Source organism: Massilia hydrophila (assembly GCF_020208145.1).
GTDB lineage: Bacteria > Pseudomonadota > Gammaproteobacteria > Burkholderiales > Burkholderiaceae_D > Telluria > Telluria hydrophila.
In genome coordinates, this window is record NZ_JAHYBX010000002.1 from 55,509 (window position 1) to 110,726 (window position 55,218).

The window sequence follows — 55,218 nt, forward strand, 5'->3', positions numbered from 1 at the left end:
TGGGGTAGCTGGCGTGCCAGGGAGCTGCCCAGGGTGCTGGAAGGTCCCCGCTGCGGCGCGCCCAGCAGGCGGTCGAACAGGCCTGGCGTGTATCCCTTCATCGGCGTCTTCCCCGAATACAAAAGCCGATGTTGCCACGCCGGGCAGCGCCAAGGTTTGAGCAAGTTCACATGCGCAACCCTTTCCAATTGTTATGGTCCTGAAGCGTTGTTCCGATTTCGACCGAACGTGAGGAAGACATGAGCAGCAAGATTCTCTGGGGCGAAGGCCTGTTGTTGCGCCCCCAGCATTTCCAGCGCCAGGACCATTACCACGAGCAGCGCCTGCATAAAAGCGTCCGCGCGGTGCACCCGTATGCCTGGGGTGTGGAAACCCTGCAGGTCGACCGCGAGGCGCTGGCCAGCGGCATGCTGCGCCTGCTGGCGCTGGCGGTGCGCTTCCAGGACGGGGAACTGGTCGAGGCGCCGGAAGTGGACGCGCTGCCGGAACCGGTGGACCTGAGCCTGCTGCCGCCTTCGCAGCAAAGCATCACCTATTACATCGCCCTGCCCGGCATGAAGCCCTACCACAGCAATTTCGCGCCGCCCGGCCAGGCCAGCAGCATGGCGCGCTTCGTGCAGGCCAACCAGGACACCCCCGACCTGTACACCGAGGCGGCGCCGGTGCAGCTGGCCTACCTGAACAAGGCGGTGCGCCTGGTGTCGGAGGCCGAGCCGCGCGACGCCTATGTCAACTTCCCGCTGCTGCGGCTGCGGCGCGCCTCGACCGGTTTCGAGCTGGACGACGCCTTCCTGCCCCCCATGCTGTCGGTGGGGGCGGTGCCGGTGCTGTTCCAGCAACTGCGGCGCCTGCTCGACGCGCTGCAGGCCAAGACGGCGGCGCTGTATGGCCACCAGCGCGAGCCGAGCCGCAACGTGGTGGAGTTCCGCTCCGGCGACATGGCTTCGTTCTGGCTGCTGCACACGGCCAGTTCGGCCTATGCCGGCTTGATCCACTATTTCCACCATCCGTCCCTGCATCCGGAACGCCTGTACCAGCAGCTGCTCACCCTGGCCGGCGGGCTGATGACGTATTCGAAAAGCTGGAGCCTGGGCGACCTGCCGCCCTACCAGCATGGCGACCCGGGTCCGGCGTTCGGCAAGCTGCACGCCATCATCCGCGAACTGCTCGACACCGTGATCTCGTCCAAGTACTTCGCCATCGCGCTCAACGAAGTGCGGCCTTCCTACCATATCGGCGCGCTCGACTCCGGCAAGATCGACGAGCGCACCACCTTTTATATTGCAGTCTCGGCCGCGCTGCCGGCGCTGGAACTGGTGGAGCTGGTACCGCTGCGCTTCAAGGTGGGGGCGCCGGACGACGTCGAGAAATTCGTGCTGTCGGCCCTGCCGGGGGTGCGCCTGCAGTATGCGCCGCAGCTGCCGCCCGCGGTGCCGGTGCGGCCGGAAACCTGCTACTTCGTGCTGGAGGCGAAAGGGCCGATGTACGAGCGCATGCTCAAGGCGCAGTCGATCTCGATTTATGTTCCGGCGGGCATGTCGGAATTGCGGCTCGAACTGCTGGCGGTGGCGGCGTGAGGGGCCGGTCCTGACTGGAACGCAGCCCTGTCCTGACGCCAGATCTTTTCTGGGAAAACGGTCATGAAGCAAGCGGGTATCGCGAGCAAGGATGGCTTGCCTGGGCGGGCGACGCGGGAGACGGGCGAAGCGCCGCACGGGTCGCCAGCGGAACCGGGCGTCTCATGGCGTGGGGTGATCGTGCGGCCGCCGGCGCGGCTGGTCTTGCCGGACATGATGGAAGCTCATGCCCGCTTCGACATCCCTGTCCGCGGCTTTTATCTTGTCAACGTCAGCGACACCTACCGCCATCCGGGACCCAAGGTGCTGGTGTTCACCGATCTGGAGTCCGGGGAAGTATCCCGCGCAGACATGTTCCGGCAGGAGGGCGAACTGCTCGTTCCGCAAGTGCGCACCGATCCGGTCAATCCTGCCTTGCCCCAGACCATGCGTAATTTTTTCAACTTCAATGTGTGCGATTACGTGAGGCTGCCACTGCGGCCGGCGCGCTATCGCTTGCAAGTCCTGTTTGCCGGTTACACGTCGAATTCGCCGGAAATCGAGGTGGTTCAGCGGGAACCGCCCGCATGGCCACGAAGGTGGCGCATGTGGGCTGCGTTACGGTATAAAGCCTGGCTTCGGCCTGATGAGGCCTGAAGACTAGCCCGGCACTTACTCCACCGTCACCGATTTGGCCAGGTTACGCGGCTTGTCCACATCGGTGCCACGCGCCAGCGCGGTGTGATAGGCCAGCAGCTGCAGCGCGGCCACGTGCAGGATCGGCGACAGCGCGCCATAGTGCTCCGGCAGGCGAATCACGTGCAGCCCGTCGCCCGAGGTGATGCGCGAGTCGACGTCGGCAAAGACATAGAGCTGGCCGCCTCGCGCGCGCACTTCCTGCATGTTCGACTTCAGCTTTTCCAGCAGCGCATCGTTCGGCGCGATGGTCACGACCGGCATCTCCTCGGTCACCAGCGCCAGCGGGCCGTGCTTGAGCTCTCCTGCCGGATAGGCTTCGGCGTGGATGTACGAGATTTCCTTCAGCTTCAGCGCGCCTTCGAGGGCGATCGGGTAGTGCATGCCGCGGCCCAGGAACAAGGCGTTTTCCTTGCGCGCGAATTCCTCGGCCCAGGCCATGATCTGCGGTTCCAGCGCCAGCACCGAACCCAGGGCTACCGGCAGGTGGCGCATCATCTTGAGGTGCTCGGCTTCCTGCTCGTCCGTCAGGCGGCCGTTGACCTGCGCCAGGGTCAGGGTCAGCAGGAACAGGGCGGCGAGCTGGGTCGTGAATGCCTTGGTCGAAGCCACACCGACTTCGACGCCGGCGCGGGTGATGTAGGCCAGCTTGCATTCGCGCACCATGGCGCTGGTGGCGACGTTGCAGATCGTCAGCGTATGCGGCATGCCGAGGCTGCGCGCGTGCTTCAGCGCGGCCAGGGTGTCGGCGGTTTCTCCGCTTTGCGAAATGGTCACGACCAGGGTCTGCGGGTGCGGCACGCTGTCGCGGTAGCGGTATTCGCTGGCGATTTCGACGTTGACCGGCAGCTTGGCGACGGATTCGATCCAGTATTTCGCGGTCAGGCCGGCGTAGTAGCTGGTTCCGCAGGCCAGGATCAGCACGCGGTCGATTTCCTTGAACACGCGATTGGCGTTGTCGCCGAACAGTTCCGGCATGATGCCGGTCACGCCTTCCAGGGTGTCGCCGATGACGCGCGGCTGCTCGAAGATTTCCTTCTGCATGTAGTGGCGGTACGGGCCCAGTTCGGCCGCGCCGGTGTGGGCGTGCACGGTCTTGACTTCGCGTTCGACCTGGCGGCCTTCGGCATCGACGATCCAGTAGCGGGCCAGCTGCAGGTCGACCACGTCGCCTTCTTCCAGGTAGATGATCTGGTTGGTGGTGCCGGCCAGGGCCATCGCATCGGAGGCAACGAAATTCTCGTTCTCGCCCACGCCGACGATCAGCGGCGAACCCTGGCGGGCGGCCACGACGCGGTGCGGTTCTTCGCGCGAGAACACGGCGATCGCATAGGCGCCGTGCAGGCGCTTGACGGCCTGCTGGACGGTGTCGAACAGGTCGCCGTTGTACATGTGGTCGACCAGGTGGGCGATCACTTCGGTGTCGGTCTGGCTCGTGAAGTTATAGCCGAGTTCGCTCAACTCGCGGCGCAGCTCGTCATGGTTCTCGATGATGCCGTTGTGGACAAGTGCGATGCGGGCATTGTCTTCGGTCGGCGAGAAGTGCGGGTGGGCATTGTGCGAAGCCGGTGCGCCGTGGGTAGCCCAGCGGGTGTGGGCGATGCCGGTGAAACCGTCCAGGCGCGCTTCGCGCACCTGCGACTCGAGGTCGGCCACGCGCGAGGTGCTGCGCGAACGGGTCAGGCGCCCGTCCAGGTGGACGGCGACGCCACAGGAATCATAACCGCGGTACTCGAGGCGTTTCAGGCCCTCGATCAGGACTGGGGTGATGTTGCGCTTGGCGACTGCTCCGACGATACCGCACATGATGACCTCTTTAAAATTGACAATGAAGGCTATCGTAGAGCAACTTGTATGAAATAAGCTTTCAGTTTCCTGCTATTTTTGTTAGATTATTTCATCAATAGAAAACAGTAAAATATTCTTTCAAATAAGAGAGATTTTCTTCATTTTATTTCAAACGATGTCAGAACCAATCAATCTGGATGAGCTCGACCGTCGCATCCTGAATACACTGCAGACGGATGCCTCGCATACCAACACCGAACTGGCCGAACTGGTCCATGTATCGCCGCCCACTTGCTCGCGCCGTGTCAAGCAGCTGAGCGACAGCGGGGTGATCGAACGCCAGGTGGCGATCGTCGATCCCGCCAAGGTGGGCGCGCGCCTCACCGCCATCGTTGAGATCACGCTCGACGTGCAGGCGGCTGAACGCATGCATGAGTTCGAAGCCCTGGCGCAGCAGGAAGCGGCGGTGATGCAGTGCTACCGTGTCTCGCCCGGACCGGATTTCGTCTTGATCGTGCAGGTGGCCGACATGCCGGCCTACCACGCGCTGGCCCACCGCCTGTTCACGGCGCACGCCAATGTGCGTAACGTCAAAGCCTATTTTTCCACGCACCGCGCCAAGTTCGACACCCGGATCGCGGTATAGCAGCCTGTGGACAAGGCTGTGGAAGAAACCCGGGAAAACCACGGGAAAAGCGGTTGAATATCCTGTGGTTTTCCTGTGGTTTTCCTGTTATCAGCCTGTCGATAGCCGGTGGATTACTTCTTCGCTTTCACCGGACGCGACCATCCTTCGATCGTCATCTGCTTCGGACGCGAGATGGTCAGCTTGCCAGCCGGCGCATCCTTGGTCAGGGTGGTGCCCGCTCCCAGGGTCGCGCCCTTGCCCACGGTGACTGGCGCCACCAGCTGGCTGTCGCTGCCGATGAAGGCATCGTCCTCGATCACGGTACGGAACTTGTTGGCGCCGTCGTAATTGCAGGTAATGGTACCGGCGCCGATGTTGACGCGCGAACCGACGGTGGCATCGCCCACGTAGGCCAGGTGGTTGGCCTTGCTGTGCGCGGCGACCTGGCTGTTCTTGATCTCGACGAAGTTACCCACATGGACGTCTTCGCCCAGCTCGGTACCCGGGCGCAGGCGCGCGTAGGGGCCGATCTGCGACTTGTCGCCGACCACGGCATCCTCGATGTGGCAGAAGGGCTTGACCTGGGCGCCGGCGCCGACCCTGGCATTGACCAGCACGCAGTGCGGGCCGACCGTCACGCCGTCGGCCAGTTCCACCCGGCCTTCGAACACGCAGCCGACGTCGATCACGACATCGCGGCCGCACACGAGTTCGCCGCGCACGTCGATGCGGGCCGGATCCATCAGGGTCACGCCCTTCTCCAGTAGTGCGTTAGCAATGTTCAGCTGGTGGCGGCGCTCGAGCTCGGCCAGTTGCACCTTGCTGTTGACGCCAGCCACTTCCCATTCAGCCGAAGGCTGGGCCGACACCACGGGTACACCGTCAGTCACGGCCTGGGCCACGATGTCGGTCAGGTAGTATTCTCCCTGGGCATTGTTGTTCGACAGGGCCGCCAGCCACTTCTTGAGGTGGGCGGTGGGAATGCACATGATGCCACTGTTGATCTCGCGGATCGCGCGTTCGGCTTCGTTCGCATCCTTTTCCTCGACGATGCGCACGATCTGGCCGTTTTCGCGCACGATGCGGCCCAGGCCGAAGGGATTGGCCTGTTCCACCGTCAGGATGGCGAGCTTGTCCGTTCCAGCGGCCTCGACCAGGCGGCCGAGCGAGTCGGCGGTGGTCAGCGGCACATCGCCGTACAGCACCAGGGTCGGCACGCTGTCGTCCAGCTGCGGCACGGCCTGCATCACGGCGTGACCGGTGCCCAGTTGTGGCTGCTGCAGGGCGGTATCGATCTCCGTGCCGGTATCGCGTGCCAGTTGCGCGAGCATCTCCGGCACCGCTGCGCCGCCATGCCCGTAAATCACGCATAATTTACTCGGCGATAGGCTCCGGGCGGTATCGATTACGTGCCGCAACAGCGGTTTCCCAGCCAATGGATGCAAGACTTTCGGCAGCGCAGACTGCATGCGCTTGCCCATGCCAGCGGCGAGGATCACAACGTTCATAAGCCGTCCTAAAAAAGTTGAAAATATGAAAAATTTTAACACGCCAGACACCTTCTTCCGGCGCACGCTTGCGCTCTGCCTGCTGGTGCTGGCCGTCTTCGTGGCAGGCTGCAGCTCGGTGCGTTTCACCTATAACCAGGGCGATACCCTGCTGTACTGGTGGCTGGATTCGTACGCCGACCTGGAAGGCGAGCAGGCCGATATCGCCAAGCGCGACATCGACAAGCTGTTCCAGTGGCACCGCCAGACCCAGCTGCGCGACTACGCGGCCCTGCTCGGCAATATGCAGCGCCAGCTGGCCGGCAATACGACCCAGGCCGACCTGGTCAATGTATATAAAGAGATCCGCCTGCGCGGCGAACGCCTGGCCGGCCATGCCGTGCCGGAAATGACCACCCTCGCACTCTCCATCAAACCGGATCAGATCGCCGACATCGAGCGCAAGTTCATCTCCAAGAACCAGGATTATCGCCGCAAGTTCATCGAAGGCAGCACCGAAAAACGCCAGCGCGCCCGTTTTAAGAAGGCCATGAACCAGCTTGAATTGTGGTTCGGCAATTTTAGCCGCGAGCAGGAAGACATCCTGCGCAAGACCCTGGATGCCCGCCCGCTCGACAACGAAGCCTGGCTGGAAGAGCGGGTCTGGCGCCAGCGCCGCATCCTTGCCCTGCTGCGCAAGTTCGAAAAGGAAAAGCCGAACCGCGAACAGGCTTCCGCCCAGATCGTGGCCATGCAGCGCGAGCTCTTCGGCCGCATCGACTCGCCCGAGCGCAAGGCCTTCTATGACGCCGGCATCGACCACACGACCAAGTTCATCCTGACCGCGATCCGCATCGCCACCCCGGCGCAAAAGAAACATGCGCACGATCGCATGCAGGGCTGGATCAACGATTTCCAGGCGCTGGCGGCAGGTAAATAGCACTGAAAAGGGCGTTGCGGCAGCATGCTATAGTGCCGCCCATGCAAAAGAAGTCTTCCCAACCCCGTTCCCATGGCGCCCCGCGCCTGGCGCCGCGCCAGGTGCGCATCATCGGCGGCGCCTGGAAGCGCGCCCTGCTGCCGGTCCTCGACGCCGAAGGCCTGCGCCCCACGCCGGACCGCGTGCGTGAAACCGTGTTCAACTGGATCCGTCACCAGCTCGGCGGCGATTTTTCCCATGCCAGCTTCCTCGACCTGTTCGCCGGCTCCGGCGCGCTCGGCTTCGAAGCGGCCAGCCGCGGCGCCGCCTCGGTGACCATGGTGGACAGCCACGGCGCCGCGGCGCGCCAGCTGGAAGCCAACCGCGACAAGCTCAAGGCAAGCAACGTCAAGGTGCTGCGCGCCGATGCGCTGGCCCTGGTCAAGGACATGGCAGCGCGCGGCCAACGGCTCGACGTGATCTTCCTCGATCCGCCTTACCAGCTGGGCCTGCTCAGCCAGGTCTTGCCGCTGTGCCCGGCCATCCTGAACGAGGACGGCCTGGTCTATGCGGAAGCGGGCGAACCCCTGCCGCTCGAGGGCGAAGCGCTGCCGGAGTGGCTTGCCGATTGGGAAGCCATCCGTGCCGACAAGGCGGGCATGGTCTATTACTACCTGCTGAAACGGCGCTGAAGCGCGCACCAGCCTCAATCTGGTGCGAACGACTGCACAAGAATGAGGCAAAAGCCGCCCCGTGCCCGGGCGGCTGCCGGATTTTCAGGCATAATGCGCGTTCTGACAGGGTGATTCTCCAAGGGAGCCGTAATGGTTGTAGCCGTTTATCCAGGTACTTTCGATCCGCTCACGCGCGGGCACGAGGACTTAGTGCGCCGTGCATCGGGCCTGTTCGACCGCCTGGTAGTCGGCGTGGCCGACAGCAAGAACAAGAAACCTTTCTTTTCGCTCGACGAGCGCCTGGAAATCGCCAATGAAGTGCTGGGCCATTATCCGAACGTGCAGGTCGAAAGTTTCTCGGGCCTGCTGAAGGATTTCGTGCGCAAGCACGATGCGCGGGTGATCGTGCGCGGACTGCGCGCGGTATCCGACTTCGAATACGAATTCCAGATGGCGGGCATGAACCGCTACCTGCTGCCGGATGTCGAAACCCTGTTCCTGACGCCTTCCGACCAGTACCAGTTCATCTCCGGCACCATCGTGCGCGAGATCGCGATGCTCGGCGGCGATGTCTCGAAGTTCGTCTTCCCCTCGGTGGACCGCTGGCTGCAGAAAAAGATTGCGGCGATCAAAGCGGCGCCGGCAGCCTGAGCGTCCTGGTGTAGTAACAACAGCGGCAAGGAACCAGCAATACCATGGCACTGATGATTACCGACGATTGCATCAACTGCGACGTCTGCGAACCCGAATGCCCGAACGACGCCATTTCAATGGGCGCCGAGTTCTACCAGATCGATCCGCACAAGTGCACCGAATGCGTCGGCCATTTCGAAGAACCGACCTGCGCGGTGCTGTGCCCGGTCGCGTGCATTCCGATCAACCCGGACTGGCGCGAAACGCGCGAGCAGCTGCAGGCGAAATACGAACGCCTGACCGCAGCCAAGACAGACGCCTGACCCCAAAGCCGACTTTCCAGTCGGCTTTTTCTTTTCCCGGACCGGCTGCGCGCCCCCCCTGTGTGCGCGCACGCGCATAAGCCCTGTATGGACAGTGCTATCCTGATTTCATGGATACGCCTGACGACCGCAGGGACGCCGTCCCGTCTGCTTTCCAGGAACACCTCGGTACGGTGGCCGACTTTTATGCGCGGCACAACGAAGACCTGACGCCGGCCCAACGGCTCATCGAGAAGCTCAGTCTCTTCCTTGGCAGCCCCGCCTATGTCGTGGGCAACCTGGTGTTTGTCGTGCTCTGGATCATTTGGAACCTGGCAGCGCCAGAGCTGGGCTTCGACCAGTGGGACGAGCCGCCGTTCTTCTGGCTGCAGGGCATGATCAGCCTGAATGCCTTCGTGATTTCCACCACCGTGCTGATTCGCCAGAATCGCATGTCCACCCTCGCCAGCCAGCATTCCCACCTCGACCTGCAGGTCAATCTGCTGGCCGAGGAGAAAAACAGCAAGATCATCCGCATGCTGGAAGAACTGCGGCGCGACTTGCCCAACGTCCGCGACAAGGTCGACCCCGAAGCCGAGGAACTATCGACACCGACCGATACCGAAGCCGTCCTTTCCATCATCGAAGCGTCGGCCGAGCAGCTCAACTGCGAGCGCAAATCGCTTGACTGCGCATGACCTTGATATGCCCCCAATGGCGCGGCCACGGGCGTTCTTGCCTCAACATTAACCAGCACTCATCAATCCACATGGATGAAACGTGAATTGTATTGAACCCCGCTCATCTATATACAATACTCAACCATCATGCTTTCTACTTCCACCAATTTTCATTTTGATCCTTGAATGGACGAAGAAATTCAGATGCAGACGGCTACACCCCAATCGTCCATTTTCTCCTTGCAATATGTTCTTAATTTCATGCATTCCACATGCTTCTGCTTGCTCATGAATCTCATCCAGAAATCCACCGTGTAATTCTTCGTGAATTTTGTTAAATGAATGTGCCGAGAAAACCCGGGTGACGAAGAGTCACCTCCAGGCGGACCACGAACGGTCGGCGGCGGGGGACGACGGCGAAAATGGCCGGAATGCGAGGGCGCAGGCGGGGACGGTAAGGGGGAGGGACGGGGAGACGGACGTAAAAAAACGCGGCGTCCGGATCGGAGGCCGCGTCAAACGGAGAAAGACGAAATCAGGAGCGCTTGGCCAGGTGCGTCTTCGGCAGGCGCGGGCGCACGGTCAGTACCGCGGCGCGGCCAATACCGACGAGCAGCGGACGGAAAAACATGGCAACGCCGCCCAGCAGCGCGAGGCCGGTGGCGGTACGGAGGACCTGGCCGACGGGAACGGCTGCTGCGGCGGCACCGGCGGTCTGGAGAAGCGTCATTGCGGTAGACATGATGTGGATAAATGTTCAGTTGTGCACAATATAGTGCGATGCAACATATAAATCTAATTTTGTTCCCTGATGACGCTTATGCATTTTGTGAATACTTACGGTACACTGGCAGCACCTCCTGTATTGCCACCAATACCTTCTCATGAGCTTCCTGACGCTTGACCTGAACCTGCTGCGCGTGTTCGACGCAGTGATGACCGAGCAAAACCTCACCCGCGCCGCCGGGCATCTCGCGATGACCCAGCCGGCGGTCTCGAACGCCATCAAACGGCTGCGCGAAAGCCTCGGAGACGAACTCCTGATCCGTACCGCCTACGGAGTGAAACCGACGCCGCGCGCCGAGGCGCTGTGGCCGGCGGTGCGCCAGGCCCTGGCCGCGCTGGAAGCGGCCGTGATGCCGGAAACCTTCGATGTTTCCAAGGCCCAGGCGACCTTCCGCATGGCGATGGCGGACGCAACCGCCGCCCTGTGGCTGCCGTCGCTGATGCGTTCGATCGAAAGCGAAGCGCCGGGCGTGAACATCCGCATGGTGCCGCTGACCACGCGCGAGCCGCGCCCGATGCTGCTGCGCGGCGACATCGACCTGGCGGTCGGCTTCTTCCCGGGCGTGGCCGCCCAGCTCTCCTACGAGACCGGTTCGCCGATCCGCCACGAGCGCCTGTACTCGGGCGTCTATGTATGCGTGATGCGCAAGGACCATCCGCTGGCCAAGCAAAAGCTCGACCTCGACACCTACTGCAAGGCGAACCATTTATTGGTGAGTTTCTCCGGCCGCGCCCACGGCCTGGTCGACGAGGCACTGGCGCAGCTCGGACGCGAGCGCCGTATCCTGCTGACGGTGAACCAGTTCTTTACCGCAGGGCGGGTGGTGGCGAATTCGGACCTGATCACCGTGTTGCCGAAACACCTGATGGTCTCGACCGGCATGACCGACGCCCTGGTCTGGCGCGAACTGCCTTTCCAGCTGCCCGCCGTCCACCTCGACATGCTGTGGCACGAGCGCGATGGCCGCAGCCCGGCGCACCGCTGGCTGCGCAAGAACCTGGAAAGCATGGCGGAAAGCGCCTCGCCCAAGACGGGCGCGCGCAAGGTCGTCTGAACGCGCTGCCGGTCAGCGGATCGGCAGCTTGGTCGTGTTCTTGACTTCTTCCATCACCGCATAGGTGTGCGTTTCGCGCACGCCTTTTTGCAGCAGGGTCTTGCCGAGGAATTCGCGGTAGGCGGCCATGTCCTTGACGCGCGCCTTGACCAGGTAATCGAAGCCGCCCGCCACCATATGGCATTCGAGCACTTCAGGAATCATTTGCACGCTCTGTTTGAATGCATCGAAGACCTCGGGAGTGGTACGATCAAGGACCACTTCGATGAACACCAATAGCGACACATCCAGCAACTGCGGATTGAGCTGGGCCGTATAGCCTGTGATGTAGCCGGATTCGTGCAGCTTGCGCACGCGTTCCAGGCAGGCTGCCGGAGACAGGTTGACCCGTGCCGCCAGCTCGACGTTGCTAATACGCCCGTCGTTCTGGAGTTCGGCCAGAATCTTCTTGCTGATCTTGTCGAGCATGGTCTGTCTCCTGCCATGTAAATATTATTCGGTCAGATTGTCGCACCAAAAACTATCTTTTGCTAGTCTGTCTTAAAAACAGAATTAATCCAGAAGATTTCCTTCTACAATCGAATCATTCTATTGTGAACGCAGCGCGCCGTCCGCCTACCCAGCGGCACGGCGTTTTTGCTGCGTGACGCACGGTTTCCGATTTCCCTTCTAGAAGAGTCATTATGCAGATTGCCGCTTCCCCGGCCTCCAGTTCGACGGCTGCCGCCACGGCCTCCTTCCTCCCCTTCGACGCGCTCCAGCGCGAAGTCAAGCACGACCAGACCCCGCTGCGCGACGCCATCACCCAGGCCTACCGCCGCGACGAGCGCGAAGCCGTGCAGTGGCTGCTCGCGCAAGGCGCCAGCGCCAACGGCGACGCCTACATGCTGGCCCACCGCCTGGTCTCGAGCGTGCGCGAAAAGCGCACCCGCTCCTCGGGCGTGGATGCGCTGATGCACGAATTCTCGCTCTCATCGGACGAAGGCGTGGCCCTGATGTGCCTGGCCGAAGCGCTGCTGCGCATCCCCGACAGCGCCACCGCCGACCGCCTGATCGCCGACAAGATCAGCCGCGGCGACTGGAAGAAGCACCTGGGTGAATCGCCTTCGCTGTTCGTCAACGCCGCCACCTGGGGCCTGCTCATCACCGGCAAGCTGGTGTCGACCAATAGCGAAAAGAACCTGGGCTCGGCGCTCACCCGCCTGATCGCCAAGGGCGGCGAGCCGCTGATCCGCAAGGGCGTGGACATGGCCATGCGCATGCTCGGCAACCAGTTCGTTACCGGCCAGACCATCGAGGAAGCGCTGCGCAACAGCCGCGACAACGAAACCCGCGGCTACCGTTATTCCTACGACATGCTGGGAGAAGCGGCGCTGACCGAGCAGGATGCGAAGCATTACTACGCGTCCTACGAGGCCGCGATCCATGCGATCGGCAAGGCCTCGAACGGCCGCGGGATCAAGGACGGCCCGGGCATCTCGATCAAGCTGTCGGCCCTGCACCCGCGCTACAGCCGCGCGCAGTATGCGCGCGTGATGGGCGAGCTGCTGCCGCGCGTGCGCAGCCTGGTCCTGCTGGCCAAGGGGTACAACATCGGCATCAACATCGACGCCGAGGAAGCCGACCGCCTCGAGATCTCGCTCGACATGCTGGAGTCGCTCGCTTTCGATCCCGAGCTGGCCGGCTTCGAGGGTATCGGCCTGGTGGTGCAGGCTTACCAGAAACGCTGCCCCTTCGTGATCGACTTCGTGGTCGACCTGGCCAAGAGGAGCGGCCGCAAGTTCATGGTGCGCCTGGTGAAGGGCGCCTACTGGGACGCCGAGATCAAGCGCGCCCAGGTCGATGGCATGCCGGGCTATCCGGTCTACACCCGCAAGGTGTACACCGACGTGTCCTATCTCACCTGCGCACGCAAGCTCCTCGCTGCCTCCGGCATCATCTACCCGCAGTTCGCCACCCACAACGCGCATTCGCTGTCGGTGATCTACACCTGGGCCAAGGCCGACGGCATCACCAACTACGAGTTCCAGTGCCTGCACGGCATGGGCGAAACCCTGTACGACCAGGTCGTCGGCGCGGACAAGCTGGGCAAGGCATGCCGCATCTATGCGCCGGTCGGTTCGCACGAAACCCTGCTGGCCTATCTCGTGCGCCGCCTGCTGGAAAACGGCGCCAATTCTTCGTTCGTGAACCAGATCGTGGACGAGAACGTGGCCATCGACACCCTGCTGGCCGATCCGTTCGACGCGGCGCGCGCCGCCGGCGGCAAGCCGCATCCGGCGATCGCGCTGCCGCTGCAGCTGTACGGCGACGAGCGCAGGAATTCGGCCGGCCTGGACCTGGTCAACGAACACCTGCTGGCGACACTCGCCGACGGCCTGGCGCAGCAGCGCCAGTACGGCGCCGCGCCGCTGGTCGCAGGTCCCGTCGAAGCGAGTGACATGGCGAAGGTCGTCAACCCGGCCGTGTCGAGCGACATCGTCGGCACGGTACAGGAAGCCACGCGCGCCGATGTCGAGACCGCGCTTTCCGCCGCCAGCGCCTTCGCCGGCGAATGGCAAGCCACGCCGGTCGAGGCGCGCGCCGCCATCCTGGAACGCACGGCCGACCTGTTCGAGCAGCACGGCACCGAGCTGATGGCCCTGGCCGTGCGCGAAGCCGGCAAGTCGCTGCCAAACGCGATCGCCGAACTGCGCGAAGCGGTCGACTTCCTGCGCTATTACGCGGTGCAGGCGCGTGCGGAAAGTGGAACCCCGGCCGGGCTGGGCCCGATCACCTGCATCAGCCCGTGGAACTTCCCGCTGGCGATCTTCACCGGCCAGGTGGCCGCCGCCCTGGTGGCCGGCAACGTGGTGCTGGCCAAGCCGGCCGAGCAGACGCCCCTGATCGCGCACCGCGCGGTCGAACTCTTCCTGGAGGCCGGCTGCCCGCGCGCCGCGCTGCAGCTGCTGCCGGGCCGCGGCGAAGTGGTGGGCGCCGCGCTGACCGCGGATGCGCGCGTCAAGGGCGTGATCTTCACCGGCTCCACCGAAGTGGCGCAGCTGATCAACCGCCTGCTTGCCACACGTGCCGAAAAAGAAGGCGTCGACATCCCGCTGGTGGCGGAGACCGGCGGCCAGAACGCCCTCATCGTCGACTCCTCGGCGCTGCCGGAGCAGGTGGTCCAGGACGTGCTGTCCTCGGCCTTCGATTCCGCAGGGCAGCGCTGCTCGGCGCTGCGTGTGCTGTTCCTGCAGGAAGACATCGCCGACAAGACCATCACCATGCTCAAGGGCGCGATGCAGGAACTGCGCGTGGGCGCGCCGGACCGCCTGGCCACCGATATCGGCCCGGTGATCGACGCGGAAGCCCAGCGCAACCTGCTGGCCCACATCGAGCGCACCCGCGCCACCGCGCGCAGCCACTTCGCGCTCGCGCTGCCCGACAGCGTCGCCGGCGCCGGCACCTTCGTGCCGCCGACCGTGCTGGAAATCGGCTCGCTGGCGGAACTCAAGCACGAGGTGTTCGGCCCGGTGCTGCACATCGTGCGCTACCGCCGCGCCGACCTGGCCAAGGTGGTCGACAGCATCAACGCCACCGGCTATGGCCTGACCCTGGGCGTGCATTCGCGCATCGACGAGACCATCGACTTCATCGTGGCCCGCGCCCACGTGGGCAACATCTACGTGAACCGCAACATCGTCGGCGCGGTCGTGGGCGTGCAGCCTTTCGGCGGTGAAGGCAAGTCCGGCACCGGCCCGAAGGCGGGCGGTCCGCTCTACCTGAAACGCCTGCAGCGCAACGCGGCGCCGCTGATGGAGCACAGCCGCGTGTTCGACGCCGGCCTCGACGCCCTGCTCGGCTGGCTGCGCACGTACGGCCAGGATGCACTGGCCACCCTGGCGCAAGGCTATGGCCGCACCGCCCTGAACGGCGTCGAGATGGTGCTGCCCGGTCCGACCGGCGAGCGCAACACGCTCGCCTTCACGCCGCGCGGCACCGTGCTGTGCGCGCCGCACAGTGCCGCCGGCCTGCTGAACCAGCTGGCGGCGGCCCTCGCGGCCGGCAACCGCGCGCTGGTACTGGCCGCGCCGGAGCTGATCCCGGCGAACCTGCCGGCGCTGGTGAAGGAGCGTGTGCGCTTCATCGGCAGCGACGAGGTCGATGCCAGCGAGTTCCAGATCGCGCTGCTGGAAGCGGGCGTGGACGCAGGGCTGCGTGCCCGGCTGGCGGCGCGCACCGGCGCCATCGTCGGCCTTGTCGATACCACGGCAGGGGAGCCGGTCGCGCTGTGGCGGCTGGTGGCGGAACGGGCCCTCTGCGTCAACACGACGGCGGCGGGCGGCAACGCAAGCCTCATGACGCTGGGGGTGTAATCATCAGGGGAGCCGCGAGCTCCCCTTTTTTTCGAGCATGAAAGACGCAGGAGGAGTACCGTAGGACCATCGTTGGAGACATTTTAAAAAGACTCGGAGGCAGACATGCTGGTTGGCGTACCAAAAGAGATCAAGAATCACGAATACCGTGTCGGACTCACCCCACCCTCGGTGCGCGAGCTCACCGCGCGCGGCGTGGAGGTCATCGTGCAGCAGGGGGCCGGCGAACAGATCGGGCTGTCGGACGGGCAGTACGTGGCGGCCGGCGCCGCCATCGTGGCCACGGCGCAGGAAGTCTTTGCGCGCGCCGACATGATCGTGAAGGTCAAGGAACCGCAGCCGGCCGAATGCGCGATGCTGCGAGAAGGGCAGCTGCTGTACACCTACCTGCACCTGGCGCCCGATCCGGAACAGACGGCCGCGCTAGTGAAATCCGGCGCGGTCTGCATCGCCTACGAGACCATCACCGGCCCGGGCGGCGGGCTGCCGCTGCTGGCGCCAATGAGCGAAGTGGCGGGACGCATGGCGATCCAGGCCGGCGCCGCGCACCTGGAAAAATCCAAGGGCGGCATGGGCCTGCTGCTGGGCGGGGTGCCGGGCGTGGCCGCGGGCCACGTGGTGATCATCGGTGCCGGCGTGGTGGGCAGCAATGCGCTGCAGATGGCGGTGGGCGCCGGGGCCCGCGTCACGGTGCTCGACAAGAACGTCGACCGCCTGCGCCAGCTCGACCTCGTGTTCGGCAACCGCATCGCCACCCAGTACTCGAACGCCCAGGCGATCGAGGAAGCGGTGGTCTCGAGCGACCTGGTGATCGGCGGCGTGCTGGTGCCGGGTGCCGCGGCGCCGAAGCTGGTCACCCGCGACATGATCGCGCGCATGAAGAAAGGCGCGGTGGTGGTCGACGTGGCGATCGACCAGGGCGGCTGCTTCGAGACCTCGCACGCCACCACCCACGCCGATCCGACCTTCGTGGTCGATGGCGTCATCCACTACTGCGTGGCCAACATGCCGGGGGCGGTGGCCCGCACCTCCACCTTCGCGCTGAACAACGCGACCATCGGGCATGCGGTGGCGCTCGCAACCAAGGGCTGGCGGCGCGCGCTTGCCGATGACGTCCACCTGCGCAACGGCCTGAATGTCTGCCAGGGCAAGGTCACCTACGAGGCGGTGGCCAGGGACCTGCACTACGACTACGTGCCGGCCGAATCCCTGCTCGGCTAGCCTGGACTAGCCTGCCTGCGCCAGATCGCGGCACAGGCGCCGGGTGATGTGAACAGCATATTGGGCGGCCACCGATTGTACGAAGCGCATGAAATCGGTGGCCGCGTCTTCATTCGCATTGTCCGACACGGTACGGATCACGGCGCAGGGGACATCCAGCTCGTAGCACACCTGGGCCACCGCGGCACCTTCCATTTCGACAGCCACCAGGCCGGGAAGGGCCGCGTTGAGCGCATTCAGGCGCAGCGGGTCGGCCATGAACTGGTCGCCGCTTGCCACCAAACCGCGGTGCACGCGCGGCTGCAGCAGGCGAAATTCCCTGCGCTCACCTTCGCTGATCGCTGTCTCCAGGTCTTGTTCCAGGAAATCATGGGCGGCGCGCGACAGGCGCAGCGACAGCTGCTGGTCGGGCAGGAAGTGCGTGAGGCCGGTGAGCGGCACCTCGAAGCGTGGAAACAGCGGACTGGCATCCATGTCGTGCTGGACCAGGGCTTCGGCCACCACGATATCGCCAACCTGGACCGTTTTATCGCCCGCACCAGCCACGCCGGTAAACAGGATGTGGGTAACTCCGAACTTTTCCACAAGCATGGTGGCGGTCATGGCTGCCGCAACCTTCCCAATTCGCGATAAAACGCACACAGCGTCGATTTCCCACAGCTTTCCGGCCCAGTACTCGCGTTTACCATGGATGAGCTTGGCGGGCCCTTTCATGGCTTCCACGAGCCCCAGCTGTTCTTCGTACAAGGCGCTGATGATCCCCAGTCGCATGTTTTCCCTGTTTTTCTTGTGTTTATCTCATCAAGGCTACGTGTGGAATCGGACCACGCAGCTGCCTGGAACGCCTCCCCGCTTCGGCGACAAGCCAGCGCGCCGCTGCCAGCCCGCTTGTCCGGCATGTCTACACGGGTTTGATCGAGCTCATGAGGCTGGAAACTCCCATGCATGGGTGCCCATTTTGCTTGTCTTAAGCGGGTGAGGCCAGCAAAACCCGGTTTTTTCGCTTTTCCTGGCTTTTCTCGCTTTTCCCGCAGCACAGCGCTTCAGCGTATTAGTTAACTAAAGTTTGTATACAAACTGGTAGTAGATAGTAAACGCGGCTCTTTCTGTTGATAACTCGCGTTTACTCCACAGCATCAAGGACTTGCAGGGGCGTTTACTGGCTGTACAAAGCCTGTGTGAGGTCTGGACGAAACTTGGACAGATTTTTGAACGAGTGAAAATTGCTGCGTTCTGCACATCCGATCCTGTGGATACCCATCGAGTTGTCCACAGCCGCTTCGGCAAAGACGGGCTGACAAGCAATTCTGCGGGCGATTCGACAGCAAGATACCCATGACAGCCGCACCCGCTGCCTTCCCGGCCCTGGTTGTCAACGCGAGCATGTCCAGGATCGACAGGCTTGCAGGCCGGGTAGCTCGCGGCTGGACACGCGTCATCGGTTTTGTTGTTGTAGTAAACAAGTTTGTATACAAACTGGTAGTAATAGTAAACGCGCACCATGTTGTGGATAACAAGACTTTTCTCCACATGCTCAATGGTTTACGGTCGCGTCAAGCAACTGGACAAGGCTTGTGTTCAAACTGGACGAAACGTGAACAGAATTCTGCTGACAGCTTGCCCAGGCTGTTCTGCACATTCGATCCTGTGGATATCCCAGCAGTTTTCCACAGTCGATGGATGTGAAGCCAGCGCTTTTGCAGGCCGGCATGCGCAACAACGCCGAAACCGTTTGCAGGAAGCGCTGTGGCCAGGACCGCAGCTGGTGCGCGTGTTCTGCTGGGCTTTGTTGCCTGGATACATCCATTGGCGGCAAGGGCAAAAATAATTGAAAAATTTTTGCCGAGGTTTACAAACAAAGCTTGTATACAAGAATAGTAGTAGTGGTTAACGACTGCCCCAGCTTGTGGACAAGGTGATGAAGGTCTAATAAATCATTTACTTAGCTGATGCATAAGGCAGTGCATCACTGGCGTACGAGGGCAGCCCGTAAACTGGACAAGATTTCGAAGGCACCAAAACACCACGGTTCTGCACAAAATAGGCCTGTGGATATCAAGAGGCTTATCCACAGATGGCCTCTGGACTTCCGTTTACGTTCTGGTAAGCTCTGTTTCAACGAATGGGACACGGAGGCCAGATGGATCTCGACGCGCTGTTTCGGTACATCATGCCGGGTGGGCCGGCCCGTGATGACCTTGCTGTGACGCGAGAACACTAGCCTTGGAATCCGCCGGCGAGTACGACTACCTCATCGTCGGTGGCGGCAGTTCCGGCTGCGTGCTGGCGAACCGCTTGACCCGTGATCCGAACGTGGAGGTGCTGCTGGTGGAGGCGGGCGGCCGTGACGATTACCTGTGGATCCACATCCCGGTCGGCTACCTGCATTGCATCGGAAACCCGCGCACGGACTGGCTATACCGTACGGAAGCCGATCCCGGCTTGCATGGACGGGCCCTGATCTACCCACGCGGCAAGGTACTGGGGGGCAGTTCGTCGATCAACGGCATGATCTACATGCGTGGCCAGCCTGGCGATTACGACCGCTGGGCCGAGCTGACAGGCGACGATTCCTGGCGCTGGGATGCGGTTCTGCCCCTGTTCAGGCGCAGCGAAGACCACTATCTCGGGGCGAGCGCACTGCACGGCGCAGGCGGCGAATGGCGCGTGGAAAAGCAGCGCCTGTCGTGGAAAATCCTGGATGCCTTCCGCGACGCGGCGCTCCAGATGGGCATCCCGAAGATCGATGATCTGAACGCCGGCCTTGGTGAAGGCTCGGCCTATTTCGAAGTCAACCAGCGGCGCGGCATCCGCTTGAACACGGCGAAAGCCTTCCTGAAACCGGCAGCGGCACGGCCCAACCTGACCATCATGACCGGTTGCCACGTCGAGCGCCTGCTGGTCGAGGAGACGGCGCGGGGCAAAGTCTGCACCGGCATTCGCTTTACCGGCGGCGCGCAAGCCTTTATGGCGACCGCACGGCGTGAAACCCTGCTGGCGGCGGGAGCCGTCGGTTCGCCCCAGATCCTGCAGCTGTCCGGCATTGGCGCGCCGGAGCTGCTTCGGGGCCATGGCATCACGCCGGTGATGGACCTGCCTGGCGTCGGCGCCAACCTGCAGGACCACCTGCAGTTGCGCACGGTTTTCAAGATCCGGGGTGCGGCCACACTGAACACGCGCGCCACCAGCTGGTTCGGCAAGGCCCTGATCGGGCTCGAGTATGCGCTGTTCCAGAGCGGGCCGATGTCGATGGCGCCCTCGCAACTGGGCGTCTTCGCCAAGTCTGCGCCAGACCTGGCGGCGCCGAACCTGCAATACCACGTCCAGCCCCTGTCGCTCGACAGCTTCGGCCAGCCCTTGCACCGCTTTCCGGCCTTTACGGCCAGCGTGTGCAACCTGCAACCGACTTCCCGCGGGGAAGTGCGCATCGCTTCCGCCGACAGCAAGGCGCCGCCCAGGATCACGCCGAACTACCTGAGTACCGAAGCCGACCGCAAGACGGCAGCCGCCGCGCTGGCGCTCACGCGCCGCATCGTCGCGGCGCCGGCGCTGGCAAAGTACCGTCCCGAAGAGTTCATGCCGGGTACGCAATACCAGGACCAGGACCAACTCGCGCATGCGGCAGGGCTGGTGGGCACCACGATTTTCCATCCGGTCGGAACCTGCCGCATGGGCCGGGAAAACGATCCAATGGCAGTCGTCGACAGTCGACTGCGGGTGCGCGGTATCGCAAATCTGCGCGTGGTCGATGCCGCGATCATGCCATTTATTACTTCTGGAAACACGAAAGCGCCGACCATCATGATTGCGGAAAAGGCGGCGCAGGACATTCTGGCGCAGCGCTGAGCCTGAGCGCCGCCGGGCTGGCGTCAGGCATGCAAGCTCAACCTGATGCCCGTGGCACTTTGCCGGTAAGGAGTAAAGCGCCTGCCGGCAGAAGAATGAACGCAAGCAGCAGCATCAGGACATCCGGTACGCCCAGCGCGTCGAGACGGATGAGTGCTTTTCCCGGATTGGCTGGATCGTAGCGGATCCAGATTCTTGCACCCGGTACGACCCGTCCCGACAGGGCATCGGCGTGCCGCCTGTCACGGTAGCAGGCAGCGCTGGCGTCCAGCGAAAACCGGCTGGAGGTGAACAGCTGGCGATCGACGAGATACTGGTAACGCAACCCGACACACCAGGCGCCTGATTTGACGCGCTTGTGCAGGGTGGCTTCCAGCACTTGCGCATGCGCGCGCGGCCAGGAAGGCGAACGCAGTTTGTCCAGGCAGCGATGAACGGTGAACAATCCCAGCGCCAGGGCAAGCACGATAAGGATGCAAGCAATGGCTGCGTGTTTGCGGGGTGTGGACAAGGAGCGTCGAATTGGCAAAGCGTTGGCTTTCTCGTGGACCAGGACGGGATTGGGCTGGTGAGTGTAGCAGGGCGCCCAGGTTCCGACGGCGGTCTTCGGCGGTGCGAAGAATGACTGGTCCTGATTATCCGCGTCTGGATGCACGAGCATGGTATCGTGAGGGAAACTAGCTGCTTGCTCGAGCATGGCCGAAGGGGCCTCGGCCGGTCGGGCGGCGTGGTATCGCATACGGAGCGGACATGAAACTGGAATCCCATTACATCGACGTACACGGTTTGCGCCAGCATGTCGTCTGCGCAGGCAGCGGTCCGGCGGTGATCCTGATGCATGGCTTTCCCGACACCCACGCCATCTGGCGCCACCAGATTCCAGCGCTGGCCGCGCAGGGGTTCCGGGTCATTGCCCCGGACATGCGCGGCTACGGCAAGACCGATGCACCGCCCGCGATCGCCGCTTATGCCATCGAGTTCCTGTGCGCCGACATCCTGGGCCTGATGGACAAACTCGGTCTGGAGAAGGCCGCGCTGGTTGGCCATGACTGGGGTGGCCTGGTCGGTTGGCAGCTGTGCATGGATGCGCCGCAGCGCTTCGAACGATTCGTCGCGCTGTCCACCGGACACCCGGCGGCGATCGCCAATGCCGGCCTCACCCAGCAGATGCGATTCTGGTACATCCTGGGTTTCCTGATGCCGGTGGTGGCTGAGCACGCGATCCGCGCCAACGACTGGTTCTTCCTGCGCCAGATGACGCGCCGTCCGGATCAGCTTGCGCTGTGGCGCGAGGCGCTCGAGCCGGAGGGGCGCCTGACGGCGGCGCTGAACTACTACCGTGCCAACATCAAGCTCGGCCGGCCGCATCACTGGCGCCCGGTCGAGGTACCGGTGATGGGCGTGTGGAGCGACCGCGACCCGGCGCTGGGCGAGAAGCAGATGCTCGATTCGGTCCATCATTGCCGCGCCGGTTTCCGTTACGAGCGGCTCAGCGGAGCAGGGCACTGGATGCAGTTGTCGGCCACTGGCCCCCTCAATGCCCTGCTGCTGGACTTCCTGCGCCCAGCATGAGGGCGCAGCACGGTGCTGCGGCGCAACAACGTGCCTGCCATCCCGCTTGCAGCATTGATGCCTGAAGGAAGCGGCTGCCGTACAATGCAGCCTCCTCTGCATTCCTTCCTTTTCTTTCCATGATTGATTTCGCTTGGCTCGGCGTTGCCGCCTTTACCGCCGGCCTGGTCGATGCCGTTGTCGGCGGCGGTGGCCTGATCCAGATCCCGGCGATTTTTTCCGTGCTTCCAAAAGAAGTTCCAGCCACCCTGCTGGGGACCAACAAATTCGCCAGCATTTTCGGCACCAGTGCCGCAGCCGTGAACTACGCGCGCCGGGTGAGGGTGGCGTGGAGTACCGCGGCACCGGCGGCGCTGGCAGCCTTCGCCCTCTCGTTTGCCGGGGCCTGGACCGTGACGCGGGTGCCGGCCGATTTCGTACGTACGCTGCTGCCGGTCATCCTGGTTGCCGTTGCGGTGTACACCTTCAAGAAAAAAGACCTCGGTGCCGTTTACGCACCGGTGCACAGCGGACTCGCCGAGCGCTACTGGGCGATCGGCATCGGCGCCGCGATCGGTTTCTATGACGGCTTTTTCGGGCCAGGTACCGGCAGCTTCCTGATCTTCCTGTTCGTGCGCTTTTTCGGCTTCGATTTCCTGAGCGCGTCGGCGGCTGCAAAGATCGTCAACGTTGCCTGCAACTTTTCGGCCCTGCTCTGGTTCGGTTACAGCGGGCACCTGTTGTGGCAGCTAGGATTGATGATGGCCTGTTGTCAGGTAGTCGGTTCGCTGATCGGTACCCGCTTGGCGCTGAAGCACGGCAGCGGTTTCGTGCGCAAGCTGTTCCTGGTCGTAGTCTCTGGCTTGATCCTGAAAACCGCCTACGATGCCTTTAGCAAGATCGGGTGGTGATTGTTCCACGTGAAACAAGTGAAGCCGGGTTCGCCCGGCTTTTTATTTTGTTCCACGTGAAACAAAACCTGTCGTTTTCAGGCCGCCAAAAACTTCCACAAGAAAAAAGAATCTATAATCGCGCATTAGTCTCCTCGCCTCACTCTCCATCATGCTATTTCCAACTGAATTCGACGTCATCGTCGTCGGTGGCGGCCATGCCGGTACCGAGGCCGCGCTCGCGTCCGCCCGCACCGGTCAAAAAACCCTGTTGCTGACCCACAACATCGAAACCCTTGGCGCCATGTCGTGCAATCCTTCAATTGGCGGCATCGGCAAGGGCCACCTGGTCAAGGAAGTCGACGCGCTCGGCGGCGCCATGGCGATTGCCACCGACGAGTCGGGTATCCAGTTCCGCATCCTGAATTCCTCCAAGGGCCCGGCCGTGCGCGCCACCCGCGCCCAGGCCGACCGCATGCTGTACAAGCAAGCGATCCGTTCGCGCCTGGAGAACCAGCCGAACCTGTGGCTGTTCCAGCAGGCCGTGGAAGACCTGATGCTGGAAGGCGAGCGTGTTGTCGGCGCTGTTACCCAGGTCGGACTGCAGTTCCGTGCCCGCGCCGTGGTGCTTACCGCCGGCACATTCTTGGATGGGAAAATCCACGTCGGCCTGCAGAACTACTCGGGCGGACGCGCCGGTGATCCACCGGCCGTTTCGCTGTCGAGCCGATTGAAGGAACTCAAGCTGCCGCAGGGCCGCCTGAAAACCGGCACGCCGCCGCGCATCGACGGTCGCAGCATCGACTTCTCGGTCTTGTCGGAGCAGCCGGGCGATCTCGATCCGGTGCCAGTGTTCTCGGTAATGGGCAACGCCGCCATGCACCCGCGCCAGGTGCCGTGCTGGGTCACCCATACCAACGAGAAGACCCACGAGATCATCCGCAACGGGCTCGATCGCAGCCCGATGTATACCGGCGTGATTGAAGGCGTGGGCCCGCGCTACTGCCCCTCGATCGAAGACAAGATCCACCGGTTTGCTTCGAAAGAGTCGCACCAGATCTTCCTGGAACCGGAAGGCCTGACGACCAACGAGTTCTACCCGAACGGGATCTCGACCAGCCTGCCGTTCGACGTGCAGCTGGAACTGGTGCGCTCGATGCGCGGCATGGAACATGCCTTCATCCTGCGCCCGGGCTATGCGATCGAATACGACTACTACGATCCGCGCGGCCTGAAGGCCTCGCTGGAAACGCGGGCGATCAAGGGACTGTTCTTTGCCGGCCAGATCAACGGCACCACAGGCTACGAAGAAGCGGCCGCGCAAGGCTTGCTGGCCGGCCTGAACGCGGCACTGCAGACGCAGGGCAAGGAAGCCTGGACGCCTGGCCGCTCGGAAGCCTACCTCGGCGTGCTGGTCGACGACCTGACCACGCAAGGTGTGGCCGAGCCTTACCGCATGTTTACCAGCCGTGCCGAGTATCGCCTGTCGCTGCGCGAAGACAATGCCGACATGCGCCTGACCGAGATCGGCCGCAAGCTGGGCATCGTCGGCGATGCCCAATGGGCGGCTTTCGAAACCAAGCGTGAATCCGTCGCCCGCGAACTCGAGCGCCTGCGCTCGACCTGGGTCAATCCGCGCATCCTGGCCGCCGCCGAATCCGAACGCGTGGTGGGGCAGGCGATCGAGCGCGAATATAACCTCGCCGACCTGCTGCGTCGCCCCGGCGTGCAGTACGACACGCTGATGAGCATGACCGGCGTCGAAGGCCAGCCCCTGGCTGGCCCCGGCGTGGACGACCCGGCGGTAAAGGAGCAGATCGAGATCCAGCTGAAGTACGCCGGCTACATCGACCGCCAGGCACGCGAAGTCGAGCGTCACGACCATTACGAGAACCTCAAGCTGCCGGAAAACCTGAACTACCTGGAGATCCAGGCGCTGTCGTTCGAGGTGCGCCAGAAGCTCGACAAGCAACGTCCGGAAACCCTGGGCCAGGCTTCGCGCATTTCCGGCGTCACCCCGGCGGCGATCTCGCTGCTGCTGGTACACCTGAAAAAGCGCGGCGCCAGGGGCTTCAGCAACGCGGCAGTGGAGGGGGCCGAATGAAATACTTCGACCGCACCGCCCTGGCGCAGGTACTGGCTGATGGCATCAAGGACATGCAGCTCGACGTATCGGCAGCGCAGCAGGAACAGCTGCTCGATTACCTGGCGCTGATGAACAAGTGGAACAGCGTCTATAACCTGACTTCGCTGCGCGACCCGATGCAGATGGTGACCCATCACCTGCTCGATTCGCTGGCCGCGGTGCCGGCCTTTGCCGGCGCACGCAATGTGCTGGACGTCGGAGCTGGGGGCGGCTTGCCCGGCGTGGTACTGGCGATCTGCCGCCCGGACATGAAAGTGGCGATGATCGACACGGTCCACAAGAAAACCGCCTTCCTGAAACAGGTGAAGGCGGAGCTGGAGCTGGTCAATGTCACCGTGCACACGATGAAAGTGCAGGATCTTGGGGTTGCTACACCACTGAGCGACAAATTCGACGTGATCACCTCGCGCGCCTTTGCCGATTTGTCGGATTTCCTGGAGTGGTCAGGGCACCTCCTGCAGGAAGGCGGCAGGTTCATCGCGCTGAAAGGGACGGCGCCGGCAGAAGAGCAGGAGCGGGTACCGGGAGCATGGAAAGTGACAGGCCTGCAGGCGCTGCAAGTGCCGAGGCTAGGAGCCGAACGCCACCTGGTATTCGTCGAGAGATCGAACCAAACAGAATAAACCATATAAACAGTTTATACCGTTCATACAATATAAATTGTTAAAATGGTTTGTATGATATGAACGGTATGTTGCCTTGTTGCGATCTCCTTTAACAGAACCGCGGAAAAAGAACAGATGGCGAAGATTTTTTGCGTAGCGAACCAGAAGGGTGGCGTCGGCAAGACCACCACGTCCGTCAACCTGGCGGCCGGGCTGGCCAAGCTCGAGCAGCGCGTGCTGCTGGTCGACCTCGACCCGCAGGGCAATGCCACGATGGGGGCGGGCATCAACAAGGCGGCGCTCGAAGGCTCGATCTACCAGGTGCTGCTGGGCGAGCTCGACGTCGCCGGCGCGCGCGTGCGCTCCGAGTCGGGGCGCTTCGACGTGCTGCCGGCCAACCGCGAGCTGGCCGGCGCCGAAGTCGAGATGGTGGCGCTGGAAAACCGCGAGCGCCGGTTGAAGGACGCGCTGGGCGCGGTGGCGAAGGACTACGACTTCATCCTGGTCGACTGCCCGCCGGCGCTGTCGCTGCTGACCCTGAACGGGCTGTGCGCGGCGCACGGCGTGATCATCCCGATGCAGTGCGAGTACTACGCACTCGAAGGCCTGTCCGACCTGGTCAACACGATCAAGAAGGTGCACGCCAACCTGAACACCGACTTGCGCATCATCGGCCTGCTGCGCGTGATGTTCGACCCGCGCATGACGCTGTCGCAGCAGGTGTCGGGCCAGCTCGAGCAGCACTTCGGCGACAAGGTCTTCAAGACCATCATTCCGCGCAACGTGCGCCTGGCCGAAGCGCCCTCGTATGGCATGCCGGGCGTGGTATTCGATCCGTCCTCGAAAGGCGCGCAGGCGTACATCGCCTTCGGCGCGGAAATGGTCGAGCGCATCAAGACTATGTGATTACAAAACCAGCACTGAAAGCTGACTTAGAATGGCAACGAAAAAATTGAAAGGCCTCGGACGCGGCCTCGACGCACTGCTCGGCGGCGACAGCCAGCCGGCGCCGGCGAAGGCGCCCTCGACCCTCAAGATCGACCAGGTCCAGGCTGGCAAGTACCAGCCGCGCACCCGCATGGATGAAACCTCGCTGAGCGAACTGGCCGCCTCGATCAAGAACCAGGGCATCATGCAGCCGGTGCTGGTGCGTCCGTTGCAGGAAGGCGCCCCGGTACCGTATGAAATCATCGCCGGCGAGCGCCGCTTCCGCGCCGCCCAGATGGCCGGCCTGGACGAGATCCCGGTACTGGTGCGCGAAGTCGACGACCAGTCGGCCGCGGCCATGGCCCTGATCGAGAACATCCAGCGCGAAGACCTGAACCCGCTGGAAGAGGCGCAGGGCATCCAGCGCCTGATCAACGACTTCCAGTTCACCCACGAGCAGGCAGCAAGCGCCGTCGGGCGTTCGCGCAGCGCGGTATCGAACCTGCTACGCCTGATTAACCTGGCCCAGCCGGTGCAGACCATGCTGATGGCCGGCGACATCGACATGGGCCATGCGCGCGCCCTGTTGGCGGTGGACAGTGCGCACCAGATCACCCTGGCCACCCAGGTGATCGCCAAGCGCCTGTCGGTACGCGAGACCGAGAAGCTGGTCGCGCGCGCCCTCGAGGAGCAGGCGAGCCCGGCAACGCCGGCCCGGGCCAGGGAAAAGCCGGGCGACATCGTGCGCCTCGAGGAGGAACTGTCGGACAAGCTTGCCACCCCGGTGATGTTCAAGATGGGGGCGAAGGGCAAGGGGCAACTGATCATCGACTTCGCCGACCTCGATATCCTGGACGGTGTGCTGGCGCGCCTGCGTGCCTGAATTGTGTCTTGCGCGTTGCGCCGGGTGCGCGTTCAAGTGACGTATGCATGCCACGTTTCGTGGCGGCCTACATTGCCTGGACGCGCGGGCGGCGCAGTCGTCCACCCCAGGAGAGTCAGCGCTGACTCAGCAGTTAAGTGACTGAAAATATGGGAAAAAGCGCAATTCGTTTGTTGCTTTCAGCACATCTTTACGCAGCAGTTATAAGCGCGGAATCGTTTGACTCACGTCCGTATAACCACTTATAATCCCGCTGATTCATGTAATTACCACATCGTAACTGTCTGATTGCGCGGCGAGAAACCATAACAATATGTTGCGCATCGTCTCCCTGCAATTGATTGCAACAGTAGCCGCTGGCGTCATCGCCGCACTGCTGGGGGGATGGTCTGCGATGTTTTCGGCAGTACTGGGCGGTTTGTGTTGTGTAGTGCCCAACGGCATCATGGCAGTACGGCTGTTTGCCAACGCCCATCGGGCCGGGGGTGCCAGTCCTGCGGCATTCTTCATCTGGGAATTTGTAAAGATTGCACTGACGGTCGCGCTTTTGTTCGCGGTCGCGAAGCTGTACCACGATCTGAACTGGTTCGCCCTGATTGGCGGCTTCATCGTGGCACTGAAGAGTTACATCATCTTATTATTTAGGCACTGACAATGGCGACTCCAACCGTAGAAGGCGCAGCACACGCGCCCACCCCATCAGAATACATCACCCACCACCTGGGTCACCTGTCGAACAAGCACCAGGACTTCGTGGTCGACTTCAGTGTCTTCAACTACGACACCATCTTCTGGTCGATCTTCGCCGGTGTGGTCGGCTGCCTGTTCATGTGGATGGCCGCCCGTAAAGCGACTTCGGGCGTACCGGGCCGCTTCCAGGCTGCCGTCGAGATGCTGGTCGAGATGGTCGAAGACCAGTCGAAGTCGATCGTGCACGGCAACCGCGCCTTCATCGCGCCGCTGGCACTGACCGTGTTCGTGTGGGTCGCCATCATGAACTCGCTGGACTTCCTGCCGGTCGACATGTTCGCTGGCCTGTTCGGCCTGCTGGGCGTCGAAAACATCTTCCCGTACCACCGCGTCGTGCCGACCGCCGACCTGAACGGCACCCTGGGCATCTCCCTCGGCGTGCTGGCACTGATGCTGTACTACAGCGTCAAGATCAAGGGCCTGGGCGGCTGGATCCACGAACTGTTCGCAGCACCGTTCGGCATCTGGATGGCGCCGTTCAACCTGCTCCTGAACATCATCGAATATGCAGCAAAAACCGTGTCGCTCGGTATGCGACTGTTCGGCAACATGTACGCCGGTGAGCTGCTGTTCCTCTTGATTGCTCTGCTCGGCTCCATGGCCACCGCATTTGGTGTGATCGGTCACATCATCGCGGGTTCGATCTGGGCGATCTTCCACATCCTGATCGTGTTCCTGCAGGCATTCATCTTCATGATGCTGACGCTGGTGTATATCGGTCAGGCCCATGAAGGCCACTGATCGGCGCCGCAAGCATCGAACAGATAGTGGTTGTAAAGAAGTTGTAGTTTTTAATCTAGTTTTTAAATTAACTTTTGGAGTTACACATGACTGACCTTTCTTTTGTTGCACTGGCTTGCGGTTTGATCATCGGCCTGGGCGCTATCGGTGCTTGCATCGGTATCGCAATCATGGGCGGTAAGTACCTGGAAGCTTCTGCACGTCAGCCAGAACTGATGAACACCCTGCAGACCAAGATGTTCCTGCTGGCTGGTCTGATCGACGCGGCATTCCTGATCGGCGTCGGTATCGCCATGCTGTTCGTCTTCGCACGTCCGTTCAGCTAATCAAGCACGACTTGATCTGAAGAGCCGAACCGTCCCTGGTTCGGCATCCGTTTTTGTGAGAAGGAATTTACCGTGAACTTGAACGCAACTTTGTTTGTCCAGTTCGTGGTCTTCTTCATCCTGGCGGGCTTCACGATGAAATTCGTGTGGCCGCCACTGATGAAAGCGCTCGACGAGCGCGCCGAGAGGATCGCGAATGGCCTGGCCGCCGCTGACCGTGGCAAGGCCGACCTGGCCGCTGCCGAAAAGCGTGTGCAGGCCGAAATGGCCGGCGCCCGTGACGAAGTCCAGAAGCGCATCACCGACGCTGAAAAGCGCGCTGCCCAGATCATCGACGCCGCCAAGGCAACCGCTGCAGAAGAAGCCGCCCGTATCGTCGCTGCCGCCCAGGCTGACGCCGAGCAGCAGGTGACCCGTGCCCGCGAAGAACTGCGTGGCCAGGTGGCCGCACTGGCAGTGCAAGGCGCCGAGCAGATCCTGAAGCGTGAAGTCAACCCAGCGGTCCACGCCGACCTGCTGTCGAAACTGTCGACCGAGCTCTGATCATGGCTGAACTCGCAACCGTCGCCCGCCCTTACGCCGAAGCGCTGTTCCGTGTCGCCCAGTCGGGCGACATGGCCGCCTGGTCGGCCGTTACTTCCGAGCTGGGCCAGATCGGCGCCAACCCGGACGTACAGGCTTTCGCCGCCAACCCGAAGGTCACCGCCGCTCAGCTGGCCGACACGATTGCGTCTATGGTCAAGTCGCCGCTGAACGCTGAAGCGAAGAACTTTATCGCGATGCTGGCCGAAAACGGCCGCGTCACCCTGCTGCCCGAAATCGCCGCCCAGTTCGCGGCACTGAAGAACGCCAACGAAGGCGCCGCCGATGCGGACATCGTCAGCGCCTTCGAGATCTCGGGTGACCAGCTGGCCCAGCTGGTCGCTACGCTGGAAAAGAAATTTGGCCGCAAGCTGAACCCGTCGGTGACCGTGGATCCTTCGCTGATCGGTGGTGTGCGCGTGGTCGTCGGCGACGAAGTGCTCGATACCTCGGTACGCGCCAAGCTGCAACAGATGCGTGTTGCGCTGGTGTCCTGATCGATTCGATATCTAGCAGCACGCGCCGGCGCTAGCGCCCTTGCCCTACGCATCAAAAACATTTGGAGTTAGCACTCATGCAACTTAATTCTTCTGAAATCAGCGAACTGATCAAGAGCCGCATCCAGGGTCTGGAAGGTTCGGCTGAAGTTCGCAATCAAGGCACGGTGATCTCCGTCGCCGACGGTATCTGCCGCATCCATGGTCTGTCGGACGTGATGCAGGGCGAGATGCTGGAATTCCCTGGCAACACCTTCGGCCTGGCGATGAACCTCGAGCGCGACTCCGTCGGCGCCGTCATCCTGGGCGCCTACGAGCACATCTCGGAAGGCGACACCGTCAAGACCACCGGCCGCATCCTGGAAGTGCCGATCGGTCCGGAACTGCGTGGCCGCGTGGTCAACGCACTGGGCCAGCCGATCGACGGCAAGGGTCCGATCGCTACCACCCTGACCGCACCGATCGAGAAGATCGCTCCGGGCGTCATCGCCCGTGAATCGGTCTCGCAGCCGATGCAGACCGGCATCAAGTCGATCGACGCGATGGTGCCGATCGGCCGTGGCCAGCGTGAGCTGATCATTGGCGACCGCCAGACCGGTAAATCGGCTGTCGCAGTCGACGCGATCATCAACCAGAAGGGCCAGGGCGTCACCTGCGTGTACGTCGCAATCGGCCAGAAGGCTTCGACCATCAAGAACATCGTCCGCTCGCTGGAACAGCACGGCGCGATGGAGTACACCATCGTTGTCGCCGCTTCCGCGTCGGAATCGGCTGCGATGCAGTACATCTCGGCCTACTCGGGCTGCGCCATGGGCGAATACTTCCGCGACCGCGGCGAAGACGCGCTGATCGTCTATGACGACCTGTCGAAGCAAGCCGTTGCCTACCGCCAGATCTCGCTGCTGCTGCGCCGTCCGCCGGGCCGCGAAGCCTACCCGGGCGACGTGTTCTACCTGCACAGCCGTCTGCTGGAGCGCGCAGCACGCGTGAATGCCGACTACGTCGAGAAGTTCACGGGCGGCGCCGTCACCGGCAAGACCGGTTCGCTGACCGCACTGCCGATCATCGAAACCCAGGCAGGCGACGTCTCGGCATTCGTGCCGACCAACGTGATTTCGATTACCGACGGCCAGATCTTCCTGGAGACCTCGCTGTTCAACGCCGGTATCCGTCCTGCGATCAACGCAGGTATCTCGGTGTCGCGCGTCGGTGGCGCAGCCCAGACCAAGGTCATCAAGGGCCTGTCGGGCGGTATCCGTACCGACCTGGCGCAGTACCGTGAACTGGCTGCGTTCGCGCAGTTCGCATCGGACCTGGACGAATCGACCCGCAAGCAGCTGGACCGCGGTGCACGCGTGACCGAACTGCTGAAGCAGCCGCAGTTCTCGCCGCTGTCGACCTCGCTGATGGCCGCATCGCTGTTCGCCGTCAACAAGGGCTACCTGGACGACGTCGAAGTCAAGAAAGTGCTGCCGTTCGAGCACGGTCTGCACAACTTCCTCAAGTCGAGCCACGCTGCGCTGCTGTCGAAGATCGACGAAACCAAGCAACTGGACAAGGACGGCGAAGCTGCGCTGTCGGCCGCCATTGCTGATTTCAAGAAATCCGGCGCATATTAATCGTCGAGCCGGCGTCGTGTGAGCACGGCGCTGGTGCGCGGAAGGAGTAAGGACTCATGGCAGTAGGCAAAGAGATTCGTGGCAAGATCAAGAGCGTAGAGAATACGAAGAAGATCACCAAGGCGATGGAAATGGTCGCCGCATCGAAAATGCGCAAGGCGCAGGACCGTATGCGCGCCGCCCGTCCCTACAGTGACAAGGTTCGTACCATCACCGCCAATCTGGCCGGCGCAAACCCGGAATACACGCACCCGTTCATGGCGCAAGCCAAGCACGTGCAGGCGAAGGCCGTGGGTTTCATCGTCGTCACGACCGACAAGGGTCTGTGCGGCGGCATGAACACCAATGTGCTGCGCCAGGTGACGCTGAAGGCGCGCGAGATGGAGCAGGCAGGTAACACCGTCGAGGCAGTTGCCATCGGCAACAAGGGCCTGGGCTTCCTGAACCGCATGGGCATGAAAGTTGTTTCGCAAGCGACCCAGCTCGGCGATACGCCGCACCTGGACAAGCTGATCGGCCCGGTCAAAGTGATGCTGGACGCGTACCAGGAAGGCAAGCTCGACGCTGTCTACCTGTGCTACACCAAGTTCATCAACACGATGAAACAGGAACCGATGGTCGAGCAGCTGCTCCCGCTGCCAGCCAAGCACATGGAAGCGGACAAGGGCGGTATCAGCTGGGACTACATCTACGAACCGGAAGCGGCCGTCGTCATCGACGAACTGCTGGTGCGTTATGTGGAAGCGCTGGTGTACCAGGCCGTCGCCGAGAACCTGGCGTCCGAGCAGTCGGCACGCATGGTGGCGATGAAGGCAGCGAGCGACAACGCCGGTAGTGTCATCAGCGACCTGAAGCTGGTCTACAACAAGACCCGCCAGGCAGCGATTACCAAAGAACTCTCCGAGATCGTTTCCGGCGCAGCAGCCGTCTAAGCGATCAAAGCACAAGAATTTAACTATATATCTGAAGGAACGAACATGGCTGATGGCAAAATCGTTCAGTGTATCGGCGCAGTGGTCGACGTGGAATTCCCGCGTAACGCCATGCCGAAAGTGTACGACGCACTGAAAATGGAAGGTTCGGAACTGACCCTGGAAGTCCAGCAGCAGCTGGGCGACGGCGTGGTCCGTACCATTGCACTGGGCAGCTCGGAAGGCCTGCGTCGCGGCATGATTATCCAGAACACCGGCAACCCGATCATGGTTCCGGTCGGCACCCCGACCCTGGGCCGCATCATGGACGTGCTGGGCAACCCGATCGACGAATGCGGTCCGGTCAGCCACGAGCGCATGGCATCGATCCACCGCGATGCGCCGGCCTACGACGAGCTGTCGCCGTCGACCGACCTGCTGGAAACCGGCATTAAAGTTATTGACCTGGTCTGCCCGTTCGCAAAAGGCGGTAAGGTCGGCCTGTTCGGCGGCGCCGGCGTCGGCAAGACCGTCAACATGATGGAACTGATCAACAACATCGCGAAGGCGCACTCGGGTCTGTCCGTGTTCGCCGGCGTGGGTGAGCGTACCCGTGAAGGTAACGACTTCTACCACGAGATGGCGGACGCCAAGGTCGTCGACCTGGAAAACCCGACCAACTCGAAAGTGGCGATGGTCTACGGCCAGATGAACGAACCGCCGGGCAACCGTCTGCGTGTCGCGCTGACCGGCCTGACCATGGCGGAAGCCTTCCGTGACGAAGGCAAGGACGTTCTGTTCTTCGTTGACAACATCTACCGTTACACCCTGGCCGGTACCGAAGTGTCGGCACTGCTGGGCCGTATGCCGTCCGCGGTGGGCTACCAGCCGACCCTGGCCGAAGAAATGGGCCGCCTGCAAGAGCGTATTACCTCGACCAAGACCGGTTCGATCACCTCGATCCAGGCCGTGTACGTCCCTGCGGATGACTTGACCGACCCGTCGCCTGCTACCACCTTCGCCCACCTGGACTCGACCGTCGTTCTGTCGCGTGACATCGCTTCGCTGGGTATCTACCCGGCAGTGGACCCGCTGGACTCGACCTCGCGCCAGCTGGACCCGCTGGTCGTCGGCGAAGAGCACTACGCCACCGCGCGCGCCGTGCAGGGCACCCTGCAGCGCTACAAGGAACTGCGTGACATCATCGCGATTCTGGGCATGGACGAACTGGCGCCGGAAGACAAGCTGGTCGTCGCACGCGCTCGCAAGATGCAGCGTTTCCTGTCGCAGCCGTTCCACGTCGCTGAAGTGTTCACCGGCTCGCCGGGCAAGTACGTTTCGCTGAAAGACACGATCAAGGGCTTCAAGATGATCGCATCGGGCGAACTGGACCACCTGCCGGAGCAGGCCTTCTACATGGTCGGCACCATCGAGGAAGCAATCGAAAAGGCCAAGAAGCTGGCTGCCTAAGCCAGATTCTTAACCCGAAGGACAGACATGGCAAACACCATTCAAGTGGACGTGGTCTCGGCCGAAGAGCAGATCTTCTCCGGCCTGGCTACCTTCGTCGCGCTGCCGGGTGAAGCGGGTGAGCTGGGTATCTACCCACGCCACACCCCGCTGATCACGCGCATCAGGCCAGGTGCCGTCCGGATCCAGACGGCTGCCGGCGGCGAAGAGTTCGTCTTCGTCGCAGGCGGTATCCTCGAAGTGCAGCCGAACGGCGTGACCGTGCTGGCCGACACCGCGATCCGCGGTGGCGACCTGGACGAAGCGAAGGCACTGGAAGCAAAGAAGCAGGCCGAAGAGCTGATGCTGAACAAGGAGTCGAAGATCGACTACGCGAAAGCCCAGGCCGAAATGGCTGCGGCGATCGCGCAGCTGGCGGCGATCCAGAAGCTGCGTTCGAAAGGACGCTGATTCACAGTTGAATCAAGCATCCGCGTTTGCGGCACAAAAAGGCAGCCTTCTGGCTGCCTTTTTTATTGGCATTGTTGTGCGCAAGAGCCTGCAATGAAGACGGCGGCGCACGGTTAGCTGGCGTACGGGTGCGTGGGTGTTTTGGGCTTAGTATGGCCTCCTGTGCGTTCAGACAGCTCGAGCCGACCATGGCAAGCCCTCCAGACCATCGCGAACAGCAGCAAACCCTGCCAGCGGACGACCGCTTCGGCCAGACCCTGTACCGCTTCCTCTTCTTCGACTGGCTGTTCCGCGACGTGAGCAGGGCGCGCAATTTGCTCGAGCGCCACGCCGCGCGCGAGCACAACCGGCGCATGAGCCGTTATTTGCCGGTCTACATGCGGCGCTGGTCGGTGCTGGCCACCTTCGACTTCGCGCTCGGCTTCCTGTTCGAGCGCGTGCTGTCCGCCACCATGCTGTCGGCCCTGTTCTTCACCGGTACCTGCGTGACCATCACCGGCGTCCTCGTGATGACCGTGATCTGGCTGTTCCTCGCCGCCCGCCTGCCTTGACGCCTGCCGGGGCGCTCCCGTTCGCCCCCGCATAGCCACCACTTGACCCATCCGAACGACCACTGATCGGCTCCTGATTGCGGCAGGGTAGGCCCCGTACGTACAGTCACGGCAGTCCATAACAAGAAAGGAATGTCGACCATGTTCATCCGTACCGCCATCTGCGCCGCCGCGCTGCTCCTGTGCGCGCCGCATACCACCTTCGCAGCCGACTCCACCCCTGACAAGCCGCTCAGCAAGCGCGCCCTGGAAGACCTGTCCTTCCGCCTGCACGCGACCGTCGCTCCCTATTTCCCCGCCGAGGCGCCAGGCGGCATCGTCCTGGTGGTCAAGGATGGCCAGACTGTCCTGCGCCGTGCCTATGGCATGGCCGACACGGTCAAGGGCGTGAAAATGGCGCCCGAGATGGCCATGCGCATCGGCTCGATGACCAAGCAGTTCACCGCCACCGCCATCCTGCTGCTGGCGGACGAGGGCAAGCTCTCCGTCGACGACGAGATCACCAGCTACCTTCCGGACTATCCGACCCAGGGCAAGCGGATCACCATCGAACACCTGCTGACCCATACCTCGGGCATCGTCAGCTATACCGGCAAGCCGGGCTTCTCGCAGCGTGCGCCGCAGGACACCACGGTGGCCGCGCTGATCGACTCGTTCAAGAACGACCCGCTGCAGTTCGAGCCGGGCAGCGCCTGGCGCTACAACAATTCCGGCTACTACCTGCTCGGCGCCATCATCGAGAAGGTCTCGGGCATACCTTACCACCAGTTCCTCGCACAGCGCATCTTCACGCCGCTCGGCATGGACCATACCGCCTACGAGGGCCAGGAGCGCGCCAAGTGGCCGAGCGCCGCAGGCCACTCGCCATCGGAGAACGGTTTCGGTGCGGCCCGCCCGCTGGGCAGGAACCAGTCCTATGCCGCGGGCGAGCTGGTCTCGACGGTGGACGACCTGGCGAAATGGGATGCCGCGGTCGGCAAGAAGCTGCTCACGCCGGCCACCTGGCAGCGCGCCTTCACCTCGTACCGCCTCAGCGACGGCAAGGACAGCCACTATGGCTATGGCTGGGAGCTGAGCCTGATCCAGGGCGAAGCGGTCATCGGCCACAGCGGCTCGACCCGCGGTTTCCGCTCCTACGGCCTGCGGGTGCCCGCCAAGGGCGTGTATGTGGCGGTGCTGACCAATGGCGACGGCGGCACCGTGGTGCCGGACGTGGTGGCACGCCGGGCGGCGGCGGTCGCCATCGGCAAGCCGCTGCCGGAATTTCGCGAAGTGGCGCTCGATGCCGCTGCGCTGGATGCGGTGGCAGGCGTGTACACCCTGGATGACAGCCGCCGCGTGTTCTGGCGCGACGGCGACTTCCTCTCGCTGCAGCGCCCGGGCCGCGGGCCGCTGGTGCTGAAGGCGATGTCGGCCAACGCCTTCTTCGTACCGGATACGGCCGACTGGTTCGTGTTCCAGCGCGAGGGTGGCGCCGATACGGGCAAGGTGACCGGCGTGACCTATTACCAGGACGGCAGGGCGCTGGTCCACACCCGCAGCAGCGAGGCGCCGCCGCCGCCGCGGATCGTGGCCAGGATCGCCGACGCCGCCTTCGATGCGCACGCCGGCCGCTACGAGATCCAGCCCGGCATGGTGCTGGAAGTGAAGCGCGACGGCAGCCGCTACTTCGTGCAGCCGAGCGGCCAGCGCCGGCTCGAGATCTTCCCCTTGAGCGAAACCCGTTTCTTCGCGCGCGATATCGATGCCGAGATCGGCTTCGAAGGCCAGGACCTGTCGTTCAGGCAGGGCAGCCGCAGCTTCACCGGGCGCCGCCTGTAATCCATGCTTGCCCCCCTTCGTGGTGATTCCAGCCACGCGAGGGGGCGATATAGTGACCCACGCCAGGACAACAACAGAAAGGGATTCCGACCATGCTGCTCCGTTCCGCCATCTGCGCCGCCGCGCTACTGCTGTGCCATCCGTATGCCGCCTTCGCCCAGGACGCGTCAGCCTCCACACTGGCCCAGCAAGACCTGGCCAGCCGCATCGACGCCGCGCTCGCGCCGTATTTCAGGCCCGAGATGCCAGGTGCCACGGTCATCGTGGTCACGGACGGCAAGACCGTGCTGCGCCGCGCCTACGGCATGGCGGACACCGCGCAAGGCGTGCCGATGACGCCCGACATGGCGCTGCGCCTCGGCTCGATCACCAAGCAGTTCACGGCGGCCGCGATCCTGCTGCTGCAGGAAGAAGGCAAGCTGTCGGTAAGCGACGACATCACCAGGCACCTGCCGGACTACCCGACCAGGGGCAAGCGCATCACCATCGAGCACCTGCTGACGCATACCTCGGGCATCGCCAGCTACACGGGCAAGCCGGATTACGTCAATCGCATGGCGCAGGACCTGACGGTGGCCCAGATGATCGACTCGTTCAAGAACGATCCGCTCGACTTCGAGCCGGGCAGCCAGTACCGCTACAACAACTCGGGCTACTTCCTGCTCGGCGCGATCATCGAAAGGATCTCCGGCCAGCCCTACCACGCCTTCCTGGAGCAGCGCATCTTCACGCCGCTCGGCATGCTCGATACCTATTACGAAGGTTTTGGGCACGGCAAGGCGCCGGTGGCCGCCGGCCATACCCGCGGCGCGACCGGTTTCGGCCCCGCCAAGCCGCTCAGCATGAGCCAGCCCTACGCGGCCGGTTCGCTGGTGTCCACCGTGGACGACCTGGCGCGCTGGGACGCGGCGATCGGCGCCGGGCGCCTGCTCAAGCCGGCCAGCTGGCAGCGCGCCTTCACCTCCTACCGCCTGGACGACGGCAAGCCGACCAACTACGGCTATGGCTGGGATGTCAGCAAGGTGCAGGGCGAGACCGCCATGGGCCACGGCGGCGGCATCAACGGGTTCAGCACCCATGCGCTGCGCTTCCCGGACCAGAAGGTCTATGTGGCGGTGCTGACCAACAGCGACAGCGGCCCGGCCAATCCGGCCGTGGTGGCGCGCAAGGCGGCCGGCATCGCCATCGGGAAGCCCTACCGGGAACTGCGCGAAGTGGCGCTGGACGGCAGTGCGCTCGATGCCTTCAGCGGCGCCTACGGGATCGAGAAAGGCACGCAGCGCGTGTTCCGGCGCAGCGGCGAGGTGCTCACGATGCAGCGTAGCGGCCGCCCGCCGGTGATGCTGAAGGCCGCCTCCGCCACCGAGTTCTTCGTGCCCGGTGCGCTCGACTGGTACGCGTTCCAGCGCGACGCCGGCGGCAAGGTCACCGCGGTGACCCATCACCAGGATGGCAACACGGTGCCGTATCCGCGCAGCGGCGACGCGGCCCCGGCACGCCAGGCGGTGAAGATCGCCAATGCGTCCTTCGATGCGCGCGCCGGCCGCTACGAGCTGGCGCCGGGCTTCGTGCTGGAACTCACGCGCGACGGCGACCGTTACTTTGCCCAGGCCACCGGACAGGGCAGGCTGGAGATCTTCCCGATGAGCGAGACCGCCTTCTTCTCGCAGCAGGTCGATGCGGAGATCAGCTTCGAGCAGGTGGCCGGAAGGGAAGGGCAGACGCTGGTGCTGAAGCAGGGTGGGCGTAGTACGCCGGGGCGCAAGCTTTGATTGGTGATGTGCGGCGCCGCACGGGTAGCATCGCCCTGGTTTGAGCGCGTGGGCGGGAGACCCGCCCACCCTACGATTGATGCGACAACGCTGAATGAATGTATTCAGCGCCGTGCGGCCTGTTCGCCGGCCAGGCGCAGGGCCACCTTGTGGCGGAAATAATCGCCTGCGACGTAGCGGTACAGGTTCGCACCCGGGCACACGGTCTTGTCCGAATAATCCCGGTGGCTGCGGATGGCGTCCAGCGGCACCTGGTGCTTCGCGGCCAGCAGCGCCATCAGGTCGACCACGGCGTCGAGCTGGCGCTGGTTCGGCTCCACTTCCTCGAAATTGCCCACCACCTCGATCAGGGCGTGGCCGCTCGGGTCGTAGTCGGTGTTGGTGTCGCCGGCGAAGCTGATGTCGCGCGCTGCGTAGATGCGGCCGTCCAGGTCGATCACGTAGTGGTAGGGGATGTCGAGCCAGCCCTTGCTGCTGCGCGACCAGTCCTGCAGGCGGCGCAGGTAGGCCTGCGGGTCGGTGCCGGGCTTGAACGGCTCGCCCTGGTGGTGCAGGGTGATGTGGCGGATGGCGTGGCGGCGCGCCCGGGCCGGGTCGGCCGGGCTGCCGCCCCAGGCGGCGACGGGCACGATGGCGCGTTCGACCGCGGCGAGGGGCAAGTCCTGCGGGGTGGTGGCGCCGGCCGGCAGCGGCAGGGCCGCGATGGCGAGGGAGGCGGCAAGGAGGACGGCAGGGACGACGGCTGGGAAGGGCTGGCGCATTGGCGGCATTGGTCCGGGACCTGGTTGGGAAGGTGGGCGCATCATTCCATGTTTATGCGCGCCGCGCCAGCGCATGCAAACCTGCTAAGCTGGCGTCCAGCACCAGCACCAGCTCCCCATCCACCATCCATCGACACCATGAGAAGCATTGCCCAGATCCTCAGCGACAGCAAGACCATCGCCATCGTCGGCCTGTCCGACAAGCCCGAGCGCGCCAGCCACGAAGTGGCGGCCTACCTCCAGCAGCATGGCTACCGCATCCTGCCGGTCAATCCAAGCTATGCCGGCCAGGCCATCCTCGGCGAGCCGGTGTTCGCCACGCTGCAGGAAGCAGCCGATGCGCTGGCCGCGGACGGCCAGCGCATCGACATCGTCGACTGCTTCCGCAAGGCGGACGACATCCCGCCGATCGCGCGCGACGCCATCGCCGTGCGTGCCGGCTGCCTGTGGATGCAGCTCGACATCGAGAACCAGGCCGCGGCCGACCTCGCGCGCGCTGCCGGGCTTGACGTGGTGATGAACCACTGCATCAAGATCGAGCACCGCAGCCTGAACGGCTAAGGACCCGCACCTGCACCGTCGGCGCCGGTCATGACAGCGCTTGCCTGCGTTACAATCGTGGTATCCCAACCAGCGCAAAGCCTCGCCATGTCCAAGCCCACCTTCCTGTCCGTCGCCGTGCTGGCGGCCCTGGCCGGCGCCGCCCTGTCGCAGCCGGCCGCCGCGCAGGCGACCAACGCGGCCAGCCCGGTGCCGGCCGCCGCGCGCATGCCAGCTGCCTGCCCGGCCATCCTCAAGCAGAACTTCAAGCGCCTGCAGGACGAGGCGCCGCAGGACTTGTGCCAGTACGCCGGCAAGGTGGTGCTGGTGGTGAACACGGCCAGCTATTGCGGCTTCACCAAGCAGTACGAGGGACTGGAGAAGCTGTATGCCAAGTACGGCGGGCGCGGCCTGGTGGTGCTGGGCTTCCCCTCGAACGACTTCGGCAAGCAGGAGCCGGGCAGCGCCAAGGAGATCGCCGATTTCTGCTTCAACACCTATGGCGTCAAGTTCCCCATGTTCGCCAAGAGCTCGGTCACGGGGCCGGAAGCTAACCCGCTGCACGCCAGCCTGGCTCAGGCCACCGGCCAGGCGCCCAAGTGGAACTTCACCAAGTACCTGATCGGCCGCGACGGCAAGGTGCTCGCGCATTTCCCAAGCAAGGTCACGCCCGAGGACCCGGCACTGGTCGGCAAGATCGAACAGGCTCTGTGATCCGATCGGATTGAATAACCTTTCTGGTATTGTGGTTATTTGATCCACATCAACGATTTTTTTGCGCTGCATCAATATGCTTACCTCGTCACTGATGACATGACGAAAGGTAAACAGCATGAAAACGATGTTGCAGCATGGCCTGGTCCTGGTACTTGCCCTCGCCGGTAGCCAGGCCCTGGCCCAGGACCAGACCCAGGAAAGCGGCTGGATGGTACGCGCGCGCGCCGTCCATATCAACCCGGCCGACCGTTCCACGCCGCTCGCCGGCACCGGCGGCAGCGACCGCATCCACGTGTCCAACAAGACCATTCCGGAACTCGACATCAGCTACTTCTTCACGCCCCAGCTGGCGGCCGAGCTGATCCTGACGTATCCCCAGAAGCACGACGTGATGCTCGATGGCGCCCGCATCGGCAGCCTGCGCCACCTGCCGCCGACCCTGAGCGCGCAGTACCACTTCGCGCCGCAGGCCGCGCTGAATCCCTACCTCGGCGTCGGCGTCAACTACACCCGCATCTCGCACGTCAAGCTGCTCAACGGCGCGGCCGACCTTGAAAAGAACAGCTGGGGTCTGGCGCTGCAGGCCGGCGTGGACATCCGTCTCGATGCGCGCTGGTCGCTGAACGTGGACGTGAAAAAGCTGAACCTGCGCAGCGACCTGCTGCTCGGCGGTGCACACGCCAGTACGGTGAAGGTGGACCCGCTGCTGTTCGGCGTCGGCGTCGGCTACCGTTTCTGAGCGCCCGGAGAGGGTCTTAGTCGCGCTGCGGGTCGTCCAGCAGCACCGCCCGCAGCGGCCCGCGCAGCGCGTTGCAGACGACGATGTCGTCTGCCTGCGCCAGCATGGCGCGCGTGATCACGCGCTCGCTCGCGTTCCAGGCCGGCGCCGCCAGCAGCACGGCGCGCATCACGCCCGGCAGCACGCCGCTCGACAGCGGCGGCGTGTACCACGCGGCGCCGAAGCGCACGAACACATTGCTGCGTCCCCCCTCGGTCAATTCCCCCCGTTCGTTGAAGAACAGGGCGTCGAACGCGCCTTGCGCCTCGGCGGCGCGCCAGGCGGCGTCGTAGCCGGCCCGCAGCGCCGTCTTGTGGCGTAACAGGGCGTCGCCCGAGTGCGTGCCTTCCCGCGCCAGCAGGAGCCGCACCGGTTCGGCCAGCGGCGCGAGCGGGGCCGCCTGCAGCTGCAGTTCTCCGTCCGGGGCGACGGCCAGGCGCAGCCGGTGCAGCCCGCCGGGCGGCAGCGCCGCGCAGGCGGCATCCAGTGCCGCGCGCGCGGCGGCCGGGTCGAAGGCATGGCCCGCATAGCGGCAGGAAGCGGCCAGGCGCGCCAGGTGCCGGTCCAGATGGCGGCAGCCTTCATCGCGCGAGGCGCGCAGGGTCTCGAACAGGGTGAACGCATTGGGCAGGCCGGTGAGGAAGCGCGCCTTGAGCTGGCATTCTGCGTATTCGGAAGCGGCGTCGCTGTCGTACACGATGCCGGCCCCGACCCCCAGTTCGCCCCTGCGGGTGCGTCCCTGCGGCGCCTCCAGTGCCAGGGTACGGATCGGCACCGACAGGCAGAAGTCGCCGATGGCCGCGCCGGGCGCCGGCGGATCGAACCAGCCGATCGCGCCCGTATAGATGCCGCGCGCGTCGGGTTCGAGTTCGTGGATGATCTCCATCGTGCGCCGCTTCGGTGCCCCGGTAATCGAACCGCAGGGGTACAGGGCGGCGAACAGCTGCTCCAGGCTGGCGTCCGGCCGCAGGCGCGCCTGCACGGTCGAGGTCATCTGCAGCACGCCGCCATAGCGTTTCACTTCGAACAGGGCGGGCACCGCGACGCTGCCAGTCTGTGCCACCCGTCCCAGGTCGTTGCGCAGCAGGTCGACGATCATCAGGTTCTCGGCGCGGTTCTTGGGGTCGCGGGAGAGGGCGCGCGCGCGTTCCTCGTCCACCGCGTCCGCGCCGCTGGCCGGTGCCGTGCCCTTCATCGGACGTGCCAGCAGGGTGCCGCCGTCCAGGCGCACGAACAGCTCGGGCGAGAAGGACAGCACCGCGCCGCCGTCCGGCAGGGCCACCAGCGCCCCGTAGGGCACGCGCTGGCGCGCCCGCAGCCGCGCGTACAGGCCCGCCAGGGGACCGTAGGCATCGAAGCGCAGGCGGTAGGTGTAGTTGACCTGGTAGGTGTCGCCGGCCGCGATGTAGTCGCGGATGCGGCCGATCGCGGCGCTGAACGCGGCTTCGTCCACGTTGGCTTCGATGCCCGCCACGCCGGCCGGCTCGCCAGGAGCGGCGCGGGTGGCGATCCAGGCCTCGACCTGGGCCGCGTCGAGGTGCTCGCAGGTCTCGAACAGCAGCACCCGGGCCAGCGGCGCAGCGCTCGCATGGGCGGGCAGGCCCTGCAGCTGCGCGCCCAGCTCGTAGCTCAGCAGCGGCACCGCGTACAGGCCGCGCCCGAGCGCTTCCTGCATCTCGCGCAGCAGCTGCGGCCAGCCGGCCGCGTCAAGGCAAGCGAGCGTGCCGGCGTGGCGGCTGTACAGGCGGGAGCGGGCCTCGGTGGCGGCGCTGGCATCGTCCAGCAGGGCGAAGACTTCCTGGGTGTCCATGCGTACGTGTGTATGTCTGGCCGCGGGAGATCCTAGGCCGCCAGCAGCAGCGACAGCTGCAGCGCCGTGCCCTCGGCCGGGTTCTGGCGGAAGCCGCTCTTGGCGTAGCGGTGCCAGCGGCCGGTCACGTAGCTCACCAGCATGCTGGCGCGCGCGCCGACGTCGGCCTCGTCGCCGTGGCCCTGGGTGACGGCGACCCGCAGCGCGCCTTTGAAGGCCAGCTCGATCCGGTCGTAGAAGCCGTTCATGCGCAGCTGCAGGCGCTCGTCTTCGCCCACCAGGGCGTCGCCGATCAGGACCCGGGTCATGCCGGGATTGTTGCTGGCGAAGGAGAGCAGCATCTGCAGGATGGCGTGCGCCTGGTGCACGCCGTTTTCCTCGCGCTCGGCGATCTGGTTGATTAGGCCGAACACGCTGGATTCGATGAAGTCGATCAGTCCTTCGTACATCTGGGCCTTGCTGGCGAAGTGGCGGTACAGCGCGGCCTCCGAGACCGACAGGCGCGCCGCCAGCGCCGCCGTGGTGATCTTCTCGCCTTTCGGCTGCTCGAGCATCGAGGCCAGCGCCTGGAGGATTTGCAGCTTGCGCTGGCCCGGCTTGGAACTTGCCATGTGATCCCTAGTCTGTGTCGTTGGTTTTGTTAGCGCAGCCGGTGCAGGCGTGCGGGCAACTGCCGGACGGATTTTACTTTGACATCGACGTAACCGGGGCGTTTCAGGGTCCTCGGCAAGGGGGCCTTGCCGATCGGATCGCTCATGCGCAGGTATTGGGTCACCCACACGGTGCGCAGGCCGAGCCGGCTGGCGCTTTTCAGGTTGGCCAGCGTGTCCTCGACCAGGATGCAGCGGCGCGCCGCCACGCCGTGCTTGCGCAGCAGGCGGCGCAGCATCAGGCCCGATGGTTTCGGACGCAGCTGGCGGTGCACGTGCATGTGCTCGATCGCGACATGGTGCGCGAAATGCCGGCTCAGGCCGAGGTGGCGCATCACCTCGGTCGAATAGCGGGTCGGGGCATTGGTGAGCAGGATCTTGCGCCCCGGCAGGCGCCGCAGCAGGGTGCCAAGGCCCTTTTCCGCGCGCACCAGCTTGTCGAGGGCGCCGATGTCGTGGGTGACGTGCAGGAAGTCGGTGGCCGACACGCTGTGGTGGCGGATCATGCCGAGCAGGGTGGCGCCATAGCGCTTCCAGTAGCCGAGGCGGGCGGCATCCACTTGCGCCTGGCTGGCGGGGGCGACGCCGTCGCCCAGCACGCGCGCGATATACGTGTTCATGTTGGCGCTGATCGCAGGAAAAATCGCGTGCGACGCGTCATGCAGCGTGTTGTCGAGGTCAAACAGCCAGACGGGTGAGGGCAAGGTATGATTTGGCACGGTTTCCAGACGAACGGAGTAAGGGATGCGACATCCGATTATAGTGGTCTTCCTGGCCCTGTTCCTGATGGCTTGCCAGGCCGTGGGCGCCGAGCGCGGCGCTTTGTTCCGGGTGACCGGGCACGGCCACACCCTGCACCTGTACGGCACCATCCACGCCGGCCGCGCCGGCTTCTATCCGCTCGAGCCGCGCATCGCCCAGGCGCTGGCGGCCGCGCCCGCGCTGGCGCTGGAAATCGACCCGTCCGCGTATACGCCCGCGATGACGGCGACCCTGTCCCGCTACGCCGTGTTCGCACCCGGCAGCCCCGGCATCGCCGCCCTCGCCCCCGAGCGGCGCTCCCGCATCGAGGCCGCCTTGATGCAGCACGGGATCGCGCGCGAGGACATCGCCGGCCTGAAACCCTGGATGCTGGTGACGATGCTGGCGCAGCGCGAAGCGGCCGCGCTCGGCTATGTGGCCGAATACGGCGTCGACGTCCACCTGGCACGGCTGGCGCATGAGGGCAGGGAAGGGCGCGGGCGTCCGCTGCGCGTGGTCGAACTCGAGACCTGGGAATACCAGCTGGCGCTGTTCGACCGGCTCACCGACGAACAGCAGTGGCGCCTGCTCGAGGAAACGCTGGCCGAGATGGCCTCGGGCCGGCAGCGGCAGGAAACCCGTGCGCTGTTCGACGCCTACGAACGCGCCGACCAGGAGGCGCTGGAGGCGATCGCCCGGCGCATCGACAGCGATGACAGCATCGGCGGCGCCTACCTGCGCCAGGTGGTGCTGCACGAACGCAACGGACCGATGGCGGACAAGATCGCTTCGCTGCTGGCGCGAGAGGACAAGGCGGTGGTGGCGGTGGGCCTGCTGCACCTGATCGGCAAGCACAGCCTGCCCGAGCTGCTGCGCAAGCGCGGCATCAAGGTGGAACGGATCTACTAGGAGGGTAGTGCAGGAGGAATACAGCGGGAGGAAAATGGTGCCCTTGACGTGGATTGAACACGTGGCCTCTCCCTTACCAAGGGAGTGCTCTACCACTGAGCTACAAGGGCATTCAGGTCATTCTCCGTGGCGGATGTTTCCGCCACAAAAAATTTAGTGAGACCGGATCATAGTGCCAAAAGCCTGTTCGGTCAAGACTTCCAGCAACAAACTGTGTTCGATACGCCCGTCGATGATGTGGACCGTATTGACGCCCGATTTCGCGGCATCCAGCGCCGACGAGATTTTCGGCAGCATGCCACCCGAAATCGTGCCGTCTTCGAACATCTCGTCGATCTCGCGCGCCGACAGGTCGGTGACCAGGTTGCCGGCCTTGTCCTGCACGCCCGCGATGTTGGTCATCATGATCAGCTTCTCGGCTTTCAGGATCTCGGCGATCTTGCCGGCGACGACGTCGGCATTGATGTTGTAGGCCTGGCCGTCCTGGCCGAAGCCGATCGGCGAGATGATCGGGATGAAGGCGTCGTCCTGCAGCGCTTTCACGACCGCCGGGTTGATGGCCTCGATTTCGCCGACGAAGCCGATGTCGAGGAACTCGCCCGGCTTTTCCTTGTCTGGCATGCTCATGCGGCGTGCGCGGATCAGGCCGCCGTCCTTGCCGGTCAGGCCCACGGCCTGGCCGCCGTAGTGGTTGATCAGCATGACGATGTCCTGCTGGACTTCACCGCCCAGCACCCATTCGACCACTTCCATGGTCTCTTCGTCGGTGATGCGCATGCCCTGCACGAAAGTGCCCTGCTTGCCGATCTTCTTCAGCGCATTGTCGATCTGCGGACCGCCGCCATGCACCACGACCGGATTCATGCCCACCAGCTTGAGCAGGATGACGTCGCGCGCGAAGCCGTGCTTCAGGCGCTCGTCGGTCATGGCGTTGCCGCCGTATTTGATGACGATGGTCTTGCCGTGGAAATTACGGATATAGGGAAGCGCCTCGGCCAGGATCTGCGCCTTGATCTGCGGCGACACCTTGGTCAGATCGCTGGGTTGGTCGTCGGTATTCAGGCTGCTCAGGCTTGGGTTCATGGGTGGTCCAAAATAAATGTCGCAAGATTTTAAGGCAACAGGGTAGTCCTTGTGCTGATTATATGGCGTCTTGTTGTATTTTATGGGCGGTTCCCCACCGTACCAAGACATGCAATTCATTCCACACAGGAACACCTTATGAGTACCTGCACCCGCTGCGGCGCGCAGTTCGGCTGCGCCATGGTGGACGGCAGCCCCGAGCCCTGCTGGTGCACGGCCTTGCCGCCGGCCGTGCCGGTGCCGCAGGAGGCGGCCGGCTGCTGGTGTCCGGCCTGCCTGCGCGCGCATATCGCGGCCGCGCTGGCGAACACCCAGGCTGCGTCCTAGCGCCGGGTACGGAAGAACCGCATCATTTCGCGGCTCGCGTCCGGTCCCTTGCCATCGGTATAACTGCCGCGCGCGTTTCCGCCCGACCAGGCGTGGCCCGCCCCATGGATCAGCCAGTGCTCGGCATGCACTGTGCCGTCTGCGTGGTGGTGGGTGGTGCGGGTATAGGCGTGGCCATCGGGCACCTGGCCCGGTTCCGCCGTCCTGCGCGCGGCGCGCGCATGCGCCACCAGCGCGTCGCCATTGGCCGGATGCACGGTGGTATCGCGGTCGCCATGGAACACGATGACCGGCAGCGGTCGTCCCGGCGCCTGGCTGCGCCGGAACTCGCCCTTCATCGCCGCCAGCGCCGAAGGCAGGTCGTTCGCCGCCGCGAACGGCAGGCCCGAATGCACGCCGACCGCGGCGTACAGGTCCGGATACAGGGTGCCCATGATGGTGGCCATCGCGCCTCCCGCCGACAGTCCGGCCACGAAGACCTGGCGCGCATCGACCGGGTAGCGTGCCATCACGTCGCGTGTGATGCCGGCGATGATCGACGGTTCGCCACGTCCGTGCTGCTGGTCCGCCTCGTTGAACCAGTTCCAGCAGCGCGAAGGGTTGGCCGCCTGCGACTGGGCCGGATAGACCACCAGGCAGCGCAATTCCTCGGCCAGCGCGTTCATGCCGGTGCCGTGCGCGAAATCGTCGGGGTCCTGGGTGCAGCCGTGCAGCATGACCACCAGCGCGGCCGGTTCTTCTCCCAGCGTGCTCGGCACGTACAGCTTGTAGTCGCGCGCGCCGGCCGCGTTGGCATGGCTGCCGCTGATGAAGCTGCCCGGCCAGGAAGCCTGCGCTTCGGTGCCGCCCAGGCCGCCGAACTGCTCGCGCACCGCCTCCATGCTGCGCTGCAGGTTGGCGAGCATGTCCGGCATCGTGCCGGCGGGCGCGGCCTGCCTGGCCGCGCCGTTCGCGGGCGGTGGGTTGAGGTCGCGCATCGGCGGCGCGCCGGAAGGGGCAGCGGAGCGCTGGAAGGCGTTGGCATGCTTCATCGCTTCCTGCACGATGGCTGCGGTATCGACCGGGCCCTTGTTCAGGAGCGTCCGGGTCGCCTTGCGCATGTGGGCGAGCAGCTGCTTGTTCAGTTTCATGGTTGTCCTTTGGCCGGCGCGCTTACTGGATGCGCGCGGCGAGTGCCGTCTTGACCGCGCTGCTGGCATGCAGCGCGCCCAGGACGACGATGGAGTCGATGGTGTCCAGCGCCAGCTCGGGCGTGACGTCGTGGGCGATGCTGGCCAGGCCCAGCACCTGAATGTGCAGGCGCTCGCCGGCGGCGCGCGCCCGTTCTAGGTCGGCGCGCGTGTAATGGTGCATGCCGAGCACCAGGCTGCGCCGCGCCACCGTCTGGCGCACGACATCGGCATGCGCCTGCAGCTGGTTGCGGATCGCCGTGCGGATCAGGTCGGAACGGTTGGCATAGAAGCCTTCGCTCACCAGGAGGTCGATCTGGCCGAGGTCGATCGGTCCCAGGTTGATCGTGATCTTCTCCGAATCCGCCGGTCGCGCCGTTTCCCTGGCCGCAACCGCTTTGACAAGGTCCTTGCTCATCATGCCTTTCATGGCATACAGCCAGCTTGCACCATCCACATGGATGGTCCATGGAGTGTACGCCCCTGACCCCCCGGGTCAAGCGTGATTTCACCAAATGCGCCAGGCTGGGTTAATCTGCGCACATGCGCGCAGAAATACAACTCGGCCATTGTTTTGAATGGCGCTACACGGTCCCGCGGCGTGCCACGGTGCCCGAGCTCTACCACGACACGCCGTTCTGCCGCGACATGCCGGCGGTGCTGGCCACCGGCTACCTGGTCGGCATGATGGAACTGGCCTGCCTGCACGGGCTGATGCCCTTCATGGACTGGCCCGCCGAGCAGAGCCTGGGTACGATGGTGAGCTTTCGCCACCTGGCGCCGACCCCGCCCGGCATGACGCTCACGATCCGCGGCAGCGTGCTGGAAGTCGAGGGGCGCCGGGTGCGCTTCCGGGTCGAGGCCTGGGACGAGGTGGAGAAGGTGTGCGAAGGCATCCACGAGCGGCACCTGATCGACCCGGCGCGCTTCGCGGACAAGCTGGCGCGCAAGCAGGCGCAGTGGCGCGCGGCCGCTCCGCCGGCCTGAGCATGGCCCCTGCGCAATGAGCGATAATGCGCGATGGCCTTGCCCTTACCGAATATGAAACCTGATGACCTCGGCTGATACTTCCATGCTGGATTCCACACCGCCGCCGCGCGCCGCCGCCGTCCCCCTCGTGGTGGACCTCGACGGCACCCTGACCCCGACCGATACCCTGGTCGAATCCGTGCTGCTCCTGGCCAAGGCCACACCGCTGGCCCTGTTCAAGCTGCCCCTATGGCTGGCGCGCGGGCGCGAAGTCATGAAATCCGAGATCGCCAGCCGGGTCAGCCTGGCGCCGGACCAGCTGCCCTACCGCCAGGACCTGCTCGACTACCTGGCAGCCGAGAAGGCGGCCGGGCGCACCCTGGTGCTGGCCACCGCCGCCCACCGTTCGATCGCCGAAGGCGTGGCCGGCCACCTGGGCCTGTTCGACCGGGTGCTGGCCACCGACGGCGCGACCAACCTGAAGGGAGTCAACAAGCTGGCCGCGATCCGCGCCGAAGTCGGACCGGCCTTCGCCTATGCGGGCGACAGTGCGGCCGACCTGCCGGTGTGGGAGGGCGCCCAGGCCGCGGTGCTGGTGGGCGCCTCGGCGGCGGTGGCGCGCACGGTGCGCGCGCAGCACCCGGTGGAAAAGGAATTCGCCCGTCCCGCCGCCGGCCTGGGCACCTGGCGCAAGGCGCTGCGCATGCACCAGTGGGCCAAGAACGTGCTGCTGTTCGTGCCCCTGCTGACCGCGTTCTCCTTCCTGCCCGAAGACCTGGCCACCATGCTGCTGGCCTTCTTCTGTTTTTCGCTGGCGGCATCGAGCACCTATATCGCCAACGACCTGTGGGACCTCGGCAACGACCGCCGCCACCCGCGCAAGCGCCTGCGGCCGTTCGCCAGCGGGGCGCTGCCGATCGGCAGCGGGGTGGGCGCGGCGCTGCTGCTGATGCTGGGCGCCTTTGCGCTGGCCTTCACCATCAATACCGGATTCGTGGCGATGCTGGCGTCCTACGTGGTACTGACCACGGCCTACAGCTGGTGGCTGAAGGAGCGCGTCCTGCTCGACGTGCTGATGCTGTCGGTGCTGTACACCCTGCGCATCGTGACCGGCTCGGTGGCGGTGGGCATCCACACCACCTCCTGGCTGCTGGCCTTCTCGCTGTTCGTGTTCCTCAGCCTGGCGCTGGTGAAGCGCTGCTCCGAACTGCAGCTGATGCAGCAGCGCGGCCAGGCCAATGCGCACGGGCGCGACTATCGCGTGGTCGACCTGGCCGTGCTGTGGCCGATGGGCCTGGCCTCGGCGCTGGCGGCGGTGGTGGTGCTGGGCCTGTTCATCAACGCGTCCGAGACGGCGGCGCGCTACGCCAGTCCGGTGCTGCTGTGGGGCCTGGCGGCCCTGATGATCTACTGGCTGGGCCGCCTGTGGATCAAGACCGCGCGCGGCGAGATGGACGACGACCCGGTGCTGTACGCGCTGAAAGACCGCGGCAGCCGGCTGGCGCTCGGCCTGATGGTCGTGGTGGCCATTTGCGCCCACTACATCGACGTGAAGGCGCTGATCGGATGAACCCCGGCATGAACCCCGAACTGCCACACCCTGTTCCTTCGCCCTGCATCAACGTGTGCGAGATGGATGCCGCCACCGGCCTGTGCCGCGGCTGCCTGCGCACGATCGACGAGATCGTCGCCTGGGGCGCTGCGGGAGACGACTACAAGCGCGCCGTCTGGAACGAGATCCGGCGCCGCGAGGCGGCGATCGACTGGGGCTGAAGTGGACCTGCGCCTGCCGTCGTCGGTCCACGTGTTCGAGCGGGGCTGGCTCTCGTCCAACAACATCCTGTTCAGCGGGGAGGGCGGCACGGCGCTGGTCGACAGCGGCTATGTGACCCATGCGGCGCAGACCCTGGCCCTGGTACGCCATCGGCTCGGCGAGCGCCCGCTCGAACGCCTGCTCAACACCCACCTGCATTCGGACCATTGCGGCGGCAACGCGCTGCTGCAGCAGGCCTATGCCTGCCATACCGCGATTCCCGCGCTCGACGCGGCCAGGGTGGCGGCCTGGGACGAGGAGGCGCTGAGCTACCGCGCCACCGGCCAGCAGTGCGCGCGTTTCAGCTTCGATGCGACCCTGGCCCCGGGCGACACCCTGCAGCTGGGCGACCTGCCCTGGCAGGTGCTGGCCGCGCCCGGCCACGATCCGCATGCGCTGTTGTTCTACTGCGCCCGGGAGGGCATCCTGATCTCCGGCGACGCGCTGTGGGAGAACGGCTTCGGGGTGGTGTTTCCCGAACTGGCGGGCGAACCCGGCTTCACGGAAGTCGGCGCCACGCTGGACCTGGTCGCCAGCCTCGACGTCCGCCTCGTCATTCCCGGCCACGGCCCCGTGTTCGGCGAGGTCGGCGCCGCGCTGGCGCGCGCCCGGGCACGGCTCGACTACCTGGCGGCCGACCCGGTGCGCAATGCGCAGAACGCGGTCAAGGTGCTGCTCAAGTTCCTGCTGCTGGAGCGGCGCGCGCTGGCGCTGGAGGCGCTGCCCGGCCTGCTGGTGTCGATCCCGCTGGTGGAACGGGTGCGCCGCACCCTGCTGCCGATGGCGCCGCACGCGCTGGCGCAATGGGCCACGGCCGCGCTGCTGCGGGCCGGCGCTGCGCGCATCGAGGAGGCGCGCCTGGTCGATGTTTAGAGTCCGGAATCTAGCACGATCGTTCTTTTTTCACGGCATAATGCCCCTTCCTCCACCGACCACCGAGAGCCTTCCATGACGCTGCCCACCGTGCTGCAAGACCTGACCCTTCCCGTCATCGCCTCGCCGATGTTCATCGCCAGCGGCCCCGCGCTGGTGGCGGCCCAGTGCAAGGCCGGCATCGTCGGCTCCTTCCCGGCCCTGAACGCGCGTCCGGCCGAGCTGCTCGACACCTGGCTGACCGACCTGCAGCGCGAGCTGGCCGACTACGCGGCCGCCAATCCGGGCGCGAAGGTGGGCCCGATCGCGGTGAACCAGATCGTGCACGCTTCCAACGACCGCCTGGCGCACGACGTCGAGGTGTGCGTGAAGCACCAGGTGCCGATCATCATTTCGTCGCTGCGCGCGCCGCCGCAGGAAATGCTGGACGCGGTGCACGCCTATGGCGGCATCGTGCTGCACGACGTGGTGTCGATCCGCCATGCGCAGAAGGCGCTGGAGGCGGGCGTGGATGGCCTGATCCTGGTGGCGGCCGGCGCCGGCGGCCATGCGGGCGCGCTGTCGCCGTTCGCGCTGGTGGGCGAGGTGCGCAAGTTCTTCCAGGGCCCGCTGGCGCTGTCCGGCTCGATCGCCACCGGCGACGCCATCCTCGCGGCCCAGGCCATGGGCGCCGATTTCGCCTACATCGGCTCGCGCTGGCTGGCGACCAGGGAATCGAACGTGTCCGATGCCTACCGCGAGGCGATCGTGGATTCGACGGCGGCCGACGTGGTGTACACCAACCTGTTTACGGGGGTGCACGGCAACTACCTGAAGAAATCGATCGTCGCGGCCGGGCTGGATCCGGACAATCTGCCGGAATCGGACAAGAGCAAGATGAGCTTTGGTTCGGGCAGCGCCAAGGCCTGGCGCGACATCTGGGGCGCGGGCCAGGGCGTGGGCCTGATGGACGACGTGCCGAGCGTGGCGGACATGGTGGAGCGCTTGCAGCGCGAATACGCGGCGGCGCGCGCGCGCCTGGCGCTGCGCTGAAGTTGTCCGCGTGGGCAGGAGAGCTGCCCACGCTACGATGTCAGTCCAGGCGCTTCGCGTCCGGCACCGGGAATGCCGGTTCCGGCTCGGCCGCGCTGAGGTCTTTCTGGTTGATCGACCACAGTCCCGGCAAATTGCGCCAGTAGTTGTACACGTCCATGCCGAAGCCGACCACGAACTCGTTCGGCAGGGTCAAGCCCACCAGGTCGGCCTGGATCGGCTTGGCGCGCTTGAGGTCCTTGTCGGCGAACACCGCGACGATCACCTCGGCCGCGCCCATGTCGAGCAGGCGCTGCTTCACATGGGCCAGGGTTTCTCCTTCGTCCAGGATGTCGTCCACCACCACGATGGTGCGTCCGGCCACGTCCTGGCGCGGGATCACCTTCCAGACGATCTCTCCGCCGCGGTCGGCGTCGCCGTAGCGGCTGACGTGGATGTAGTCGAATTCGAGCGGGAAGTCGAGCTGCGGCAGCAGGTGGCCGGTGAACACCACGGCGCCGCCCATCACCCCCAGCACCAGCGGGAAGGACTTCTGTTCGGGATGGCCGAAGCGCTCATTGAGCGCGCTGGCGACGCGCGCTACCGCGGCCTGCACTTCCTCGGGCGTGACGATCTGGGTGGCGTTGGCCAGCAGCGCGCGGGCGCGGTCATAGTGGTAGTCTTGCATGTTCACTCTGGTCGAAAAAGGATCGGGTCGATTATGCGCCATTCGTCCTGGCCGCTGCGTTCCTGTTGGAAGCGCGGCTTCAGGTGCCGGCGGTGGGGCTGCCTACCGCGTGGCCGTCCAGGATCTCGCGCTGCAGCTTGCGCGTGAGTTTGGCGAATACCAGCTCGTAGGAACGGCGCAGCAGGGCGGCGAATTCGGCGTCTTCCAGCTGCGCCTCGGGGGTGACGAACACCCATTTGGCGCGCGCCAGGTAGGGCGCCGGCACGATGCCGGGACGGTCGCTGAGCTCGAGGAAACGCGCGTCGTCCGCCTTCAGGCTGAATCCCGCCGAGGGGCCGTCGCGGTTGGTCACGGCGAACATCTTCGCGCCCACCGAGAACACGGTGTCGTGGTCCCATTTGCAGTCTTCGGTGCAGCCGGGGAAGCTGCGGCAGAGCGTCTTGGCCGCTTCGAAATCCATGCCTGTTTCCTGTGCCGGCCGGGCCGGTCGTGCTGTCGATGGCGCATTGTAGCGGATGATGTCGTAGCGCAATACGTCGACGCGCCACGCCGGGGCTTTGCGGCGTATCATACGTCGCTTGGAGAACAACTGAACCACAAGCCATGTCCACCCCCGAATTCGAACAAGCCCGCTCCCGCAAACTCGCCCTCCTGCGCAGCGCGATGGCGCGCGCCGGCATCGACGCCTGTGTCGTGCCCTCGAGCGACCCGCACCTCTCGGAATACCTGCCCGGCCACTGGAAGGGCAGGGAATGGCTGTCCGGCTTCACCGGCTCGGTAGGCACCTTCATCGCCACCGCCGATTTCGCCGGCGTCTGGACCGATGGCCGCTACTGGACCCAGGCCGAGACCGAACTGGCCGGCGGCGAAGGAGCGGACCGGATCGCCCTGATGAAGATCCCGGGCGCGGCCAGCCAGCTGCACGTGGACTGGCTGGCGGCCAATCTGCGGCCTGGCCAGACCGTGGCGGTGGATGCGCGCGTGCTCGGCCTGGCCAGCGCGCGCCTGCTGGCCGATGCGCTGTCGGCCAAGGGGATCGCGCTGCGCACCGACCTCGACCTGCTGGACGAGGTCTGGGACGACCGCCCGGCGCTGCCGGCCGACCCGGTGTTCGAGCACCTGCCGCCCTTCGCCACTACCAGCCGCGCGGATAAACTGGCCGCGACCCGCGCCGCGATGGAACAGCACGGCGCCGGCTACCATGTCATGTCGACGCTGGACGACATCGCCTACCTGTTCAACCTGCGCGGCGCCGACGTCA

58 protein-coding genes and 1 tRNA gene (2 of these 59 running past the window's edge) are annotated in these 55,218 nt (G+C 64.5%); 42 read left to right on the plus strand and 17 right to left on the minus strand.

What is annotated here, in order from left to right:
* Window positions 1–101 carry the start of a type VI secretion system baseplate subunit TssE gene (gene tssE, locus LE190_RS07355; protein ID WP_225238121.1) on the minus strand. Its footprint begins 424 nt before the window's first position, so only the first 101 of its 525 coding nucleotides appear in the window; it begins with the start codon at window positions 99–101; its stop codon lies off the left edge, out of view.
* A 138-nt stretch (window positions 102–239) separates the two neighbouring features.
* Here tssE and tssK point away from each other — a divergent pair, with 138 nt between their 5' ends.
* Together tssK and LE190_RS07365 are read left to right on the plus strand one after the other, a co-directional pair.
* Entirely contained in the window at window positions 240–1,577 is a 1,338-nt protein-coding gene (gene tssK / locus LE190_RS07360; protein ID WP_225238122.1) for a type VI secretion system baseplate subunit TssK, read from the plus strand.
* Window positions 1,578–1,640: 63 nt separating this feature from the next.
* Window positions 1,641–2,213, plus strand: a complete 573-nt coding sequence (locus LE190_RS07365; protein ID WP_225238123.1) for a hypothetical protein — start codon at window positions 1,641–1,643, stop codon at window positions 2,211–2,213.
* 15 nt (window positions 2,214–2,228) lie between these two features.
* Here LE190_RS07365 and glmS read toward each other — a convergent pair whose 3' ends face one another.
* Window positions 2,229–4,058, minus strand: coding sequence for a glutamine--fructose-6-phosphate transaminase (isomerizing) (gene glmS, locus LE190_RS07370; RefSeq protein ID WP_225238124.1), 1,830 nt, complete (start codon window positions 4,056–4,058; stop codon window positions 2,229–2,231).
* Window positions 4,059–4,215: 157 nt separating this feature from the next.
* On the opposite strand from glmS, the gene LE190_RS07375 reads away from it, so the two are divergent.
* Window positions 4,216–4,686, plus strand: a complete 471-nt coding sequence (locus LE190_RS07375) for an Lrp/AsnC family transcriptional regulator (RefSeq protein WP_225238125.1) — start codon at window positions 4,216–4,218, stop codon at window positions 4,684–4,686.
* Window positions 4,687–4,799: 113 nt separating this feature from the next.
* On the opposite strand, the gene glmU is transcribed toward LE190_RS07375, so the two are convergent.
* Entirely contained in the window at window positions 4,800–6,176 is a 1,377-nt protein-coding gene (glmU, locus tag LE190_RS07380) for a bifunctional UDP-N-acetylglucosamine diphosphorylase/glucosamine-1-phosphate N-acetyltransferase GlmU (RefSeq protein ID WP_225238126.1), read from the minus strand.
* Window positions 6,177–6,201: 25 nt separating this feature from the next.
* Here glmU and LE190_RS07385 point away from each other — a divergent pair, with 25 nt between their 5' ends.
* The 5 genes from LE190_RS07385 to LE190_RS07405 all read left to right on the plus strand — a co-directional run bounded on the left by LE190_RS07385 (window position 6,202) and on the right by LE190_RS07405 (window position 9,381).
* On the plus strand, window positions 6,202–7,095 hold the full coding sequence (locus LE190_RS07385; RefSeq protein WP_225238127.1) for a DUF6279 family lipoprotein: 894 nt from the start codon (window positions 6,202–6,204) through the stop codon (window positions 7,093–7,095).
* A gap of 41 nt (window positions 7,096–7,136) precedes the next feature.
* The gene (gene rsmD, locus LE190_RS07390; RefSeq protein WP_225238467.1) at window positions 7,137–7,766 is read left to right on the plus strand and encodes a 16S rRNA (guanine(966)-N(2))-methyltransferase RsmD; all 630 of its coding nucleotides are present in this window, start codon (window positions 7,137–7,139) and stop codon (window positions 7,764–7,766) included.
* A 132-nt stretch (window positions 7,767–7,898) separates the two neighbouring features.
* Window positions 7,899–8,399, plus strand: a complete 501-nt coding sequence (coaD, locus tag LE190_RS07395; protein ID WP_171087220.1) for a pantetheine-phosphate adenylyltransferase — start codon at window positions 7,899–7,901, stop codon at window positions 8,397–8,399.
* A 44-nt stretch (window positions 8,400–8,443) separates the two neighbouring features.
* Window positions 8,444–8,704 carry a YfhL family 4Fe-4S dicluster ferredoxin gene (locus LE190_RS07400; protein ID WP_225238128.1) on the plus strand — a complete coding sequence of 87 codons (261 nt, stop codon included), beginning with the start codon at window positions 8,444–8,446 and terminating at the stop codon, window positions 8,702–8,704.
* A gap of 110 nt (window positions 8,705–8,814) precedes the next feature.
* A complete protein-coding gene (locus LE190_RS07405; protein ID WP_225238129.1) occupies window positions 8,815–9,381 on the plus strand; it encodes a DUF1003 domain-containing protein in 567 nt (188 codons plus the stop codon).
* 517 nt (window positions 9,382–9,898) lie between these two features.
* Here the strand turns inward: LE190_RS07405 and LE190_RS07410 are convergent.
* Window positions 9,899–10,105, minus strand: a complete 207-nt coding sequence (locus LE190_RS07410; protein ID WP_225238130.1) for a hypothetical protein — start codon at window positions 10,103–10,105, stop codon at window positions 9,899–9,901.
* A gap of 142 nt (window positions 10,106–10,247) precedes the next feature.
* On the opposite strand from LE190_RS07410, the gene LE190_RS07415 reads away from it, so the two are divergent.
* A complete protein-coding gene (locus tag LE190_RS07415) occupies window positions 10,248–11,204 on the plus strand; it encodes a LysR family transcriptional regulator (RefSeq protein ID WP_225238131.1) in 957 nt (318 codons plus the stop codon).
* A 12-nt stretch (window positions 11,205–11,216) separates the two neighbouring features.
* Here the strand turns inward: LE190_RS07415 and LE190_RS07420 are convergent, their stop codons facing one another.
* Window positions 11,217–11,672 (minus strand): Lrp/AsnC ligand binding domain-containing protein, encoded by a 456-nt coding sequence (locus LE190_RS07420; protein ID WP_224947006.1) that lies wholly within the window; start codon window positions 11,670–11,672, stop codon window positions 11,217–11,219.
* 215 nt (window positions 11,673–11,887) lie between these two features.
* Between LE190_RS07420 and putA the strand changes: the two genes are divergently transcribed.
* Together putA and ald are read left to right on the plus strand one after the other, a co-directional pair.
* The gene (putA, locus tag LE190_RS07425; protein ID WP_225238132.1) at window positions 11,888–15,559 is read left to right on the plus strand and encodes a trifunctional transcriptional regulator/proline dehydrogenase/L-glutamate gamma-semialdehyde dehydrogenase; all 3,672 of its coding nucleotides are present in this window, start codon (window positions 11,888–11,890) and stop codon (window positions 15,557–15,559) included.
* A 105-nt stretch (window positions 15,560–15,664) separates the two neighbouring features.
* Window positions 15,665–16,780, plus strand: a complete 1,116-nt coding sequence (gene ald, locus LE190_RS07430) for an alanine dehydrogenase (protein ID WP_225238133.1) — start codon at window positions 15,665–15,667, stop codon at window positions 16,778–16,780.
* A gap of 6 nt (window positions 16,781–16,786) precedes the next feature.
* Here the strand turns inward: ald and LE190_RS07435 are convergent, their stop codons facing one another.
* A complete protein-coding gene (locus LE190_RS07435; RefSeq protein WP_225238134.1) occupies window positions 16,787–17,551 on the minus strand; it encodes a 5'-methylthioadenosine/adenosylhomocysteine nucleosidase in 765 nt (254 codons plus the stop codon).
* A gap of 564 nt (window positions 17,552–18,115) precedes the next feature.
* Between LE190_RS07435 and LE190_RS07440 the strand changes: the two genes are divergently transcribed.
* The gene (locus LE190_RS07440; protein ID WP_225238135.1) at window positions 18,116–18,466 is read left to right on the plus strand and encodes a hypothetical protein; all 351 of its coding nucleotides are present in this window, start codon (window positions 18,116–18,118) and stop codon (window positions 18,464–18,466) included.
* Window positions 18,467–19,003: 537 nt separating this feature from the next.
* On the plus strand, window positions 19,004–20,626 hold the full coding sequence (locus LE190_RS07445; RefSeq protein ID WP_225238136.1) for a GMC family oxidoreductase: 1,623 nt from the start codon (window positions 19,004–19,006) through the stop codon (window positions 20,624–20,626).
* Between the two features lie 37 nt (window positions 20,627–20,663).
* On the opposite strand, the gene LE190_RS07450 is transcribed toward LE190_RS07445, so the two are convergent.
* Entirely contained in the window at window positions 20,664–21,323 is a 660-nt protein-coding gene (locus LE190_RS07450) for a DUF3592 domain-containing protein (RefSeq protein ID WP_225238137.1), read from the minus strand.
* A 53-nt stretch (window positions 21,324–21,376) separates the two neighbouring features.
* On the opposite strand from LE190_RS07450, the gene LE190_RS07455 reads away from it, so the two are divergent.
* The 18 genes from LE190_RS07455 to LE190_RS07540 all read left to right on the plus strand — a co-directional run bounded on the left by LE190_RS07455 (window position 21,377) and on the right by LE190_RS07540 (window position 39,118).
* On the plus strand, window positions 21,377–22,198 hold the full coding sequence (locus LE190_RS07455; RefSeq protein ID WP_225238138.1) for an alpha/beta fold hydrolase: 822 nt from the start codon (window positions 21,377–21,379) through the stop codon (window positions 22,196–22,198).
* 119 nt (window positions 22,199–22,317) lie between these two features.
* A complete protein-coding gene (locus tag LE190_RS07460; RefSeq protein ID WP_225238139.1) occupies window positions 22,318–23,088 on the plus strand; it encodes a sulfite exporter TauE/SafE family protein in 771 nt (256 codons plus the stop codon).
* A gap of 151 nt (window positions 23,089–23,239) precedes the next feature.
* Entirely contained in the window at window positions 23,240–25,171 is a 1,932-nt protein-coding gene (gene mnmG / locus LE190_RS07465) for a tRNA uridine-5-carboxymethylaminomethyl(34) synthesis enzyme MnmG (RefSeq protein WP_225238140.1), read from the plus strand.
* On the plus strand, window positions 25,168–25,836 hold the full coding sequence (rsmG, locus tag LE190_RS07470) for a 16S rRNA (guanine(527)-N(7))-methyltransferase RsmG (RefSeq protein WP_225238141.1): 669 nt from the start codon (window positions 25,168–25,170) through the stop codon (window positions 25,834–25,836). The genes mnmG and rsmG overlap by 4 nt, the downstream gene beginning before the upstream one ends.
* 117 nt (window positions 25,837–25,953) lie before the next feature.
* Window positions 25,954–26,724 (plus strand): ParA family protein, encoded by a 771-nt coding sequence (locus LE190_RS07475; RefSeq protein ID WP_224946996.1) that lies wholly within the window; start codon window positions 25,954–25,956, stop codon window positions 26,722–26,724.
* Between the two features lie 31 nt (window positions 26,725–26,755).
* On the plus strand, window positions 26,756–27,628 hold the full coding sequence (locus LE190_RS07480; RefSeq protein WP_224946995.1) for a ParB/RepB/Spo0J family partition protein: 873 nt from the start codon (window positions 26,756–26,758) through the stop codon (window positions 27,626–27,628).
* Window positions 27,629–27,941: 313 nt separating this feature from the next.
* On the plus strand, window positions 27,942–28,280 hold the full coding sequence (locus LE190_RS07485; RefSeq protein ID WP_225238142.1) for an ATP synthase subunit I: 339 nt from the start codon (window positions 27,942–27,944) through the stop codon (window positions 28,278–28,280).
* A gap of 2 nt (window positions 28,281–28,282) precedes the next feature.
* Window positions 28,283–29,119: a F0F1 ATP synthase subunit A gene (gene atpB, locus LE190_RS07490; protein WP_225238143.1), complete on the plus strand. Its 837-nt coding sequence runs from the start codon at window positions 28,283–28,285 to the stop codon at window positions 29,117–29,119.
* Between the two features lie 86 nt (window positions 29,120–29,205).
* A complete protein-coding gene (gene atpE / locus LE190_RS07495; protein WP_056340707.1) occupies window positions 29,206–29,445 on the plus strand; it encodes a F0F1 ATP synthase subunit C in 240 nt (79 codons plus the stop codon).
* A 72-nt stretch (window positions 29,446–29,517) separates the two neighbouring features.
* Window positions 29,518–29,988, plus strand: a complete 471-nt coding sequence (locus tag LE190_RS07500; RefSeq protein WP_225238144.1) for a F0F1 ATP synthase subunit B — start codon at window positions 29,518–29,520, stop codon at window positions 29,986–29,988.
* 2 nt (window positions 29,989–29,990) lie between these two features.
* A complete protein-coding gene (locus LE190_RS07505; RefSeq protein WP_225238145.1) occupies window positions 29,991–30,524 on the plus strand; it encodes a F0F1 ATP synthase subunit delta in 534 nt (177 codons plus the stop codon).
* Window positions 30,525–30,601: 77 nt separating this feature from the next.
* Entirely contained in the window at window positions 30,602–32,143 is a 1,542-nt protein-coding gene (gene atpA, locus LE190_RS07510) for a F0F1 ATP synthase subunit alpha (RefSeq protein WP_225238146.1), read from the plus strand.
* Window positions 32,144–32,199: 56 nt separating this feature from the next.
* Window positions 32,200–33,075 (plus strand): F0F1 ATP synthase subunit gamma, encoded by an 876-nt coding sequence (atpG, locus tag LE190_RS07515; RefSeq protein ID WP_027864641.1) that lies wholly within the window; start codon window positions 32,200–32,202, stop codon window positions 33,073–33,075.
* 45 nt (window positions 33,076–33,120) lie between these two features.
* Window positions 33,121–34,524 carry a F0F1 ATP synthase subunit beta gene (gene atpD, locus LE190_RS07520; RefSeq protein WP_027864640.1) on the plus strand — a complete coding sequence of 468 codons (1,404 nt, stop codon included), beginning with the start codon at window positions 33,121–33,123 and terminating at the stop codon, window positions 34,522–34,524.
* Window positions 34,525–34,551: 27 nt separating this feature from the next.
* Window positions 34,552–34,974: a F0F1 ATP synthase subunit epsilon gene (locus LE190_RS07525; protein WP_036216819.1), complete on the plus strand. Its 423-nt coding sequence runs from the start codon at window positions 34,552–34,554 to the stop codon at window positions 34,972–34,974.
* 188 nt (window positions 34,975–35,162) lie between these two features.
* A complete protein-coding gene (locus LE190_RS07530) occupies window positions 35,163–35,525 on the plus strand; it encodes a hypothetical protein (RefSeq protein ID WP_225238147.1) in 363 nt (120 codons plus the stop codon).
* A 141-nt stretch (window positions 35,526–35,666) separates the two neighbouring features.
* A complete protein-coding gene (locus tag LE190_RS07535; RefSeq protein ID WP_225238148.1) occupies window positions 35,667–37,346 on the plus strand; it encodes a serine hydrolase in 1,680 nt (559 codons plus the stop codon).
* A 92-nt stretch (window positions 37,347–37,438) separates the two neighbouring features.
* The gene (locus LE190_RS07540) at window positions 37,439–39,118 is read left to right on the plus strand and encodes a serine hydrolase (protein WP_225238149.1); all 1,680 of its coding nucleotides are present in this window, start codon (window positions 37,439–37,441) and stop codon (window positions 39,116–39,118) included.
* Window positions 39,119–39,222: 104 nt separating this feature from the next.
* On the opposite strand, the gene LE190_RS07545 is transcribed toward LE190_RS07540, so the two are convergent.
* On the minus strand, window positions 39,223–39,879 hold the full coding sequence (locus LE190_RS07545; protein WP_225238150.1) for a peptidoglycan recognition protein family protein: 657 nt from the start codon (window positions 39,877–39,879) through the stop codon (window positions 39,223–39,225).
* Window positions 39,880–40,017: 138 nt separating this feature from the next.
* Between LE190_RS07545 and LE190_RS07550 the strand changes: the two genes are divergently transcribed.
* The 3 genes from LE190_RS07550 to LE190_RS07560 all read left to right on the plus strand — a co-directional run bounded on the left by LE190_RS07550 (window position 40,018) and on the right by LE190_RS07560 (window position 41,875).
* Window positions 40,018–40,440 carry a CoA-binding protein gene (locus tag LE190_RS07550; RefSeq protein ID WP_225238151.1) on the plus strand — a complete coding sequence of 141 codons (423 nt, stop codon included), beginning with the start codon at window positions 40,018–40,020 and terminating at the stop codon, window positions 40,438–40,440.
* An 87-nt stretch (window positions 40,441–40,527) separates the two neighbouring features.
* Window positions 40,528–41,133: a glutathione peroxidase gene (locus LE190_RS07555; protein WP_225238152.1), complete on the plus strand. Its 606-nt coding sequence runs from the start codon at window positions 40,528–40,530 to the stop codon at window positions 41,131–41,133.
* A gap of 118 nt (window positions 41,134–41,251) precedes the next feature.
* Window positions 41,252–41,875 (plus strand): OmpW/AlkL family protein, encoded by a 624-nt coding sequence (locus LE190_RS07560; protein ID WP_225238153.1) that lies wholly within the window; start codon window positions 41,252–41,254, stop codon window positions 41,873–41,875.
* A 16-nt stretch (window positions 41,876–41,891) separates the two neighbouring features.
* Here LE190_RS07560 and pabB read toward each other — a convergent pair whose 3' ends face one another.
* The 3 genes from pabB to LE190_RS07575 are packed head-to-tail and all read right to left on the minus strand — an operon-like array spanning window position 41,892 to window position 45,120.
* Window positions 41,892–43,724: an aminodeoxychorismate synthase component I gene (pabB, locus tag LE190_RS07565; protein WP_225238154.1), complete on the minus strand. Its 1,833-nt coding sequence runs from the start codon at window positions 43,722–43,724 to the stop codon at window positions 41,892–41,894.
* A gap of 32 nt (window positions 43,725–43,756) precedes the next feature.
* Window positions 43,757–44,335 (minus strand): nucleoid occlusion factor SlmA, encoded by a 579-nt coding sequence (slmA, locus tag LE190_RS07570; RefSeq protein WP_225238155.1) that lies wholly within the window; start codon window positions 44,333–44,335, stop codon window positions 43,757–43,759.
* A 29-nt stretch (window positions 44,336–44,364) separates the two neighbouring features.
* Entirely contained in the window at window positions 44,365–45,120 is a 756-nt protein-coding gene (locus LE190_RS07575; protein ID WP_439847476.1) for a pyrimidine 5'-nucleotidase, read from the minus strand.
* Between LE190_RS07575 and LE190_RS07580 the strand changes: the two genes are divergently transcribed.
* A complete protein-coding gene (locus LE190_RS07580; RefSeq protein WP_225238157.1) occupies window positions 45,119–46,024 on the plus strand; it encodes a TraB/GumN family protein in 906 nt (301 codons plus the stop codon). The two genes, LE190_RS07575 and LE190_RS07580, sit on opposite strands and share 2 nt — an antisense overlap.
* Before the next feature lie 35 nt (window positions 46,025–46,059).
* On the opposite strand, the gene LE190_RS07585 is transcribed toward LE190_RS07580, so the two are convergent.
* A tRNA-Thr gene (locus LE190_RS07585) sits at window positions 46,060–46,134 on the minus strand.
* A 43-nt stretch (window positions 46,135–46,177) separates the two neighbouring features.
* Window positions 46,178–47,107, minus strand: a complete 930-nt coding sequence (gene argB / locus LE190_RS07590; protein ID WP_225238158.1) for an acetylglutamate kinase — start codon at window positions 47,105–47,107, stop codon at window positions 46,178–46,180.
* Between the two features lie 138 nt (window positions 47,108–47,245).
* Between argB and LE190_RS07595 the strand changes: the two genes are divergently transcribed.
* Entirely contained in the window at window positions 47,246–47,434 is a 189-nt protein-coding gene (locus tag LE190_RS07595) for a cysteine-rich CWC family protein (protein WP_225238159.1), read from the plus strand.
* Here LE190_RS07595 and LE190_RS07600 read toward each other — a convergent pair.
* Both LE190_RS07600 and LE190_RS07605 read right to left on the minus strand, forming a co-directional pair.
* Window positions 47,431–48,564: an extracellular catalytic domain type 1 short-chain-length polyhydroxyalkanoate depolymerase gene (locus LE190_RS07600; RefSeq protein WP_225238160.1), complete on the minus strand. Its 1,134-nt coding sequence runs from the start codon at window positions 48,562–48,564 to the stop codon at window positions 47,431–47,433. The two genes, LE190_RS07595 and LE190_RS07600, sit on opposite strands and share 4 nt — an antisense overlap.
* A 22-nt stretch (window positions 48,565–48,586) precedes the next feature.
* Window positions 48,587–49,024, minus strand: a complete 438-nt coding sequence (locus tag LE190_RS07605) for a ribbon-helix-helix domain-containing protein (RefSeq protein ID WP_225238161.1) — start codon at window positions 49,022–49,024, stop codon at window positions 48,587–48,589.
* 122 nt (window positions 49,025–49,146) lie between these two features.
* Between LE190_RS07605 and LE190_RS07610 the strand changes: the two genes are divergently transcribed.
* From LE190_RS07610 to LE190_RS07630, 5 genes are all read left to right on the plus strand, one after another.
* Window positions 49,147–49,590 carry a thioesterase family protein gene (locus LE190_RS07610; RefSeq protein WP_225238162.1) on the plus strand — a complete coding sequence of 148 codons (444 nt, stop codon included), beginning with the start codon at window positions 49,147–49,149 and terminating at the stop codon, window positions 49,588–49,590.
* 85 nt (window positions 49,591–49,675) lie between these two features.
* On the plus strand, window positions 49,676–51,142 hold the full coding sequence (locus LE190_RS07615; RefSeq protein WP_225238163.1) for a UbiA family prenyltransferase: 1,467 nt from the start codon (window positions 49,676–49,678) through the stop codon (window positions 51,140–51,142).
* A gap of 8 nt (window positions 51,143–51,150) precedes the next feature.
* Window positions 51,151–51,345 (plus strand): DUF1289 domain-containing protein, encoded by a 195-nt coding sequence (locus tag LE190_RS07620; protein ID WP_225238164.1) that lies wholly within the window; start codon window positions 51,151–51,153, stop codon window positions 51,343–51,345.
* 1 nt (window position 51,346) lies between these two features.
* A complete protein-coding gene (locus LE190_RS07625) occupies window positions 51,347–52,258 on the plus strand; it encodes an MBL fold metallo-hydrolase (protein WP_225238165.1) in 912 nt (303 codons plus the stop codon).
* A gap of 75 nt (window positions 52,259–52,333) precedes the next feature.
* Window positions 52,334–53,290 (plus strand): NAD(P)H-dependent flavin oxidoreductase, encoded by a 957-nt coding sequence (locus LE190_RS07630; protein ID WP_225238166.1) that lies wholly within the window; start codon window positions 52,334–52,336, stop codon window positions 53,288–53,290.
* A gap of 40 nt (window positions 53,291–53,330) precedes the next feature.
* Here the strand turns inward: LE190_RS07630 and LE190_RS07635 are convergent, their stop codons facing one another.
* On the minus strand, window positions 53,331–53,957 hold the full coding sequence (locus LE190_RS07635; RefSeq protein WP_225238167.1) for a hypoxanthine-guanine phosphoribosyltransferase: 627 nt from the start codon (window positions 53,955–53,957) through the stop codon (window positions 53,331–53,333).
* A 79-nt stretch (window positions 53,958–54,036) separates the two neighbouring features.
* Window positions 54,037–54,417 (minus strand): MmcQ/YjbR family DNA-binding protein, encoded by a 381-nt coding sequence (locus tag LE190_RS07640; protein WP_225238168.1) that lies wholly within the window; start codon window positions 54,415–54,417, stop codon window positions 54,037–54,039.
* 143 nt (window positions 54,418–54,560) lie between these two features.
* On the opposite strand from LE190_RS07640, the gene LE190_RS07645 reads away from it, so the two are divergent.
* A protein-coding gene (locus LE190_RS07645) for an aminopeptidase P family protein (RefSeq protein WP_225238169.1) crosses the window boundary here: on the plus strand, window positions 54,561–55,218 show its 5' end (the start). The gene runs 1,184 nt beyond the window's last position; only the first 658 of its 1,842 coding nucleotides appear in the window; its start codon is at window positions 54,561–54,563; its stop codon lies off the right edge, out of view.

Coding starts and splice junctions, on each gene's coding strand:
- tssK (WP_225238122.1), top strand. CDS start 240: ATGAGCAGCAAGATTCTCTGGGGCGAAGGCCTGTTGTTGCGCCCCCAG.
- LE190_RS07365 (WP_225238123.1), top strand. CDS start 1,641: ATGAAGCAAGCGGGTATCGCGAGCAAGGATGGCTTGCCTGGGCGGGCG.
- glmS (WP_225238124.1), bottom strand. CDS start 4,058: ATGTGCGGTATCGTCGGAGCAGTCGCCAAGCGCAACATCACCCCAGTC.
- LE190_RS07375 (WP_225238125.1), top strand. CDS start 4,216: ATGTCAGAACCAATCAATCTGGATGAGCTCGACCGTCGCATCCTGAAT.
- glmU (WP_225238126.1), bottom strand. CDS start 6,176: ATGAACGTTGTGATCCTCGCCGCTGGCATGGGCAAGCGCATGCAGTCT.
- LE190_RS07385 (WP_225238127.1), top strand. CDS start 6,202: ATGAAAAATTTTAACACGCCAGACACCTTCTTCCGGCGCACGCTTGCG.
- rsmD (WP_225238467.1), top strand. CDS start 7,137: ATGCAAAAGAAGTCTTCCCAACCCCGTTCCCATGGCGCCCCGCGCCTG.
- coaD (WP_171087220.1), top strand. CDS start 7,899: ATGGTTGTAGCCGTTTATCCAGGTACTTTCGATCCGCTCACGCGCGGG.
- LE190_RS07400 (WP_225238128.1), top strand. CDS start 8,444: ATGGCACTGATGATTACCGACGATTGCATCAACTGCGACGTCTGCGAA.
- LE190_RS07405 (WP_225238129.1), top strand. CDS start 8,815: ATGGATACGCCTGACGACCGCAGGGACGCCGTCCCGTCTGCTTTCCAG.
- LE190_RS07410 (WP_225238130.1), bottom strand. CDS start 10,105: ATGTCTACCGCAATGACGCTTCTCCAGACCGCCGGTGCCGCCGCAGCA.
- LE190_RS07415 (WP_225238131.1), top strand. CDS start 10,248: ATGAGCTTCCTGACGCTTGACCTGAACCTGCTGCGCGTGTTCGACGCA.
- LE190_RS07420 (WP_224947006.1), bottom strand. CDS start 11,672: ATGCTCGACAAGATCAGCAAGAAGATTCTGGCCGAACTCCAGAACGAC.
- putA (WP_225238132.1), top strand. CDS start 11,888: ATGCAGATTGCCGCTTCCCCGGCCTCCAGTTCGACGGCTGCCGCCACG.
- ald (WP_225238133.1), top strand. CDS start 15,665: ATGCTGGTTGGCGTACCAAAAGAGATCAAGAATCACGAATACCGTGTC.
- LE190_RS07435 (WP_225238134.1), bottom strand. CDS start 17,551: ATGCGACTGGGGATCATCAGCGCCTTGTACGAAGAACAGCTGGGGCTC.
- LE190_RS07440 (WP_225238135.1), top strand. CDS start 18,116: ATGACAGCCGCACCCGCTGCCTTCCCGGCCCTGGTTGTCAACGCGAGC.
- LE190_RS07450 (WP_225238137.1), bottom strand. CDS start 21,323: ATGCTCGAGCAAGCAGCTAGTTTCCCTCACGATACCATGCTCGTGCAT.
- LE190_RS07455 (WP_225238138.1), top strand. CDS start 21,377: ATGAAACTGGAATCCCATTACATCGACGTACACGGTTTGCGCCAGCAT.
- LE190_RS07460 (WP_225238139.1), top strand. CDS start 22,318: ATGATTGATTTCGCTTGGCTCGGCGTTGCCGCCTTTACCGCCGGCCTG.
- mnmG (WP_225238140.1), top strand. CDS start 23,240: ATGCTATTTCCAACTGAATTCGACGTCATCGTCGTCGGTGGCGGCCAT.
- rsmG (WP_225238141.1), top strand. CDS start 25,168: ATGAAATACTTCGACCGCACCGCCCTGGCGCAGGTACTGGCTGATGGC.
- LE190_RS07475 (WP_224946996.1), top strand. CDS start 25,954: ATGGCGAAGATTTTTTGCGTAGCGAACCAGAAGGGTGGCGTCGGCAAG.
- LE190_RS07480 (WP_224946995.1), top strand. CDS start 26,756: ATGGCAACGAAAAAATTGAAAGGCCTCGGACGCGGCCTCGACGCACTG.
- LE190_RS07485 (WP_225238142.1), top strand. CDS start 27,942: ATGTTGCGCATCGTCTCCCTGCAATTGATTGCAACAGTAGCCGCTGGC.
- atpB (WP_225238143.1), top strand. CDS start 28,283: ATGGCGACTCCAACCGTAGAAGGCGCAGCACACGCGCCCACCCCATCA.
- atpE (WP_056340707.1), top strand. CDS start 29,206: ATGACTGACCTTTCTTTTGTTGCACTGGCTTGCGGTTTGATCATCGGC.
- LE190_RS07505 (WP_225238145.1), top strand. CDS start 29,991: ATGGCTGAACTCGCAACCGTCGCCCGCCCTTACGCCGAAGCGCTGTTC.
- atpA (WP_225238146.1), top strand. CDS start 30,602: ATGCAACTTAATTCTTCTGAAATCAGCGAACTGATCAAGAGCCGCATC.
- atpG (WP_027864641.1), top strand. CDS start 32,200: ATGGCAGTAGGCAAAGAGATTCGTGGCAAGATCAAGAGCGTAGAGAAT.
- atpD (WP_027864640.1), top strand. CDS start 33,121: ATGGCTGATGGCAAAATCGTTCAGTGTATCGGCGCAGTGGTCGACGTG.
- LE190_RS07525 (WP_036216819.1), top strand. CDS start 34,552: ATGGCAAACACCATTCAAGTGGACGTGGTCTCGGCCGAAGAGCAGATC.
- LE190_RS07530 (WP_225238147.1), top strand. CDS start 35,163: ATGGCAAGCCCTCCAGACCATCGCGAACAGCAGCAAACCCTGCCAGCG.
- LE190_RS07535 (WP_225238148.1), top strand. CDS start 35,667: ATGTTCATCCGTACCGCCATCTGCGCCGCCGCGCTGCTCCTGTGCGCG.
- LE190_RS07540 (WP_225238149.1), top strand. CDS start 37,439: ATGCTGCTCCGTTCCGCCATCTGCGCCGCCGCGCTACTGCTGTGCCAT.
- LE190_RS07545 (WP_225238150.1), bottom strand. CDS start 39,879: ATGCGCCAGCCCTTCCCAGCCGTCGTCCCTGCCGTCCTCCTTGCCGCC.
- LE190_RS07550 (WP_225238151.1), top strand. CDS start 40,018: ATGAGAAGCATTGCCCAGATCCTCAGCGACAGCAAGACCATCGCCATC.
- LE190_RS07555 (WP_225238152.1), top strand. CDS start 40,528: ATGTCCAAGCCCACCTTCCTGTCCGTCGCCGTGCTGGCGGCCCTGGCC.
- LE190_RS07560 (WP_225238153.1), top strand. CDS start 41,252: ATGAAAACGATGTTGCAGCATGGCCTGGTCCTGGTACTTGCCCTCGCC.
- pabB (WP_225238154.1), bottom strand. CDS start 43,724: ATGGACACCCAGGAAGTCTTCGCCCTGCTGGACGATGCCAGCGCCGCC.
- slmA (WP_225238155.1), bottom strand. CDS start 44,335: ATGGCAAGTTCCAAGCCGGGCCAGCGCAAGCTGCAAATCCTCCAGGCG.
- LE190_RS07580 (WP_225238157.1), top strand. CDS start 45,119: ATGCGACATCCGATTATAGTGGTCTTCCTGGCCCTGTTCCTGATGGCT.
- argB (WP_225238158.1), bottom strand. CDS start 47,107: ATGAACCCAAGCCTGAGCAGCCTGAATACCGACGACCAACCCAGCGAT.
- LE190_RS07595 (WP_225238159.1), top strand. CDS start 47,246: ATGAGTACCTGCACCCGCTGCGGCGCGCAGTTCGGCTGCGCCATGGTG.
- LE190_RS07600 (WP_225238160.1), bottom strand. CDS start 48,564: ATGAAACTGAACAAGCAGCTGCTCGCCCACATGCGCAAGGCGACCCGG.
- LE190_RS07605 (WP_225238161.1), bottom strand. CDS start 49,024: ATGATGAGCAAGGACCTTGTCAAAGCGGTTGCGGCCAGGGAAACGGCG.
- LE190_RS07610 (WP_225238162.1), top strand. CDS start 49,147: ATGCGCGCAGAAATACAACTCGGCCATTGTTTTGAATGGCGCTACACG.
- LE190_RS07615 (WP_225238163.1), top strand. CDS start 49,676: ATGCTGGATTCCACACCGCCGCCGCGCGCCGCCGCCGTCCCCCTCGTG.
- LE190_RS07620 (WP_225238164.1), top strand. CDS start 51,151: ATGAACCCCGAACTGCCACACCCTGTTCCTTCGCCCTGCATCAACGTG.
- LE190_RS07630 (WP_225238166.1), top strand. CDS start 52,334: ATGACGCTGCCCACCGTGCTGCAAGACCTGACCCTTCCCGTCATCGCC.
- LE190_RS07635 (WP_225238167.1), bottom strand. CDS start 53,957: ATGCAAGACTACCACTATGACCGCGCCCGCGCGCTGCTGGCCAACGCC.
- LE190_RS07640 (WP_225238168.1), bottom strand. CDS start 54,417: ATGGATTTCGAAGCGGCCAAGACGCTCTGCCGCAGCTTCCCCGGCTGC.